The organism is Vibrio sp. MMG023 (assembly GCF_021654215.1).
Taxonomy (GTDB): domain Bacteria; phylum Pseudomonadota; class Gammaproteobacteria; order Enterobacterales; family Vibrionaceae; genus Vibrio; species Vibrio jasicida.
Genome location: NZ_JAKFZP010000008.1, coordinates 115,344 through 173,014, shown reverse-complemented (window position 1 = coordinate 173,014; position 57,671 = coordinate 115,344). Strand labels below are relative to the sequence as shown.

Sequence of the window (57,671 nt, the reverse complement as noted above, 5' to 3'; positions counted from 1 at the left end):
ACGTTCCATCGTACTGCGCTAATCCTAAGCTCGCTTGAAATCCCATCTGAGGTTGATGACCAAATAAGTGTTGAAAGCCAATACGGTAGGCGTCAATGGTTTCATCATAATTACCGCTCTTATAAGTAATCTGAGAGTAATCAAAATACAGCGCATCAAAGCCCGCAATATCGGTTGCCCCCAGTTGGATACCAGCCCCTCGAAATGAGCCAATCTTAACTTCTGGAGAAACATAAATACCTGAAGCTTGGACGCTAATAGGAGCGAGAATAAGGGCAGCGAGAAAGAATTTGCGTTTCATAGAGTTACCTAAATAAAAGCCTTCCTTGGCTATGGACTTATTGAGTGCAGTTTTTATCTAAAGCTAATTTGGACACCAACGCCGCCAGCAACGTCAGAGGAGGAGTACTTACCCGATGATTCGTAGTGGAAGGTGCCTGATAAACTAACTTGGTCTGTTAGACCGTAAGCACCGCCAACCGCGACCGCTTCTTTGCTACCTGAGAAGCCAACACCTGCACCGATAGCCAGTTCACCACTTGTCGCGTAAGGTCGAGCATTAGTGACAGCATGTAAGCTTGCTCGGATTCCGTCCATTTGTTCTGCTTGCTGGTTTAAGCGGTAGTTGTATTCTGCAGCCAAGCCTTCTAAGTGGTTTAGACGGTCATCCGTTGGATTATTTTCGATAGGGTTTGATGGCAGCTGTGGCGTTGGGCGATCCGGAACATGAGGAACGCCATTATCTACTTCTGGAAGCGTTGGATGTTCAGGCGCCGCTTCAATTGGTGGTGTTGGCGGTAAATCTGGGCGTGGACGATCTGGCACACCAGGAACACCGTTATCAACTTCTGGTAGAAGAGGTTGCTCTGGCACACCTTGAATTGGGTTGGTTGGAATGCCTGGATTTGGGCGATCTGGGATAACAGCTGCAATTGAGCAGAAAGATGCAAGAAGGGTGTAAGCAGCGGTAAGCTTTACAATTTTTTTAGACATGTCTGAACTCTCAATAAGTAAACGAGGGACAGCATCCTTACTGTAAGCAATCGCTTTTTGTTATTTCCCTTAAAGCAGGGCTATCTTATTGAGAAGTATGATTTATGACTAAATGGCTATCATTATCTCGGTGATAATCAAATCTTATCAGACTGTAATTTTAGGCCTTGTTGAATAAGCTCTGTTAACCATTTTACTAAAGGGTTATTCCGGTTTCGGACGTGCATGTGGCAATGTACAGACTTCATTTGTGGTTGACCATTGATGGTCAAATCGACAGCCCTTAAGCCCGGAAACTGCTCTATAGGAAATAGATTGGAGTGAGGTAAATACATATCGGTATGTTTCACCACATCAATGATCGCCATGACTAACTCAGAGCGAAATCCAATTGTGTGCTCGATACCCATTTCGGTAAGAAGTTCAGATGCATAGCTAAATTTGTCGTTCCACCCTGGAGAAATTAAAGAAGCAATTGGGTAGCCGCTAAGATCACGTGGCTCAACGTGAGATTTTGTGACTGGGTGACCCTCTCGAACCAAAATTCGTCCTTTCAAATCGAGTACTTTAGGTGCATAAATCTCTTTGTTTGCCAGAAGTAATTCGTAGTTTACGCCCATCAGGGTTTCACCCTTTAAGATCTCATCCACAGTACTGTTTGACCAACCGACCAGTTCAAGTTGGGCGTTAGGGGCTAATATTCTAATTTGTTCGAAGAGGAAACCGGGCAAGCAAGTCATTGTAATTGGCGCAAGCGCAATACGTATTTTGTTGTCCACTTCGATAGGATCAAACTGATGGGAACGATTAACTGCGGCAGCTAAACCATCGAGGTGCGGCGTAATATCGTTGGCGAGAGATTCGGCGAAAGGTGTCGGTTCAAGACCTGTTTTTACTTTCACAAACAGTTCGTCATCAAAGTGATGACGCAGTTTTTGTAATGCTTGGCTGATTGCTGGCTGCGAGACCAATAGACGTTGTGACGCTTTACGCATGTTTCGCTCTTGCATCAAAATCATAAAGGTTTTGAGTAAGTTCAGATCAAGGGTATGAAACAAGTCTTTCGCCATGGTGTCTCTCTAGTATTTATCAGGGACAAAGGTTTGATCGTCGATAGGGGCACGAACATAACCTTCTTTACTCAGCTCTGGTAATTCGATAACGGGATGCTCAAGTTCTTCGTACTCGACTTGGCTGAGTAAATGACTGATACAGTTCAGCCGAGCTTTCTTTTTATCATCAGAAGGGACCACCCACCAAGGACAGTTTTTCGTGTCTGTGTAGGCAAACATCTTATCTTTTGCTTCTGAATATTCTGCCCAGCGGTTACGTGATTCCAAATCCATCGGGCTGAACTTCCAACGTTTGATAGGGGTATTGATACGTTCTAAAAAACGCTTTTCTTGTTCTTCATCGGAGACTGAAAACCAGTACTTAATTAAGATGATGCCAGAGCGTTGCAACATGCGCTCGAATTCAGGGCAGGAACGAAGGAATTCCTCATATTGGTCGGGAGTACAAAAGCCCATGACTTTCTCTACACCGGCACGGTTGTACCAACTGCGGTCAAACAACACGATTTCTCCGGCAGCAGGCAGGTGTGCCACATAGCGCTGGAAGTACCATTGTGTTTTTTCTTTTTCTGTTGGGGCGGGAAGGGCTGCGATACGGCAGACTCGAGGGTTGAGTTTTTCAGTGATGCGTTTGATGGTGCCACCTTTGCCAGCGGCGTCGCGTCCTTCAAACAGTACCACGACTTTAAGCCCTTTGTGTTTGACCCACTCTTGGAGCTTAACTAATTCAATTTGCAGATGTTCTAGTGCTTCTTCGTATTCCTTTTTCTTCAGTTTCGCCATGTTTCCTCCCGTCCTTAGTTATCAATATGTTAGCACTCAATAACCAAAGACGGGATTTGAAAGCGCTTAATTGAGAGCTGTTACCATGTTCGCGATAGCTTCAGTGTTAGTGACTGGAATCGAAAAGTCATTCACATCGGCAGCGCCCATTTTGCTTTGCTCGGCAATAAAGGTCATGTGGCTCGGGCGAGTTGTCTTACCAGATAAATGCACTTCAGTGACTTTGGCTTGTTCCACGATCTGGCCAACATTGTCTGCATTGACACCGGCGCCCGCCATGATCGCAATACGTCCCTGCGCTTGCTCAACCAAAGCTCTAAGCACATCGATCCCTTGTGGTGCTGAAGGCGCAAGTCCCGAAGTCAAAATGCGTTCACAGCCTAAGCTGATCACTTCTTCTAACGCTTTTTCAGCATCGCGACACTGGTCAAAGGCACGGTGGAAAGTCACGCCCAATCCGAAAGCTTGGGCAAATTCACACAACGCTGTCGCGTAAGGCATATGAATGTCGCCGTCTTGAGTGAGCACGCCGAGCACGACACCATTCAAGCCCGCTTGTTTAGCGGCTTCAATATCCCAACGCATCATTTCGATTTCTTCCTCACTGTAGAAGAAGTCACCTTGGCGAGGGCGAATCATCGCGTAAACCGGAATAGTAGAGAGTTTAGCGGCTTGCTGCATAAAGCCATAGCTTGGGGTTAAGCCACCCAAAGCAAGTGAAGAGCAGAGCTCGATGCGGGTTGCACCACCGGCAATCGCGTTGTGGAGAGATTCAATGTTATCAATACAGACTTCAAGTTGAGTGTTCACGAGGTTGTCCTGAATTATTGTAATTACAGCAAATACTAGCAGGACGAAAAGGGATAATCTGTACTGAGACCGAGGGAAATAGAGGTAAACTTTTTGCGTGATGCTTGCCTCTTTTGCTTTTCCAAAGCGCAGATAAAAAGAAAGCCCAGAGCGAACTCTGGGCTTTTTTATGACTTTACTTAGACTGATTGGCGTTTGCGGTTTTCCCGCTATAGCTTTTTGCTTTATATATACATCCAACCAACACGCCCATTGAGCTTGGGCGGCAGTGTCTATTACTTGCTTAGGTCGTCTGCGTGCTCAGATAGGAACGCTGCAACACCTTTTGGAGATGCGTCCATACCTGCTTTACCTTCTTCCCATTGTGCAGGACATACTTCGCCGTGCTTCTGGTGGAAGTTAAGAGCATCAACCATGCGTAGCATTTCGTCGATGTTACGACCTAGAGGTAGATCGTTAACTACTTGGTGACGTACAAGACCGTCTTCGTCGATTAGGAAAGAACCACGGAAAGCAACGCCTGCTTCTGGGTGCTCTACATCGTACGCTTTACAGATTTCGTGCTTAACGTCAGCAACTAGAGGGTATTTAACTTGACCGATACCGCCATCTTCGATAGCAGTGTTACGCCATGCGTTATGAGAGAACTGAGAATCGATAGAAACACCGATTACTTCAACACCTTTAGCTTGGAAATCAGCTAGACGGTTGTCGAATGCGATTAGTTCAGATGGGCAAACGAACGTGAAATCTAGTGGGTAGAAGAATACTACTGCTTTCTTACCTTTAGTGAATTCTGCAAAGTTGAAGTTTTCAACGATTTCACCGTTACCTAGAACAGCTGCTGCAGTAAAGTCAGGGGCTTGACGACCTACTAGTACCATTTTTTTGCTCCTAAAAATTTTGTTTGCTCCAAACCTACATTCAGTTATTTAGGTTTGGTCCGTGTTTGTGCGAGACAAACTATAGTACAGATTGTAGTATTGAAAAAAGCGAAATAAATAGATTGAGTTCATCGAAAAAAGCGATAACACCAAAACTATTATCTCGATCACTGGAACAGCAATAGATACAAATAGAATTATGAATAAATGGCCTAGCTTGAAGCAGTTACACTATTTGGTCACTCTGCACGAAACTCGACATTTTAGTGATGCTGCTGAGCGTTGTTTTGTCAGTCAATCCACCTTAAGTAAAGGCATCCAAAACCTTGAAGAGTTGATTGGTTGTCCACTTTACGAAAAGAAAGATAAAAAAAGCCCATTAGTCTTCACTCAAGCTGGTGAAATGGTGGTGCAGCAAGGTAGAGAATTGCTCGCCAAAGGGCAAGATCTTGTTGAACTGGGTCGCTTATGCCAAGGCGATGATATGGAAGGGCAGCTTAAAGTCGGTTGTATTCCGACCATAGCACCTTTCTTATTGTGCGATCTTGTTCAAGAGGTGAACTACCGCTTCCCGCAATTAAATCTTCTATTAAGAGAAGACACCACGACTAACTTGCTGCAAGCGCTTCGCCACGGTGAGTTGGACGTATTGATTCTGGCTCTGCCTGTAGAGATAGAAGGAATGGAAAGTCGTGTAGTCGGTCAAGATCCGTTTCGCATGGTGATCAGCGCCAATCAAGCAGATTCCGTACCTGTACCGATCCGTTATGCAGACTTGCCAGATGAATCCGTCTTCTTATTAGAGAAAGAGCACTGTCTTACAGAGCACGCGGTTTCAGCATGTAAGCTAACGGACAAAGAGAAGATCAACCCATTCACTGCAACCAGTCTTCATACATTGGTGCAAATGGTGGCGAATGGTCTGGGCACCACGTTTATCCCGCAAATGGCGATTGATCATGGTTTGCTACACAACCAGAACTTAGTGGTGATCGACCCTCCAGGTCAGCAAGCGTATCGCGATATTGGTTTGGTTTGGCGTCCAAGCTCGTCACGATCAAACACTTTCAATCAATTGGCAGAAGTCGTCTCTGAACTGCTTTAGCGATTAGTATTAGCCTGCTATCCCCGATCTAATATCAAAAAGCGCACTGGAAATAGTGCGCTTTTTAGCATTTTATTCTGTGCGTGAACTTTGACTTGTAAAATTTTACAGATGAACTTTCATGAAGCTTTCATAAAATAGTGAAATTTCACAATGTTAATTTTACACAACTGCCTGCGTAACGCGTTTAAGTCGCGTTTAATTTCCTCTTCCTAGCCCTTGTGAATACAAGGATTTTTCTCCTGCCTCACTATTCATACACTTGTTTGAATTCAAAAATAACCTGTAAATTTAATGTAATTTAATTACGTAATAACTCACAAATTGAACTCAAAAATCAAACACTTGTTTGATACCGAATAAAACTTTGAATTTAACGTTTTGTTTACTTGAGGGGTTTCGCTTAAACCTTTGTTGGGTTAGCTTAATTAAAGGCTTGTAAGACTTATGTCTAGATTGAAAAAGCAATTCAGGTTGCGCAAGGTATAGACACAACGAAGCGAAGTGAACACCAAATCGAAGGATGTAATTTGTTGTTCATAACTTACAAATGTAGCTTTAGGCTGACTGCCCAAGATGGATAAAGCACGTTAAGGATGAATGATTATGCTTGCTCAGACAGAACAAAAAACACAACAACTAAAGCAAACCCAAGGCATGCTTGAGGTGAATGGAGTCGTTGCTCCTGAACATCAAGCAATTTTCCCTGTTGAAGCCCAAACCTTTTTATCTCTACTGTGTGAAAAATTTGCCGGACGTGTTGAACAGTTGCTGAAAGCACGAGAAGGAAAGCAAGCACGCATCGACGCTGGTGAACTGCCAAACTTTCTACCAGAGACACAAGACATTCGTGAAGGAAGCTGGAAGATCCTCGGAATCCCGCAAGATCTGCAAGATCGCCGAGTGGAGATTACAGGACCAACTGATCGCAAAATGGTGATTAACGCACTGAATGCGAATGTAAAAGTGTTCATGGCAGACTTCGAAGATTCGATGTCCCCTGCGTGGAGTAAAGTTCTGGATGGTCAAATTAACTTGCGCGATGCTGTTAATGGCACCATCAGTTACACCAATCCTGACAATGGCAAGCACTATCAGCTGGCAGAAGACCCAGCGGTGTTGATCTGCCGTGTTCGCGGACTGCATCTAAAAGAAAAACACGTAACGTGGCACGGTCAGATCATTCCAGGTGCGCTATTCGATTTCGCTCTGTACTTCTACAACAACTATAAAGCGCTACTGAAAAAGGGAAGCGGTCCTTACTTCTACATTCCAAAACTGCAATCGCATCATGAAGCGAAGTGGTGGAGCGAAGTGTTCCATTTCACCGAAGAGTATTTCGGTTTGGATACAGGCACCATCAAAGCGACTGTACTGATTGAAACCTTACCAGCCGTATTCGAAATGGATGAGATTATGTTCTCACTGAAAGAGCACATCGTTGGTTTGAACTGTGGTCGCTGGGATTACATCTTTAGCTACATCAAAACACTGAAAAACCACCCAGATCGCGTACTTCCGGATCGCCAAGTGGTGACCATGGATAAGCCATTCCTCAACGCTTACTCAAGATTGTTGGTGCGAACTTGTCATAAACGTGGCGCATTTGCGATGGGCGGCATGGCAGCCTTTATTCCGGCTAAAGACCCACAAGAAAACCAAAAAGTACTGGATAAGATCCACAACGATAAATCGCTAGAAGCTAACAACGGTCACGACGGAACTTGGGTTGCTCACCCGGGGTTGGCAGACACCGCAATGGAAGTGTTCAGTGCCACACTGGGGCAGCGCACCAACCAATTGGATGTGAACCGCTCAGAAGACGCACCAATAACCGCCGCAGAGCTGCTTGAACCGTGCGAAGGTGAACGTTCAGAAGAGGGCATGCGCCATAACATCCGCGTTGCGCTGCAATACATCGAAGCTTGGATCTCTGGCAACGGTTGTGTGCCGATTTACGGACTGATGGAAGACGCAGCAACGGCTGAAATCTCACGTGCTTCTATCTGGCAATGGATTCAACACGGTAAGTCGCTCGACAACGGATTGAAGGTCACTAAAGAGCTGTTCGAACTCTACCTGAAAGAAGAGATTGAAGTCGTGAAACAAGAAATTGGTGAGCAGCGCTACCAAGCTGGTCGATTTGAAGAAGCGGCAGATTTGATGGCTAGGCTCACCACAAGCGATGAACTGACCAACTTTTTAACCATTCCAGGTTATGACTACTTGGATTAACCCAAAGATTTTAAACACTCAATTTATCTAACTAATACATGTTTATTTAACCAATACGTGAAGGATTCGAGGCAGATAAGGATGTACTGCCTGAGAACGGAAAACTCAACGCACATGCACAAGTGCACATTATAAGAGGGATAGACCAATGACTAACTTAACTCGCCGCCAACAAATTGAAGCTCTGGAAAAAGATTGGGCAACCAACCCACGCTGGAAAAACGTAAAACGCACCTACACTGCGGAAGAAGTAGTAACACTGCGTGGTTCTATGGTACCTGCGAACACGATTGCACAACGTGGTGCTGACAAACTTTGGTCACTGGTCAACGGTAGCTCAAAGAAAGGCTATGTTAACTGCCTTGGTGCACTAACGGGGGGGCAAGCCGTACAGCAAGCGAAAGCAGGTATCGAAGCGATTTACCTATCTGGCTGGCAGGTAGCGGCAGATAACAATACTGCGTCTACGATGTACCCAGACCAATCTCTGTATCCAGTAGATTCTGTTCCTTCGGTCGTTAAACGCATCAATAATTCGTTCCGTCGTGCAGACCAAATCCAGTGGACAGCAGGTAAATCGCCTGAAGATGAAGGCGGCATTGATTACTTCCTACCAATCGTCGCGGATGCAGAAGCGGGCTTTGGTGGTGTACTTAACGCTTACGAGCTAATGAAATCGATGATCGACGCAGGTGCGGCAGGTGTTCACTTTGAAGATCAATTAGCATCAGTGAAAAAATGTGGTCACATGGGCGGTAAAGTATTGGTTCCAACTCAAGAAGCGGTGCAAAAACTGGTAGCAGCTCGCCTAGCCGCGGATGTTGCTGGTACAACAACACTGGTTATTGCGCGTACCGATGCAAACGCAGCCGACTTGCTAACGTCTGATTGCGACCCATACGATAAAGACTTTATTCAAGGAGAGCGCACTCCAGAAGGTTTCTACCGTGTTCGTGCAGGTATCGACCAAGCTATCTCTCGTGGCCTAGCTTACGCGCCATATGCGGATCTAATCTGGTGTGAGACGGCAACGCCATGTTTAGAAGAAGCTCGTAAGTTTGCAGAAGCGATTCATGCCGAGTACCCAGACCAACTATTGGCATACAACTGTTCGCCTTCATTCAACTGGGAGAAAAACCTAGATGCAGAAACCATTGCTAAGTTCCAACAAGAACTGGCGAATATGGGCTACAAGTACCAGTTCATCACGCTAGCAGGTATTCACAACATGTGGTTCAACATGTTCGAACTGGCACACGCTTACGCACAAGGCGAAGGCATGCGTCATTACGTTGAGAAAGTTCAGCGTCCTGAGTTTGAAGCGGCAGAAAAAGGCTATACGTTCGTAGCGCACCAGCAAGAGGTAGGTACGGGATACTTTGACAGAATGACCAATACTATCCAAGGCGGGCAATCTTCAGTGACAGCACTGACAGGGTCTACCGAAGAAGACCAATTCTAACAAGCATAGAGTCTATAATTACTGCGTTAGTAATGACATCTTGAGCGGCGAATTAGCCGCTCTTTTTTTGCTTTTTATTTGTTGTGAGTGCAATAAGCTCTGCTCAAACTATTCTGTTTCTAGCTCTTCAGGTTCAACTTCTTCCTGAAGCTCTAGTAGGTTGATTGCGATGGAAACAAAGTCTGTGTCGGTGATAATTCCGACTAAGTGACCTTTAGTTACCACAGGCAAACAGCCTACTTTGTGTTTTTGCATATAGATAGCACTTTGCTTTAATCCAGCTCTTGGTTCTGCTGTCATGATGTTGGTGTGCATCATTTCATAAAGCGGGGTGTCGAGGGTAAAAGATTGTTCAGCCTCATCTGGGTGTAAACAGGATTCTTGTGCAGCAAGAATATCGCGTTGAGTCACCAAGCCTTGTAAGTGTTTATTGGCATCAACAACCGGAATATGTCGAATATCAAGCGCTTCCATCATGCTTTTTGCGTCACGTAATGTGTGCTCACGCAGCAAGGTATGAGGGTTGCGAGTCATCATGTCTTCAACCTTGATCATAGAGACCTCCAGCGGCATTGTCCTCCCTTTAAATATAGAGAATATTTTTCTGTATATCTGGGAGCTGCCTCGTTTTTCACTAATAAAATAAAACGATTAGATGGAGATCAATCAGAGGTGAGAATGTACTGGAGTTTTCCATAATCCCAGCTACTCATTTGGGGCGATGTTAGGATGTAAGCGCTATCATAAATAACCAAAGCTAAGGAGTTTAAGCCTTAGCTTTGGTTACTCTTAACGTTGCTTAAAATGCACACAGATAAGACCATAAGCTTTCGCGTCCACACATCGGCCGATATAGCTTTTATTAGGAAGGTTGACCGCACATAAACGAGGGACCTGCTTTAAGTCACATGCTTGTTGCATTGCGGTGATCTTCTGGTGGTTAGAGTTTGCGAGTGTACCGGAAGAAAACACGAGTACGGCGGCACTTAACGCCACAGTTAACATCTTCATACTTACCTCAATCAATGTTCAAAGAGCAAATGCTCACCTTCACTATAGTTCAAAGAAATTATTACTGATTGGTTTGTTAATTATTGCTGTTTACCGTTGAAAAACTCAATGCGAGTCAGTTTGCATTTTTCACTGATAAGGTATGTGGTCAGAATGTAATCTAATGAGTTGAATCGCACATTTTTACTTGCTTGATTTTCCAAGATAAGCCTGTGGAAGAAGATATGCTCAGGCTTACCAGATTGAAGATTACAACCTAAATGAAACGAACGAAATGCAACAAGCTCATTGCTTTGGCAATGGCGGCATTCAGTGTGCAATCCGCTCAAGCGATTGTGTTAGGAGATGAGCAAACCGACCCGGTTGATCGTGTGACTTTACGCGCAAGTAACATGGCAGAGTTTCCGCTGTGTGGCGGTACCATGCTGACGGAACAATGGGTATTAACTGCGGCACACTGTGTGGTGATGGGGCAGGGAACCAACGAAGCGAGCTATTATGTGACCCCTCCGGGTGAACTGTCCGTGAATGCCAATGTGTATGATCTAAATACTGCAGGGCTTGATAACTTCTATCCAGTTTCACATGTGGTAGTGCATCCGGATTACACGCGTATATCTAAAGCGGACATCGACAGTAGCGGCAACGTCAAACCCATTCAAACGGGTTTAGATTCTGATATTGCATTGTTGTATCTCACTCGTCCGGTCGCGAATGCAAGATTTGCCGACTTAGCAAACAAAACTGAGATGGAGAATATTGAGGCGCGTCTGGCTGCAGATTGGAACGACAATTATCTAACCAATCAGCGTGTGGAAAACGTGCAAGTATTTGGTTGGGGAACTACTCAACCTGATGCGTCTGAATCCTCAGATACACTTAAAACAACCATTAGCACCTTTTTACCCATCGACAAATGTTATGAGCGTTTAGAAATTGGCAGCAGCTTTCCGGGCATCATTGATTCACGTGAGAATTTAACCAAAATATGTACTTTGCCAACTCGGAATGAAGTGCTGGACTCAGAGAGTAATACCCAATATGGCAATTCAGCATGTAAAGGTGACAGTGGTGGTCCACTCATCGATGTCGCAACGGGGAAGCAGATCGGTATTGTAAGTGGTGCTCCTCTTATTCTTCCGACATGTGGTTCACTTACTATCCCAAGTTTCTACACCAAAGTGAGCCAATATCATGATTGGGTACAGTCTTACATAACCGCTGACGCCCCCCCAAACAGTTACATCATTGAACCCAACTTTATTAAAGAGGCCAATGATGACAATGGGGGAGAAGAAGAGTGTCACGATGGTATTGCGACCAACAACTGTGATTTTAGAGGCTCTGAAGAGGATGGTGGTAGCTTAGGAATTTGGTGGCTGAGTGTTTTAGCCTCATTTACATGGTTGCGCCGACGTAAAGTATAAAATCAGGCCGCAATAGATAGAAAAGATAAGCAGCGAACTCCGCTGCTTTTTTATTGCTGCTAATCCTGAGACTTTCACGTTTTATTACACTCTTAATGAAAGGTTTTACAGTCAATCTAAGGGGATTTGCTTGCTATTGCAGCATGTAAACATATACTAGTCTGCTGCGAAAAACTCGTCGCAATTTTATCGTCGTTTTCGACGTGATTTGACCAATATATAAGACAAGTAACATGCAAGTATCAGATTTCCATTTCGACCTTCCAGATGAACTTATCGCCCGCTACCCTCAACCAGAGCGTACCGCTAGCCGACTGCTGCAAATGGATGGCAATACTGGCGAACTTATTGATGGCACATTTACTGATGTGTTGGACCAAGTTCAAGCTGGTGATCTAGTGGTTTTCAATAATACTCGCGTTATCCCTGCGCGTATGTTCGGTCGAAAAGAGTCTGGCGGTAAACTAGAAGTGTTGGTAGAGCGTATGTTGGACGAAAAGAGCATTCTGGCTCACGTTCGTTGTTCAAAATCACCAAAGCCAGGTTCGACTATTATTGTTGGCGAGAACGATGAATATTCAGCGCAAATGGTTGCTCGCCATGATGCTCTTTTTGAACTGAAGTTTGAGTCTGATAAGACGGTTTTAGACATTCTGGAAGAAATTGGTCATATGCCACTTCCTCCTTACATCGACCGCCCAGATGAAGACGCAGATAAAGAGCGTTACCAAACGGTTTACAACCAAAAGCCAGGTGCGGTTGCAGCACCAACGGCAGGCCTTCATTTTGATGATGTTCTGCTTGAGAAGATCAAGGCGAAAGGCGCTGAGTTTGCTTACGTAACACTTCATGTTGGTGCCGGTACGTTCCAGCCAGTGAAAGTGGACGACATTAACGATCATCACATGCACGCAGAATACGTTGAAGTACCGCAAGATGTTGTTGATGCGATTAATGCAGCTAAAGCACGCGGTGGCCGAATCGTTGCCGTAGGTACTACGTCAGTTCGTTCGCTTGAAAGTGCAGCGCAAGACGCACTGAAGAAAGGCACGGAATTGGTACCATTCTTTGGTGATACTGAAATCTTTATCTACCCTGGTTACGAGTACCAGCTGGTGGATTGTTTGATCACCAATTTCCACTTGCCTGAGTCAACATTGATTATGTTGGTGAGTGCGTTTGCTGGTTACGAGAACACCATGAATGCTTACAAGCACGCGGTGGAAAACAAATACCGTTTCTTCTCGTACGGTGATTCAATGTTTATTAAAAAGAAGACAGCATAATGTTTTAACCCCTCTCTAGCCCTCTCCTTGTGACGGGGTCGGTTAGGAAGGGTTAGAAAGCTAATGATTTACGAGTGCTAGCAGTACGCTAGGAAACAGAGTAGAGCTTCTGCTTTGTCTCTCGCAAGGAAAGCGACCGCTCCTTAAAGTGGGGAACACCCCCAAGATACATAGTCAGACTGTTTCTCTGACACTCGGAGGCATCGTGAAATTATCATTCGATCTTAAAAAGAAAAATGGCAATGCGCGTCGTGGTCAATTGACCTTCGAACGTGGCACTGTTCAAACTCCAGCATTCATGCCAGTAGGTACTTACGGTACGGTTAAAGGCATGACTCCGGAAGAAGTAAAAGGCACGGGTGCAGAAATCCTGCTAGGCAACACTTTCCACCTATGGTTACGTCCTGGTCAAGAAGTGATGAAAATGCACGGTGACCTGCACGATTTCATGAACTGGCACGGTCCTATTCTTACTGATTCAGGCGGTTTCCAAGTATTCAGCCTGGGTAAAATGCGTAAGATCACCGAAAAAGGTGTTCACTTCCGTAGCCCTGTAAACGGCGACAAGATTTTCATGGACGCTGAAAAGTCGATGGAAATCCAAAAAGACCTAGGTTCTGACATCGTCATGATCTTCGACGAGTGTACGCCATACCCAGCGACACACAACGAAGCGAAAAAATCGATGGAAATGTCACTACGTTGGGCACAACGCTCACGTGACCACTTCGATAAGCTAGAAAACCCGAACAACCTATTTGGTATTGTTCAAGGTGGTGTTTACGAAGACCTACGTGACGTATCGGTTAAAGGTCTAACTGAAATCGGTTTTGATGGTTACGCAGTTGGTGGTCTTGCAGTAGGCGAACCGAAAGAAGACATGCACCGTATCCTTGAGCACACGTGTCCACAGCTTCCAGAAGATAAGCCTCGTTACCTAATGGGCGTAGGTAAGCCGGAAGATTTGGTTGAAGGTGTTCGTCGCGGTATCGACATGTTTGACTGTGTAATGCCAACGCGTAATGCACGAAACGGTCACCTATTTGTGACTGGTGGTGTGATCAAGATCCGTAATGCGAAACATAAAACGGATACAACTCCGCTAGATCCGCACTGTGACTGTTACACTTGTCAAAACTACAGCAAGTCGTACCTTCACCACCTAGAGCGTTGTAATGAAATACTAGGTGCGCGTTTGAATACTATCCATAACTTGCGCTACTACCAGCGTTTGATGGAAAGCATTCGCACGGCGATTGATGAAGACCGTTTCGATGAGTTTGTTCAAGAGTTTTACGCTCGTCGTGACCGCGAAGTGCCACCACTAAGCAAAGCATAAAAGAATTAAAGCCTTTGGCATGTCGCCAGAGGCTTTTGCTAATAAAGTAGGCTAACGTACGTTATTTTTGAGAAGGTGATCTCTATTACTCACTCTTAGACTTGAATCTAAATTACGAAAGCCCAACTTGTTGGATTATCAATAAAATATAATGAGGATGTTTTAATGTTTATTTCTCAAGCTCATGCAGCAGCAGAAGGCGCTCCAGCTGGCGGCGGTTTTGAAATGCTAATCATGCTAGGCATGTTCGCGGTGATCTTCTACTTCATGATCTACCGTCCACAATCTAAGCGTGTAAAAGAGCACAAAAACCTGATGTCTTCCATGGGCAAAGGCGATGAAGTGCTAACAAGCGGTGGTCTAGTGGGTAAAATCACGAAAATCGCTGAAGACAATGACTACATTTCAATTGAGCTTAACGCAAACAATGAAGTTGTAATCAAGAAAGACTTCGTAACTGCAGTGCTACCAAAAGGTACGCTGAAGTCTCTATAAAACAGCTAAAGGATCCTCGCTGTGCTAAACCGTTACCCATTATGGAAGTACTTGATGGTATTTTTTGCCATCATCACCGCTGCGTTGTACGCACTTCCAAATATCTACGGTGAAGATCCGGCTATTCAAGTTACAGGGGCACGTGGTGCCTCTGTAGATATGTCAACGCTGGATGCTGTCACCAAAGCTCTTGATAAAGAGCATCTCTCTCATAAATCCATTGCTCTCGAGAATGGATCAATCCTTGTTCGTTTCAATGACACTGACACTCAAATCAGTGCCCGCGATATCATCAGTGAAGCGCTTGGCAAAGATAAAATTGTTGCACTCAACCTTGCTCCGGCTACGCCAGATTGGCTAGAAGCAATTGGTGCGTCACCACTTAAGCTAGGTCTTGACCTACGAGGTGGTGTTCACTTCTTGATGGAAGTGGATATGGACGCGGCGATGGAAAAGCTGGTTGGTCAACAAGAAGAAGCTTTCCGTAGTGAACTTCGTGAAGCTAAGATTCGCTACCGCGCAATCCGTCCTTCTGGTAAAGAAGGCGTGGAAGTATTGCTACGTAATGAAGAGCAACTAGCTGAAGCGAAAGCTACGTTAGAAAAGAATCACCCAGACATGAATTTTGTCGATTCTGATTCTGATGGTCGTTACGCGTTGATTGCCACCTTTACCGAGCAACGTTTACAAGAAATACGTAACTACGCAGTAGAACAAAACATCACGATTCTTCGTAACCGTGTAAATGAACTTGGTGTTGCTGAGCCATTGGTTCAACGTCAAGGTGCTAGCCGCATCGTAGTTGAATTGCCTGGTGTTCAAGACACCGCTCGAGCAAAAGAAATCCTAGGTGCTACGGCAACACTAGAATTCCGCGAAGTCGACGACAAAGCTGACCTTTCTGCTGCGGCAAACGGTCGAGCACCAGCTGGTAGCGAGATTAAGCAAGATCGCGATGGCCGTCCTGTTGTTCTGAAGAAACGCGTAATTCTCGGTGGCCAAAGCATCACAGATGCAAGTTCAAGTGTTGATGAATACGGTCGTCCTCAGGTTAACATCTCGCTAGACAGCGAAGGTGGTAACAAGATGTCTGCGTTCTCTAAAAAGAACATCGGTAAGCTAATGGCAACCGTGTTTGCAGAGTACAAAGATAGTGGTCGTCGTACGCCAGAAGGTCGTGTGATTCTGGATAAACATGAAGAAGTGATCAACCAAGCAACGATTCAGTCTGCGCTTGGCCGTAACTTCCGTATTACCGGTATCGATTCTGCTGCTGAAGCTCACAACCTAGCACTTCTACTTCGTGCTGGTGCTCTAATTGCGCCTATCTCAATCGTTGAAGAACGAACCATCGGTCCATCAATGGGTCAGCAAAACATCGATATGGGTATTCAAGCGTGTATCTGGGGTATGGTCGCCGTAATGCTATTTACGCTGCTTTACTACCGTGGCTTCGGTCTGATTGCCAATATTGCATTGATGGCGAACTTGGTTTTGATCATTGGTGTTATGTCGATGATTCCGGGGGCGACAATGACGCTGCCTGGTATTGCCGGTATCGTATTGACGGTCGGCATGGCAGTCGATGCCAACGTACTGATATTTGAGCGTATCCGTGAAGAACTTCGAGATGGGCGTAGTCCACAACAAGCGATTCACCAAGGTTACGCAAACGCATTCAGTACCATCGCCGATGCGAACATCACAACGCTTATCACTGCAATCATTCTATTTGCAGTAGGTACAGGCGCGGTGAAAGGTTTCGCGGTAACACTATCTATCGGTATCTTAACTTCAATGTTCACCGCTATTGTGGGTACACGTTGTATCGTGAACCTGATTTACGGTGGCAAACGCGTTGATAAATTGTCGATCTAAGGCTGGGAATTAATATGTTTCAAATTCTAAAAGCAGAAAACACGATCGGCTTTATGCGTTGGTCGAAAGTCGCGTTCGTATTCTCTATTGTTATGATCGCAGCTTCTATCTTCACGCTATCAACCAAATGGTTGAACTGGGGCCTAGATTTTACTGGTGGTACGCTTATCGAGGTGGGCTTTGAACAACCTGCAAACCTTGAAGAGATTCGTTCAGCACTAGATTCAAAAGGCTTCGGCGATGCGACAGTACAAAACTTTGGTAGTGCTCGTGATGTAATGGTTCGTCTTCGTCCTCGTGACGATATGTCTGGTGAAACACTAGGTAACCAAATCATTGGTGCTATCAAAGAAGGTACGGGTGAAAGCGTAGAAATGCGTCGTATCGAGTTTGTAGGTCCAAACGTTGGTGATGAGCTAACGGAAGCGGGTGGTCTAGCGATTCTTGTATCGCTGATCTGTATCCTGATCTACGTATCAATGCGATTCGAATGGCGTCTAGCGGCTGGTGCGGTAATGGCACTGGCACACGATATCATTATCACGCTGGGTGTCTTCTCACTGATGCAAATTGAAGTGGACCTAACCATCGTAGCGGCGCTACTTACGGTTGTTGGTTACTCGCTCAACGATACCATCGTTGTATTCGACCGGATTCGTGAAAACTTCCGTAAGATGCGTAAGGGCGAACCTTCGGACATCATGGATGCGTCAATCACTCAAACATTGAGCCGTACATTGATTACGTCTGGTACGACATTGTTCGTAGTTATTGCACTGTTCATGCAAGGTGGTGCGATGATTCACGGCTTCGCAACCGCACTTCTACTAGGTATCACTGTAGGTACTTACTCTTCTATCTATGTAGCATCAGCACTAGCGCTAAAACTGGGTATCCAGAAAGAGCACTTGATGCCACCTCAAGTAGAAAAAGAAGGTGCAGAGTTCGACGAGATGCCATAAGGCAGGTTGAGAACCGAAAACAAAAACCGCTGAGCAATCAGCGGTTTTTTTATGCCTGATAGATTTGATAGTTTCATTTTTATTTGAGGTACTTCCAGCTTGAATTGTAGTTTTTTGATTGAGTTGAACATCGGAAGTATGTTCAACAATTTCGGGAGGAAATAATGTCAAGGCAAGCTGAAATAAAAGTACAGTTACTGAAGTTTGTAGAGATTTCTTATAAACACAATAAAGGCGTTACCAGCAAGCTAGTTACTGGAGGGAAAAGATTCAAGTTAGCAGTTGATGAGTCAGGTAAGGTAACTTTCTCTGGTGAGCTTGGGTTTACTAAGTTTGAAGTTTCAAAAGAAATGGTTGAAGAGCTGGGCATAAAATTAAAAGCAGTTTCTGTTACTTTTAAAACTACTCATGATGGTGTTTTGACATACAGTGGAAGTGTTTCTTTTTTTGGTGTTGTTTCCTTTGGTGTTGCTGGGCAGGTAAATGTCCGAGAGCTTTTAGAACAGTGCGAATGGGGGCTTTGTAAGTACAGATTTAAGCCGAGTAAAATTGATCAAGCGCTCCGTGAAGCTGGGGTTTAGTTGGTTATGATAAATAGAATTCTACCTATTCCGGTTTTACTCAGTGTTTCAGCGCCGTGCATAGCAAGTCCACTCCACGATACTTACCTTGATATACGCAATAATTTATACAAGATGCAGTATATCGAGGTGGTAGAAGCTATGGCAGGGCCAAACCTATCGATTGAAGAGCTAAATAGTATTAAATCTCACCCAATAAAATTTGGTCATCAATTTCCATTTTTGTCATCCATCCCATCAAGTTTGGTTACGGAGCTGTCTTACTTTGAAGCATATAGTGAGGATGGAGGAGTTGGGTGTCTTTCCGTAAACGGCTTTGGCGATGTATACCAGCCAGTCACGGTTTCGTTGCAGTTTCTCATGAAGGAACAAGTATGGAAGGTTCAGCACGTAAAAATAGACCACTTACCTGACTACGACCGTTTCTATAAACAGGCAGATTGTTCCATATAAAAAAGCCCCGCTCAATGAGCGGGGCTATTCAAAAGTCATCAGCGTGACGGGCTTAGTATGACTTCAGAATCTTACTTAAGGATCGCGCTGTTGCCGTTTTCACGGATGTGTTTAAGCATTGATTTAACGCCACGAGCGCTAGAAGCAACGATGTTGCCTGACTTCATGTACTCAGTGCCGCCAGCAAAGTCAGTTAGGATTGCACCAGCTTCACGAGCGATAAGCTCACCAGCTGCCATATCCCAAGGTTTTAGACCTAGTTCGAAGTAACCATCAACACGGCCTGCAGCCACGTAACATAGGTCAAGAGCAGCAGAGCCGCTACGGCGGAAGTCTGCACATTCAGTGAATAGAGAACCTACGATTTTGATGTAAGACTCAGCGTGTTGCTTCTGTTTGAATGGGAAACCAGTTGCTAGAACAGTACCTTGAAGGTCTTTCAGTTGAGCTACACGAATACGAGCATTGTTTAGTTGAGCGCCAGCACCACGTTGTGCAGTGAATAGCTCGTTTTGCATTGGATCGTATACACAAGCCACTTCAGTTTTACCTTTGAAGCGAACCGCGATAGATACTGCGAACGTTGGGTAACCTTTTACAAAGTTATTGGTGCCATCCAGTGGGTCGATGATCCATTGTACGTCTTTATCTTTACCTTCGATAAGACCAGCTTCTTCAGCAACGATACAGTGCTCTGGGTAAGAGTGCTTGATAGTATCAATGATGATAGCTTCTGCTTCTTTGTCTACGTTAGTAACAAAGTCATTAGTGCCTTTTAGCGTAGACTCAACTTTATCTGTGTTTTCTAATGATTTAGCAATATGATTGCCTGCTTTTCGCGCAGCGCGAATAGCAATGTTTAGCATTGGATGCATACGAATTTCCCAACGGATGTTAAAGAACAATTTAAAGCGGCGGCGAGTATACCAGAGTGCAGAGAAAAGGGAAGTGGTTATTTTTTGGTCGCATGTAAAAGCCGCACTAATTAGCCCTACCTTAAAGCTGAAAAACAATTGATGAGAATGCGAATAGAAACCTGCTTCACCCTAGGGTGTGTTAAAAAATTATGGTAATATCCTTCGGTTTTAATTTAGGTAGCAATCACAGATGTTGGATCAAGTAAAAGTCGTACTCGTCGGAACTTCTCATTCAGGCAACATTGGCTCGGCAGCTCGAGCAATGAAAGTCATGGGTTTAAGCCAGCTTGTATTGGTTGATCCGCAATGTGAGGTCGACGACCAAACCCTAGCACTAGCGGCAGGGGCAGGTGATATTGCACAAAATGCCAAGGTAGTAAAAACACTAGAAGATGCCATTGAAGATTGTGGCCTAGTGGTTGGTTCTAGTGCACGTTCACGCACTTTAGAATGGCCAATGCTTGAACCACGTGAATGTGGTGAAAAGTTTGCCGTCGAAGGCCAAGAACACCCTGTTGCATTGGTATTTGGCCGAGAAAGAACAGGCCTCACTAATGAAGAATTGCAGAAGTGTCACTACCATGTTTGCATTCCAGCTAACCCTGAATACAGCTCGCTCAACCTAGCAATGGCTGTACAGACGCTGAGCTATGAAGTGCGTGTTGCACACCTCAACCTAGAACAAAGTCAGTACACGCCAAGTGAGCCTGAAGAGTACCCTCGCCATAAAGAATTAGAAATGTTCTTCGAACACCTTGAAAAAGTAATGGTGGAGACCCAATTTATTAGCAAAGATCAGCCTGGTCAGGTGATGAACAAGCTTCGTCGTTTGTATTCACGAGCTAGACCAGAGGCTCAAGAGCTTAATATCTTGCGTGGTGTTTTGACGGCGATTGAAAAGAAGCTCTGAACAAAGAATAACCACCTTAGGTGTAAGGATGAATACCTGACTATTTTAGTCAAATAAATACTTGACCATTTTAGTCGGGTATGGAAAAATCCTAATCATTACAAACGATGTGGATACGGTGTGGTATGAAACTTACATCTAAAGGAAGATATGCGGTGACGGCCATGCTGGATGTGGCACTGCACTCGCAACAAAACCCAGTACCTCTAGCTGATATCTCAGAGCGTCAGGGTATCTCGCTCTCATACTTAGAGCAGCTTTTTTCAAAATTGCGCAAAGCCGGTCTTGTTGCCAGCGTTCGTGGTCCTGGCGGTGGTTACCGATTGGGCACTGACGCTCACAGCATTGCTATTGGCACTGTTATCGCAGCGGTTGATGAGTCAGTTGACGCAACCAAATGCCAAGGCAAAGGCGACTGCCAAGGTGGCACTCGTTGCTTAACCCACACTTTGTGGCGTGACCTAAGCTCTCGCATTAGTGACTTCTTAAATAACATTACGCTCGGTGAGTTAATGACAGATAATGAAGTCTTAGAAATTTCTGATCGTCAGGACATTGATCTTGTGGTCACTCATGGGTTATCAAACAAAAATACAACCACCGCGCCCATCGGTGTAAACGTCCGCTCTTAGCGGTCAGCATTTTACATTGGAGTAGAGAATGAAACTGCCGATTTATCTTGATTATTCCGCTACATGTCCAGTCGATCCTCGTGTTGCTGAAAAAATGGTTCAGTACATGACAATGGATGGCACATTTGGCAACCCAGCTTCGCGTTCGCACCGTTACGGCTGGCAGGCAGAAGAAGCTGTAGATACTGCTCGTGAGCAAATTGCTGACCTTCTAAATGCAGATCCACGCGAAATCGTATTTACATCAGGTGCGACCGAGTCAGACAACCTTGCAATCAAAGGTGCTGCTCACTTTTACTCTAAGAAGGGTAAACACGTAATCACTTGTAAAACAGAGCACAAAGCCGTTCTTGACCCATGTCGTCAATTAGAGCGCGAAGGCTTTGAAGTGACTTACCTAGAGCCAGAAGCAAACGGCCTAGTTGATTTAGGCAAGCTGCAAGCAGCAATGCGTGAAGATACTGTTTTGGTTTCAATCATGCACGTTAACAATGAGATTGGTGTTATCCAAGACATCACCGCAATCGGCGAATTATGTCGTGAACGTAAGATTGTGTTCCATGTGGATGCTGCACAGTCTGCAGGCAAGTTGCCAATCGACGTTCAAGAAATGAAAGTTGACCTTATTTCACTGTCTGCGCACAAAGCTTACGGTCCTAAAGGTATCGGCGCACTTTACGTACGTCGCAAACCTCGAATCCGTCTTGAGGCGCAAATGCACGGTGGCGGTCATGAGCGTGGTTTCCGCTCGGGTACACTTCCAACTCACCAGATCGTAGGTATGGGTGAAGCGTTCCGCGTAGCAAAAGAAGACATGCAAAAAGATTACGATCACGCATTAGCACTTCGTAACCGTCTTCTAGATGGCGTTAAAGATCTAGAAGCAGTAACGGTGAATGGTGATCTAGAACAGCGTGTTCCACACAACCTAAACGTGAGCTTTGCATTCGTAGAAGGCGAATCTCTACTGATGTCACTAAAAGACCTAGCAGTCTCTTCTGGTAGTGCTTGTACATCAGCGAGCCTAGAGCCATCTTACGTTCTTCGTGCTCTTGGTCTAGACGACGAGTTGGCGCACAGCTCAGTACGTTTCTCATTTGGTCGTTTCACGACTGAAGCAGAAATTGATTACGCAATTGAACAAATCCGCGTTGCAGTGACTAAGCTACGCGACATGTCTCCTCTATGGGATATGTACAAGGAAGGGGTTGATCTGAGCACTGTTGAATGGGCTCATCATTAATCTCACGGACTGAATAGAGGATTCGAGGTAATTTATCATGGCATACAGCGAAAAAGTAATTGATCACTATGAGAACCCACGTAACGTTGGTTCTTTCGATAAAGAAGACCCATCAGTAGGCAGCGGCATGGTTGGCGCACCAGCTTGTGGTGACGTAATGAAACTTCAAATCAAAGTGACGCCAGAAGGCATCATTGAAGACGCGAAGTTTAAAACATACGGTTGTGGTAGTGCAATCGCTTCAAGCTCACTCGTAACTGAGTGGGTAAAAGGCAAGTCTATCGACGAAGCGGCATCTATCAAAAACTCTGAGATTGCAGAAGAGCTAGAGCTTCCACCAGTGAAAGTTCACTGCTCAATCCTAGCGGAAGATGCAATCAAAGCAGCAGTTGCTGACTACAAGAAAAAACACCAGGAATAAGTATTCCGTATATAATGGGAGCCCTTAAAACGCTCCCATTCCAAAACGTAATTTAGACAAACTTAAGGTGCAGTATGGCCATCACAATGACAGAAACAGCGGCAAGTCGCGTAAAAGCATTCCTAGACAACCGAGGCAAGGGTGTCGGTTTGCGTCTTGGAGTGAAGACGACAGGCTGTTCCGGCATGGCTTACGTACTTGAGTTCGTCGATGATCTTAACGAAGAAGATGAAGTATTTGACCTTTCAGGTGTGAAAATCATCATCGATCAGAAGAGCTTGGTGTACTTAGACGGTACCGAGTTAGATTACGTGAAGGAAGGGTTGAATGAAGGCTTTGAATTCAACAACCCGAATGCAAAAAGTGAATGTGGTTGTGGTGAAAGCTTCAACGTCTAATTGTTCGTCCTTCTGGGCGACCGAGTCCAGAAGGCTTTACTAGGACCCGATCTTAATGAATCACTTTGAATTATTTGGGCTACCAAGTCAGTTTAAGCTGGATGGTAGCCTTCTTTCTTCTCAGTTCCGAGAACTACAAAAACGCTTCCACCCAGATAACTTTGCTACTGCTTCTGAGCGTGATCGCTTGATGGCGGTACAAAAAGCAGCGCAAATTAACGATGCTTATCAAATTCTAAAGCAGCCTATTTCACGTGCGGAATATCTCTTGGCTGAAAATGGCATTGAAATTCGTGGTGAACAGCAAACTATGCAAGACCCAATGTTCTTGATGGAACAAATGGAATTGCGTGAAGAATTGGAAGACATTGCTGACAGCTCTGATCCGGAATCAGCGCTTTTTGACTTCGACTCTAAGGTCAGCAAAATGTACAAACAGCATTTGGTGAGTGTAGAAAAAGAACTTGATAATAGTCTTTGGCCAGAAGCCGCAGACCGAGTTCGAAAACTCAAATTTATTGCCAAACTAAAGAACGAAATTGAACTGGTTGAAGACAAACTCCTCGGCTAGTTAGCGTGACAAGGACCCATCATGGCACTACTTCAAATCGCAGAACCGGGCCAAAGCTCGGCACCTCATGAGCATAAGTTAGCAGCGGGTATCGACTTAGGTACCACTAACTCTTTGGTTGCATCAGTTCGAAGCGGCGACGCAAAAACTCTGACAGATGACCAAGGCCGTAGCATTTTGCCTTCAGTGGTAAACTACACGCAAGATTCAGCGTCAGTCGGTTACGATGCCAAAGCAAAAGCAGAGCTAGAGCCAGCAAATACCATCATCTCGGTAAAACGTCTGATCGGCCGTTCATTAAAAGACATTCAAGCTCGCTACCCATCTTTGCCTTACCAATTTAAAGAAAGCGACAACGGTCTGCCAATTCTGCAAACCGCTCAAGGTGACAAAAACCCGATTGAAGTGTCTGCCGACATTCTTAAAGCGCTTGGCAAGCGTGCAGAAGAAACGCTAGGTGGTGAATTAGCTGGCGTGGTAATTACTGTTCCTGCTTACTTTGATGACGCTCAACGTGCTGGTACAAAAGACGCGGCGAAATTGGCTGGTCTTCATGTACTACGTCTGCTTAACGAGCCTACAGCGGCTGCGATTGCTTACGGTTTAGATTCTGGCCAAGAAGGCGTTATTGCGGTTTACGACTTGGGTGGTGGTACGTTTGATATCTCTATCTTACGCTTGTCGAAAGGCGTATTTGAAGTATTAGCAACAGGTGGTGACTCGGCGCTAGGTGGTGATGACTTTGACCATCTTTTAGCAGACTACCTGATGGAGCAAGCTGGCTTAAAAGCGCCGCTTTCTGCTGAGAAAAACCGTGCGTTGCTGAACATTGCAACCGAGACGAAAATTGCGTTTTCTGAGCAAGACCGCGTTGATGTTGATGTATTTGGTTGGAAAGGCTCAGTGACTCGTGAGCAGTTCGAAGATTTGATTCGTCCTCTGGTTAAGAAAACGCTGATGTCTTGTCGTCGAGCATTGAAAGATGCAGATGTCGATGCAGAAGATGTACTCGAAGCCGTAATGGTGGGTGGCTCAACACGAACGTTACTTGTTCGCGAAATGGTCGGTGACTTCTTTGGTCGCAAACCGCTTACTACGATCAATCCAGACGAAGTCGTCGCAATCGGTGCCGGTATCCAAGCGGATATTTTGGCAGGTAACAAACCTGATTCTGAAATGCTTCTGCTTGACGTCATCCCATTGTCTCTTGGTATTGAAACCATGGGTGGCCTGGTTGAGAAAATTATTCCTCGTAACACCACAATCCCAGTTGCACGAGCGCAAGAATTTACCACATTTAAAGATGGTCAAACGGCTATGACAGTGCACACCGTTCAAGGTGAACGTGAAATGGTGGACGATTGCCGCTCACTCGCTCGTTTTTCATTGAAAGGCATTCCTCCAATGGCAGCAGGCGCAGCACACATTCGCGTGACTTATCAAGTGGATGCTGACGGTCTATTGTCCGTGACCGCGATGGAGAAAAGCACAGGCGTACAATCGGAGATTCAAGTGAAGCCTTCGTACGGTCTGAGTGATAATGAAGTCGCGAACATGCTACGTGATTCAATGGCGTTTGCGAAAGAAGACATGCAAGCTCGAGCTCTAGCGGAGCAACGTGTTGAAGCTGACCGAGTGATTGAGGGCTTGATTGCGGCAATGCAAGCTGATGGCGATGAATTGCTGTCAGAGCAAGAAAAACAAGCATTAGTTAAAGTTATTGAAGCGTTGATCGAGTTGCGCAATGGCGACGATGTCGCAGCAATCGAACAAGGTATTAAAGACACCGACAAAGCAAGCCAAGACTTTGCGTCGCGACGTATGGATAAATCAATTCGAGCTGCACTGTCTGGTCAGTCAGTTAATGATATATAAGAGATAAGTAGTTATGCCTAAGATTATTGTATTACCGCACGAAGATTTGTGCCCAGAAGGTGCAGTGTTGGAAGCAAACACTGGTGACACCGTTCTAGATGTAGCACTGAAAAACGGTATCGGTATTGAACACGCATGTGAAAAGTCATGTGCTTGTACAACTTGCCACGTGATCATTCGTGAAGGTTTTGATTCACTAGAAGAGAGTGAAGAACTAGAAGACGATATGCTAGATAAAGCATGGGGTCTGGAACCAGAATCTCGCTTAGGTTGCCAAGCGAAGGTCGCTGATGAAGATTTGGTTGTTGAGATTCCGAAATACACGTTGAACCACGCGTCAGAAGATCACTAATACTATCTCCCCAATAATATAGGGGCGAAGCAAAAGGAAGATGAGCAATGAAATGGACAGATTCTCGCGACATCGCGATTGAGCTTTGTGACAAGTTTCCTGATACGGATCCTAAAACGGTACGTTTTACGGATTTACATCAATGGATCACTGAATTGGAAGAGTTTGACGATGAACCAAACCGTTCTAATGAAAAGATCCTAGAAGCCGTTATCTTGTGCTGGATGGATGAAGCTGACTAATGCTCGATTCGGCGGTAAAACGCAGCAGAGTTAACAATTCTCACTAAAAAAAGCGGACCTCAAGGTCCGTTTTTTTATCAAGTTGACATTTTTACCCTACATAATGCTAACATCCGTTAGTTATTAAAAAGAAGAGGCGTAGGCAACGCCGTTATAAGACAAGGAGAAACCATGTCTACACAGATGTCTGTATTTCTAAGCCAAGAACCAGCGGCACCACATTGGGGCGACAAAGCATTGCTTTCTTTCGCTGAAAATGGCGCAACGATTCACCTAGGTGAAGGGCATGATCTTGGCGCAGTCCAACGTGCAGCTCGTCAACTAGATGGCCAAGGAATTCGTTCAATTCTACTTGCTGGTGATAACTGGGATGTTGAAAGCGTTTGGGCTTTCCACCAAGGTTACCGCAACCCGAAAAAACACGGCACATTAGAGTGGATTGCTCTGTCTGAAAAAGACCAAGCTGAGCTTCATGCTCGCATCACTGCAACCGACTTTACTCGTGACATTATCAACAAAACAGCAGAAGAAGTTGCCCCTCGTCAACTGGCAACCATGGCTGCGGAATTCATCAAATCTGTTGCGCCTCAAGGTACAGTTACTGCTCGTATCGTAAAAGATAAAGACCTACTGTCGGAAGGCTGGGAAGGTATCTACGCAGTGGGTCGTGGTTCTGAGCGAACGTCAGCAATGCTGCAACTTGACTACAATCCAACAGGTGATGAAAACGCACCGGTATTTGCATGTTTAGTTGGTAAAGGCATTACATTTGACTCAGGCGGTTACAGCTTGAAACCATCAAACTTCATGACGGCAATGAAGGCTGATATGGGCGGTTCAGGTACGATTACTGGTGGTCTTGGTCTCGCTATTCTTCGTGGTCTGAACAAGCGTGTGAAGCTGATTCTTTGTTGTGCTGAGAACATGGTATCTGGTCGTGCGCTTAAACTTGGCGACATCATTACCTACAAAAACGGTAAGACGGTTGAGATCATGAACACCGACGCCGAAGGGCGCTTGGTACTTGCTGATGGTCTTATTTACGCAAGTGAGCAAACCCCAGAGCTCATCATTGACTGTGCAACGCTGACAGGCGCAGCGAAGAACGCACTAGGTAATGATTACCATGCGCTAATGAGTTTTGATGACGAGCTTTCTCATCAAGCGCTAACGGCCGCGAACCAAGAGAAAGAAGGTCTGTGGCCACTACCTCTTGCTGATTTCCACCGTGGCATGCTGCCATCAAACTTTGCTGACCTGTCTAACATCAGTTCTGGTGATTACTCTCCTGGTGCGAGCACTGCCGCGGCATTCTTGTCTTACTTCGTTGAAGATTACAAGAAAGGTTGGTTGCATTTTGATTGCGCGGGTACCTACCGTAAGTCAGCGTCAGATAAATGGTCTGCTGGTGCGACAGGTATGGGGGTTCGTACTCTTGCCCGTTTCCTAAACGAACAAGCCACAAAATAAGACTTTTACCAGTGCAGACTTTTGTCTGTACTGGTATAACTAAGAGAGACGCAAGTCCCTCATATAAAACTATTATTACAAGTACAAAAAGGAAACTTTATGGCTCTAGAAAGAACGTTTTCAATTGTTAAGCCCGACGCTGTAGAACGCAATCTGATTGGTGAGATCTACCACCGCATTGAAAAAGCTGGTCTACGCATCGTTGCTGCAAAAATGGTTCATCTGACAGAAGAACAGGCGAGCGGTTTTTACGCAGAACATGAAGGCAAACCTTTTTTCCCTGCACTGAAAGAGTTCATGACATCTGGTCCTATCATGGTTCAGGTTTTGGAAGGTGAAGATGCAATTGCTCGTTACCGTGAGCTAATGGGGAAAACAAATCCAGAAGAAGCGGCATGTGGCACTATCCGTGCAGACTACGCACTTAGTATGCGTTACAACTCTGTTCATGGCTCAGACAGCCCTGCATCTGCAGCTCGTGAGATTGAATTCTTCTTCCCTGAGTCAGAGATTTGCCCGCGTTAATCTTGTTCTAATATGAATGTTGAGCCTCGGAATTTTCCGGGGCTTTTTATTATCGAAAATTGACTGAGAACTGATCACACCTATTGTCTAAAATTTAATCTATAGGATTTTAATGCCTTAGCAAACTCAGGGTCTTAGAACCCTTGTTGTAGCTGCATAAAGGCTGTACAATTCGCGCCCTTATTCTTGTTTCAGTCATTGAGAGGCAACATGACCACTGAAAAAATCAATCTACTCGACTTTGATCGCAAAGGCATGCGTCAATTTTTCGCGGAAGAGCTAGGCGAAAAAGCGTTCCGTGCGGATCAGGTTATGAAGTGGATCTACCATTTCGGTGTTGATGACTTCGATAACATGACGAACATCAACAAGAAGCTACGTGAAAAACTGCAACACAAGTGCGAAATCAAAGCACCAACGGTAGCAGAAGCTCAGCACTCTTCAGACGGCACAATCAAGTGGGCGATGAAGGTGGGTGATCAGGACGTAGAAACGGTTTATATCCCAGAAGAAGATCGTGCGACATTATGTGTATCGTCTCAGGTAGGTTGTGCGCTGGAATGTAAGTTCTGTTCAACTGCTCAACAGGGGTTCAACCGTAACCTAAAAGTTTCTGAAATCATTGGTCAGGTATGGCGTGCTGCGCGCGAAGTTGGTTTGCAAAAAGAAACCGGTCGTCGCCCAATCACTAACGTGGTAATGATGGGCATGGGTGAGCCTCTTCTAAACATGAAGAACCTTATCCCTGCGCTTGAAATCATGCTTGATGATCTTGGCTTTGGCTTGTCTAAACGTCGTGTCACCGTATCTACTTCTGGTGTGGTTTCTGGTCTCGATCAGATGACGGGTAAAATTGACGTCGCATTGGCGATCTCTCTACACGCGCCAAATGATGAACTGCGTAGCCAAATTATGCCGATCAACGACCGTTGGGACATTCAAGATTTCCTTGCATCCGTTCGTCGTTACATCGCTTCATCGAATGCTAATCGCGGAAAAGTAACCGTTGAGTACGTACTACTTGATCATGTGAATGATGATATGGACCACGCTCGTGAACTTGCGGAACTCATGAAAGATACGCCATGTAAGATCAACCTGATTCCGTTTAACCCGTATCCAGGTTCTCCTTACAAAAAACCAAGTAACTCACGCATCGACCGTTTCCAGAAAACATTGATGCAATACGAACACACGGTAACGGTTCGTAAAACGCGTGGTGATGATATCGATGCCGCATGCGGGCAGTTAGTTGGTGATGTTATTGACCGCACCAAACGTACAGCATCTCTAAAAGCTGCGCGTGGTGCAGAAACCATCGACGTAAAAGCAGTATAAGTTGTAACAAATTCTTGAATAGCCAGAGCCTTATGCTCTGGCTATTTTGTTTGTAATATCTACACTGTATCCTTATAGACACAGCGTTGTGAGTAGAAATATTACTTAGCTGTGTCAATTTTTGGACAAAAGCTTGAGCTATCTGTTAATTTGAGAGCAAAGAGTTTTTGTCTTCCTTATACATTCGCTTATCATGGTGAGCGAAATATAACAAAGACACTGACTATTCTCAGTATTCTCTCAATTACGTTTGCTGATTCATTGCAAGCGAGCATTCATACTCCGAACACTGAGAATTTCTAAAAGATTATTTTGGTTAACGCGTTTAGGCTAGCTATCTTTAAGTGAGGCTTAAGAACAAAAACGAAAATAAATAACTGTGTTAGCCACCAAACAGATTAAATACCGCCATTATGACAGAACACGAAAACACCAATGAAGTCCCGCTTTCTATGGAAGCTGGCACGTTACTAAAAAACAAACGCGAATCTCTAGGGATGACTCAGAAGCATGTTGCTGATCGCCTAAGACTTCGCGTTTCTGTTATTGAAGATATTGAAAGTAATCGATTTGAAGCACAGCAAGTTACTACGTTTACTCGTGGTTACTTACGTTCTTATGCAAAGCTTGTTGGGCTTGATGAAAAGATTGTTTTGGCAGCTTTAGAGCAAACTTCTGAAGTTCACGTTAAGCCACAAGAAACAGAGATGCAAAGTTTCTCTCGTAAAACCAAACACGAGAAACACAATAGCCGAATTATGCTGCTCACATGGGCGATTGCGATTGTGATTACTGGTATCTCTGGCGCTTGGTGGTGGCAGAATCAGCAAGAAAACAGCCTTGCTCAAGTTGTGACAGAATCAAGTTCAGAAACGGAACAAACAGCGGACGATGCTGATATCGATCTAATGAGTGCCGATGAACTTATCGCAAGCACGCCTGCGGAAGTTGCGCCAGTGGTAGAAGTTGCTGAAGCCGTTTCATCTGCTGACGAGACGGTAAGTAAAGCAGAAAGCGCGGTAGCAACAACTGAAGAAACGGTGACAGAAGCTGTGGCAGAAGAGCCTGTTGCGGTCATCGAAGATGCTCAAGAACCAATGACGCCTGTTGTGCCAGAGGGCATGACGTTATTAACCATGAAGTTTAAAGCAGACTGCTGGATTCAGGTTAAGGACTCGAATGGCAAAACGCTAGTAAGCGGGACCCGTAAACCGGGTCAAGACGTAGAACTTGCCGGAAAAGCACCTTTTAAAGTGATATTAGGCGCACCAGAAGGCGTAACCATGACATTTGCAAGTGAACCTGTCGACCTTTCTGGGTATACTTCAGGCAAAGTCGCTAGATTCACTTTACCGTTATAAATATTATGCAACACGAATCTCCAATTATTCGTCGTAAATCGACGCGTATTTATGTGGGTGATGTGCCAATTGGTGATGGTGCACCGATTGCTGTACAGTCAATGACAAACACTCGCACGACTGATGTGGAAGCTACAGTCGCACAAATCCGAGCATTAGAAAAAGTGGGTGCAGACATTGTACGTGTTTCTGTTCCTACTATGGATGCAGCGGAAGCTTTTAAGCTCATCAAACAGCAAGTGTCTGTGCCGTTAGTTGCGGACATTCACTTTGACTACCGTATCGCCCTGAAAGTGGCAGAGTACGGTGTTGATTGTTTGCGTATCAACCCAGGTAACATCGGAAACGAAGAGCGTATTCGCTCTGTTGTTGATTGTGCCCGTGACAAAAACATCCCTATCCGTATTGGTGTAAACGGTGGTTCTTTGGAAAAAGATCTGCAGATGAAATACGGTGAGCCAACGCCAGAGGCATTGGTAGAGTCGGCGATGCGTCACGTGGATCATCTAGACCGTCTTAACTTTGACCAGTTCAAAGTCAGTGTGAAAGCGTCAGATGTGTTCCTAGCGGTGGATTCATACCGTCTATTGGCAAAACAGATTGACCAGCCACTACACCTAGGTATCACCGAAGCCGGTGGTGCAAGAGCTGGTGCTGTTAAGTCATCGGTTGGTCTTGGTATGCTTTTGGCTGAAGGCATCGGTGATACGTTACGTATCTCATTGGCGGCAGATCCAGTAGAAGAGATCAAAGTTGGCTTTGATATTCTTAAGTCTCTGCGTATTCGCTCACGTGGCATCAACTTTATTGCTTGTCCAAGCTGTTCACGTCAGGAATTCGACGTGATTAACACAGTAAACGCACTGGAAGAGCGCCTAGAAGACATCATCACACCTATGGATGTGTCTATCATCGGCTGTGTCGTAAACGGCCCTGGTGAAGCTGAGGTTTCACACCTAGGTCTAGCAGGTAGTAATAAGAAGAGCGCATTCTACGAAGACGGCAAACGTCAGAAAGAGCGTTTCGACAACGATGACCTAGTGAACCAGCTAGAAGCGAAAATCCGTGCGAAAGCGTCTGTATTAGACCAAGCTAACCGCATCGATATCAAACAAGAAGATTAATCTCATAGCTTGAGCACGCTAAATGTGCTCGGGTTACTAAGCGACGGTAATAATTGTGGCAAAGAAAATCCAAGCAATCCGAGGCATGAACGACTGCCTTCCAACTCAGTCTCCGCTGTGGCAGAAACTTGAAAACGCAGTAAAAAGTACCGTGAGCGCATACGGCTACAACGAAGTGCGCATGCCAATCGTTGAAGAAACAAACCTATTCAGCCGCGCTGTTGGTGAAGAGACAGACGTCGTTTCAAAAGAAATGTACACCTTTGATGATCGTAACGGAGACAGCCTAACACTTCGCCCTGAAGGTACAGCGGGCTGTGTACGTGCATGTATTCAAAATAGCCTGATCAACCGTGACGAACAACGTCTATGGTACATGGGGCCAATGTTCCGCCATGAGCGCCCGCAGAAAGGTCGTTACCGTCAATTCCACCAGTGTGGTGTTGAGGTGTTCGGCCTAAATGGTCCAGATGTTGATGCTGAGCTTATCATGATGACAGCACGTCTATGGCGTGAACTGGGTATCCATGAACATGTTCGTCTTGAGCTTAACTCTATCGGTTCTCAAGAAGATCGCGCAGATTACCGCACGGCACTGGTTGCGTTCCTTGAGCAACATATCGATGTGCTAGACGAAGATTGTAAGCGTCGTATGCACACGAACCCACTGCGAGTTCTGGATACGAAGAACCCTGACGTTCAGGCTATTTTAGGCGATGCACCTCGTCTTTCTGAGTACTTAGGTGAAGAATCTAAAGCACACTTCGCAGGTCTATGTGAACTTTTAGACGCTGCAGGTATCGAATACACAGTTAACGAGCGTCTAGTTCGTGGTCTGGATTACTACAATCGTACGGTGTTTGAGTGGATCACTGAGAGCTTAGGTGCTCAAGGCACAGTATGTGGCGGTGGTCGTTACGATGGCCTTGTAGAACAATTAGGTGGCAGTGCAACACCAGCAGTTGGTTTTGCAATGGGCCTAGAGCGTCTTGTTTTGATGCTAGAAACACTAGAGCTAACAGATGTTCGTCGAAGTGTTGATGTTTACGTAGTGACAGCTGGCGAAGGCACAATGATGGTAGGCATGAAGCTAGCAGAACAGCTTCGTGAAGCTGTTCCTGGTGTTCGTGTGATGAATCACTTCGGTGGTGGTAACTTCAAGAAACAGTTTAAACGCGCAGACAAAGTCGGTGCTGTTGTAGCATTAGTGCTGGGCGAAAACGAAGTTGCGGATAATACCGTAGTACTAAAAGATTTGGTTGGTGGTGAGCAAGAGACTTACAATCAAGCAGAAGTTGCTGAGAAGATCGCAGCACTTATCTAAGTCTTTTAATAAGCTAAAGATTATATCCTAATTTGTAATAACGAGGCTCCCAAGATAGGAGCCTTTCGACGAATAGGAGCAATGGTAGCCCTTGCTGCCATTTACATGTTTTAAGAGGACAGGAAGTGGAACTTTACGATACTGAAGAACAACAAGTTGAAGCCATTAAAGACTGGTGGAAGGAAAACGGCAAAGCCGTCATCATCGGTGCGGTTGTTGGTTTAGGTGGTCTATTTGGCTGGCGTTACTATCAGGATTCTGTCGTTCAGGCGAGTGAAGCAGCTTCTCAAAGCTACACAACAGCGATGAATGCTTTGCAAACGAAAGGCGCAGATGCTCAAACAGATATTCAAGCGTTCATTGATTCAAACAAAGTGAAAGAGTACTCAGTACTTGCTGCACTTCAATTAGCAAAAGTTCAGGTTGATGCAAAAGATCTTGCCGCTGCGCTTGAGCAATTGAAATGGGCTCAAAGCAACACGAAAGATGCCGCGCTAACTCCACTTATCAGCTACCGTATTGCGCGCATTGAAGCGGAAATGGGCAACTTTGACGCAGCAAATGCTGAGCTAAGCAAAGTAACAGATGCAGCATGGACTGGTCGTATTGCAGAACTTCGTGGTGATATCGCACTTCGTCAAGGTGACAAAGAAGCGGCATACGCAGCTTACACTGAAGCTCAGCAAGCAGCAGATGCTAGCCCGACGCTACAAATGAAATTGGACGATCTGGCGAAATAAGGACCGCATTGGATGAAAAGAGTCTTTAAGAAAGCCTTGTTAGGGGCATTAACAGTGGGAATTCTTGCCGGTTGTGCTAGCGAGGAAGACACCATTGTTATGGCTCCACTGCCTCAGGTAGATAGCCAGTTCACACCAAGCAGTGAATGGAGTACATCAATTGGAGATGGCGTAGGTCATTACTTCTCTAAGCTGTCTCCTGTTATGGCCAATGACACTCTGTTTGTTGCTAGTCGTGATGGTTTAGTTAAAGCATTGGACCCAGAAAACGGCAAGCAGAAGTGGCAAGTAAATCTAGAAGAAGATGTGATTGCTCGTCTTTCTGGCGGTATTACAGCGGCTTACGAAAACCTTTATATTGGTTCTGAAAACGGTGAAGTGATCGCGCTTGACCAAGACACTGGTGACGTGGTTTGGCGTATTGAAGTTGGCGGTGAAGTATTGGCGAAGCCAATCGCAGACTCAGGTTTGATCATCGTTAATACTAGCCGTGGCACTCTCATTGCGCTTGACGAAAGCACTGGTGAGCAACGTTGGGCACTGAGCACTGAAGTTCCAAACCTAACCTTGCGTGGCGATAGCACACCAACTGCAATCGGTGGTGGTGTATTCTGGGGTACAGCGAATGGACGTCTTGCGGCGGCAATCGTTGAACGCGGTCAGTTGATTTGGCAACAGCCAGTTGGAACACCAAAAGGCGCAACTGAGATTGATCGTCTGGTTGACGTAGATTCTTCTCCTATCGTTCTTGGCGGTACTCTTTTCACTGTTGGTTACAACGGTCAGTTGATTGCTATCGACTTGCGCAGCGCAAACCCAATTTGGAAACGTAACTACTCATCAGCCACAGATATTGCGACAGATGGTAGTCGTATCTTTGTGATTACAGAGAAAGATCATGTGGTCGCTGTTGATGCACGTAGTGGTACTGAGCTTTGGGAAAACAGCAAGCTTGAGTACCGTCAGCTAACAGCTCCTGTCCTTGTTGATAACTATCTTGTTGTTGGTGATACATTGGGTTACTTGCACTGGATGGATCGTTCAACGGGTGAGTTCGTCGCACAACAGTTTGTCGATGACAGCGGTTTCGCTGTAGGGCCAAGCTTGTTGTCAGATGGTTACGTGATTACCACTCGCAATGGCGATGTAAAGAAACTAACCATTAACGAATAATATCGTGATATAATTCACATTCGGCTCCTGGCTGGTAACAGTTAGGGGCCGTTTTGTTGTTTGAAATTATTATTTATTAACAGTTATTCCTGACGTGGTTATAGGTAAAAAGCTGGTTTGATTTGGCATTAGGCAAGTCGTTACCTATAACTACAGAAGAAAGATTATTGTAGAGGTTGTTATGGTACCTGTTGTTGCTCTTGTGGGGCGTCCAAACGTAGGTAAATCTACGCTATTTAACCGATTGACTCGTACTCGTGATGCGTTGGTTGCGGACTTCCCTGGCCTAACGCGTGACCGTAAATATGGCCAAGCTCGCCTTGGTGAGGAACACGAATTCATCGTTATTGATACCGGTGGTATTGATGGTACGGAAGAAGGCGTAGAAACAAAGATGGCAGAACAATCGTTAGCGGCTATTGATGAAGCTGACGTAGTGCTGTTCCTTGTTGACGGTCGCGCTGGACTAACGCCATCGGATGAAGCGATTGCTGCGCATCTGCGTAAAATCGAAAAGCCAGCGATGTTGGTAGTAAACAAAATCGATGGTATTGATGCTGACGCCGCATGTGCCGATTTCTGGCAGCTTGGTGTTGACGATATGTACCAAATCGCTGCGGCACACGGTCGTGGTGTAACGGCATTGCTAGAGCGTGCATTAGCGCCATTTTTCGATGATCTACTGGCAAGTGAATCTGAAGAAGGTGAGATTGAAGATCTGACTGAATTCGAAGATGAAGAGTTAGCGATCGAAGATTACACCGAAGAAGACGCAGAAGCTGAGTTCAAACGTTTGCAAGACCAGCCAATCAAACTGGCAATTATTGGTCGTCCAAACGTAGGTAAATCAACGCTGACTAACCGTATTCTTGGTGAAGAACGTGTAGTGGTATATGACATGCCAGGAACCACTCGTGACTCTATCTACATTCCAATGGAACGTGATGGTCGTGAGTATGTGCTGATCGATACTGCGGGCGTACGTCGTCGTGGTCGTATCAACGAAACAGTAGAAAAATTCTCTGTTGTTAAAACGCTGAAAGCCGTAGAAGATGCAAACGTGGTTCTATTGGTTATCGACGCGCGTGAAAACATTTCTGACCAAGATCTTAGCCTACTTGGCTTCGCACTGAATGCTGGTCGTTCAATCGTACTAGCGGTAAACAAGTGGGACGGTCTGGATAACGATGTAAAAGAGAATGTGAAGAAAGAACTCGATCGCCGTTTAGGCTTCGTTGATTTTGCACGTATTCACTTTATCTCTGCATTGCACGGTACTGGCGTTGGTCACTTGTTCGAGTCGATTCAAGAAGCTTACAAGTCGGCAACGACACGTGTAGGTACATCTGTTCTTACTCGTATCATGAAGATGGCAACAGACGATCACCAACCGCCTATGGTTCGTGGCCGTCGTATTAAGCTTAAATACGCACACGCGGGTGGTTACAACCCACCAATCGTGGTTGTTCACGGTAACATGGTTCGCGATCTACCTGATTCGTACAAACGTTACTTGATGAACTACTTCCGTAAGTCTCTGGAAATCATGGGTACACCAATCCGTATTAACTTCCAGAACAGCGATAACCCGTACGAAAACCGTGGTGGCAAGCTGACTCTTTCTCAAGAGCGTAAGCGCAAACGTATGATGTCTGCAGTGAAGAACCGCAACAAGTAATCGCCTAAGATTTTATGAATACCCAAGTTTCGACTTGGGTATTTTTTTATTCGAAGCTTTCATAAGAAGTAATCAGCACATGACAATCACAGCAACCAAGACGCGTTTCTGTCACCAAACTTGGCAGTTAGAGGCGCACGTACAATTTGTTCAATCTACATCAGAAGCTACCCATGTTGTTACTGATGTCACGCCTTTTCATCCAGTCAGCCATATTTGGCCAGATCATCCAGCGGATAAAGGCACACTAACTATAAAAGGAATGAAGTTTGAAGTGGTTGACTGCCAAGTTGGTGCTGTAGAACTAGCAAGCGGCGAGTTATATATTGGCCAAGCTATTCCGGTAAAACGTGATACGGAAGGGTGGGCGTTTGTTGTAGTGCATGTCTTGCCATTCACCGATACGTTTGATGCTGGTGATATTGCGTTGCTGGAAGTAGACAAAGAATACCAACTGTCTCTAAGTCGCGGTCATAGCGCAGGACACATCGCATATCTTGCGCTCAATAAGGTGCTGGCGCAGAACTATTGGCGTAAAGATGCTGACCGTAAAGACCCGCATGGTAACTACGATTTCAATAGCTATGCGCAAGAAACCAGTTTTGTCACCCAAGACAAATGTCTGGATACGTATCGTTTAGGCAAAACACTCCGCAAAAGGGGTTTAAACAGTGCAGATATGCTGTCTGACCTGAAAAGTATCGAACAACAGGTGAATGTTCTGTTGGGGGATTGGTTAAAAAGAGACGCTGCGATCACTGTCGATTGCCATGGGGAACACCTCACGGACTCACGTTATTGGCAATGTGATTTAGGCGAAGGAGAAATCGCTGTCATCCCTTGTGGGGGAACGCATGCGAGTCATTTGAGTGACTTTGGTTCTATCCTAGTCACGCTAGTGGAAATAGACTCACAAACTATCGAAATGCACACCGATGTAATACGCTAAATTTGGATTCTGATCTTTTTATTAAATCCTGTTCTTGTGGTTTTTTGTTCGAAAGTGTAGTTTTTAGTTCTAAATAAAATTGAGAGACAGAATATGTAACTTATGCTTTCGGTATGTGGTTATATAAATATTCTTTTAAGGGGTGATCGCTGATCAAAGGGGAAATATCCGAAGATCAGTATGTGATCTTTTATAGTGTCGCGTGCGCATAATGTGAGTTAGCTACCTGTGTAATATTAATAGATTTATTATATTCCTAGCTAACAAACATAATAACAATGTGAATACGCAGTACGATGGATAAAGATAGACTGTTAGATGCTCACCGAGCAGTCAATCGTCTTTTAGGTAAGCTTGCTCTGGGAATGGAACGCGATAGCCTCAACCATGAGGTTATCAAGTTAAGTGAACACCTATTTGGGAAGAGGCAAGCTTCCATTTTACGATTGCACCCCGATACCAACACACTGCATTTGGAGTTTGCCCCACACTTACCTGATTTCTACAATCAAGCGATTGAAGGCGTCCCGATTGGACCTGATATTGGCTCATGTGGTGCTGCTGCATTCTTAAAGCAAACCGTGGTTGTTAGTGATATTGATCATCACGCTAACTGGGCCGCTTTTCTTGAGCTGACTCAACAAGCTCAGCTCCGAGCATGCTGGTCTGTGCCTATTATTGCTTCGGATGGTCACGTGCTTGGGACATTTGCCATTTACAGCAATACACCTTCTGAACCTCATCCTTATGAACTCGAAGTGCTCGAAATGCTAGCCGCTTTATATGCGGTAGCCTTAGAGAAGTATCGCCTAGAAGAACAACTTCATTTTCACGCCAGTCGCGATCCACTGACGCACTGCTTCAACCGCCGTGCGCTTTTGACCGAAGTCGATCGCAAGATCAACCACAAATGTGCACGCAGCGCTGTAGTGGGATGCTTTTTCGTTGATATCGATGAGTTTAAGTACATCAATGATCGCTTTGGGCATGAGACCGGAGACCAAGTTTTGGTGCTGGTGGCTGAGCATTTAAAGCAAGCGTTCCGTTCATGTTCAGTGATAGGGCGTTATGGTGGCGATGAGTTTGTGGGTTTCAGCTGCTTTCATGATTTAGATACATACCAAAACTTTACAACCCGTCTAGTTCAAGAGCTTAACCAAGTATGCCGGTTAGAGGAATACAAAGTAAAAGCCAGTATCGGTGCCGCTTGGAGTACCATGAGTGAGCGTGCAGTATTGCAAGAACTTATTCAAAAAGCGGATGTTGCGATGTATCAAAACAAGCGTGCTAAACGTGCGTGATTAAGATCAAAGCACAAGATTGCCGTATGATTAGACTGTGAGTCAGTAAATAGAAGTTTTTAGGGGTAACCATGCAACCAAATATTTGCCCAACATGCGATATTGAGCTGGAGTGGATAGGTCAATACCACTGTAATCAATGTGAGTCGGATTATAAGAAAGTGGGGTTTTGTCCAGATTGTGATGCTGAACTAGAAAAGCTACAGGCTTGTGGGACGGCGAACTATTTCTGCAACAGTTGTAATGAACTCAAATCGAAATCACGTGTTCGATTTGAGTTTCAAAAAGTCAGTTAATTAACGGTTGAGCGAAGCTCACCATCAGATAAGCGGGTGACTAAAACGTCGCCCGTTTTTACATCTTTCGCCTGGGTAACAACCTGACCTTGCTCAGTTTGAGTGATCGAGTAGCCACGTTTTAGTGTTGCCAGTGGGCTTACCGTATCTAGCTTCTCAGCCGCGATTGCAAGTTGATGGCGCATGGTCAGTAACTTACGGTCCATCGCATCCAACAATTTTTGCTCAACTCTATCAAGCTTCGACTTCTGCTCAGCCAAGCGCTTTACTGGTGAGTTCAGTTGTAGGCGATGATGCTTACGCTCAACAGCTTGTTGGCGCGTTGTGATGAATCGTTGCATTGCGCGTTGTAGGCGCATGTCCAACTCATCAAGTTGTTGCGTCTGGCGCTGCAATTGATAGCTTGGATGCTGGCGCTCTAAGCGGTGCATCAGTTGAGCCGATTGCTGTTTTTGTTGCGTTAGGTAGTAACGCATTGCACTGGCTAGCTTATGTTGGCGAGTCACCAAAGCTTGATCTTTGTGGCTGTTATCGCGGCTTACCAATTCAGCCGCCGCTGATGGCGTCGGCGCTCGCATGTCCGCAACAAAGTCGGCAATTGTCACATCAACCTCATGACCAACGGCACTGATGATCGGAATTTGGCTTGCAGCAATAGTGCGAGCAAGGATTTCGTTGTTAAAGCACCAAAGGTCTTCTAACGAACCGCCACCACGACCAACAATCAATACATCACATTCGTCACGACTGTTTGCACGGCCGATTGCCTGCGCAATTTGAATGGCCGCTTCTTCACCTTGCACCATGGTTGGGTAAACCACCACGGGTAGGGAAGGATCACGACGTTTCAATACGTCTAAGATGTCGTACAGTGCTGCACCGGTTTTTGAGGTGATCACACCAACGCGTTTTGGGTGCTCAGGTAAAGGCTGCTTATTGGTTTGAGCAAACAAACCTTCTGCTGCCAGTTTCATCTTAAGTGCTTCGAACTCTTGTTGTAGACGACCATCACCTTCTGGCTGCATGCTTTCAATGATCAACTGATAGTCACCACGAGGCTCGTACAGAGACAGACGTGCTTTCACTAATACTTGATTGCCGTTAGCAGGTTTGAAAGTGACGCGACGATTGTTACCACGGAACATGGCACATTTAACTTGAGCGCGAGAATCTTTAAGAGTGAGGTACCAGTGACCAGAGACGGGAGCTGAAAAGTTGGATATCTCTCCGACAAGCCAGACGATCCCCATTTCGTTTTCGAGCAGCAGACGCACTTCGGCATTGAGACGAGAAACAGTGAAGATGTTTTGATTGGTCTGGGAGAGCACAGCTAATTCCGTAGACGTGAGTATGGAAATTAGCGGCAATATAATACATATCAAGGGGGTAATTGCAAGAAAAAAATTAAAAAAATTTGTAGTCAAGCGATTGCGTTAACCGTATAATCCCTCCGCAATATCTAATCCAAATGTAGCCAACAACCTAAAACTGGTTACCCTCATTATGCGAAACGATGAGATTGGATTGTCTTTTTACTCCTCTAATTGTGAGATATTGCAAATGCTAAGAATTGCCAAAGAAGCGCTGACATTCGATGACGTACTACTCGTGCCAGCTCACTCCACCGTTCTCCCAAACACAGCTGATCTTCGCACTCAGTTGACTAAGAACATCACCCTAAACATCCCAATGATTTCAGCGTCTATGGACACTGTTACTGAAGCTCGTCTAGCTATCGCGCTAGCGCAAGAGGGTGGCATTGGCTTTATCCACAAAAACATGTCTATTGAGCAGCAAGCTGCTGAAGTTCGTAAAGTTAAGAAGTTCGAAGCTGGTGTCGTTTCTGACCCAGTAACGGTAAACCCTGAAGCGACAATCGCTGACGTGGTAGCTCTAACTGAAAAACACGGCTTCGCTGGTTTCCCTGTCATCACAGAGAACAACGAGCTTGTAGGCATTATCACTGGTCGTGATGTGCGCTTTGTTACTGACCTTTCTAAGAAAGTGTCGTCAGTAATGACAGCAAAAGAAAACCTTGCAGCAGTTAAAGAAGGTGCAACTCGTGAAGAAGTGCAAGAGAAGATGCACGAAGCACGCGTTGAAAAAGTACTGGTTGTGAATGATGATTTCCAACTAACCGGTATGATCACTGCGAAAGACTTCCATAAAGCAGAACGTAAACCAAACGCATGTAAAGATGAGCGCGGTCGTCTACGTGTTGGCGCAGCCGTTGGTGCTGGCGCTGGTAACGAAGAGCGTGTTGCTGCTTTGGTTGAAGCTGGTGTTGACGTTCTACTTATCGACTCTTCACACGGTCACTCTGAAGGTGTACTAAACCGTATCCGCGAAACTCGTGCTGCTTACCCAGATCTAGACATCATCGGTGGTAACGTTGCGACGGGTGCTGGCGCTAAGGCTCTTATCGAAGCGGGCGTTAGCGCAGTTAAAGTTGGTATCGGCCCTGGTTCAATCTGTACAACTCGTATCGTAACGGGTGTTGGTGTTCCTCAAGTAACAGCAATCGCAGACGCGGCAGAAGTGGCGAATTCATTCGGCATTCCAGTTATCGCTGACGGCGGTATCCGTTTCTCTGGTGACATCTGTAAAGCAATCGTGGCTGGCGCATCTTGTGTGATGGTTGGTTCAATGTTCGCAGGCACAGAAGAAGCCCCTGGTGAAGTGATTCTTTACAACGGTCGTTCTTACAAGTCTTACCGTGGCATGGGTTCTCTTGGTGCAATGTCTCAAGGTTCATCTGACCGTTACTTCCAGTCTGACAATGCAGCAGACAAGCTAGTACCAGAAGGTATCGAAGGTCGTATCGCATACAAAGGTCGTCTAAAAGAAATCGTACACCAACAAATGGGTGGTCTACGTTCAAGCATGGGTCTTACTGGCTCTGCAACGATTGAAGATATGCGTACTAAAGCTGAATTTGTTCGTATCTCAGGTGCGGGCATGGCTGAATCACACGTACACGACGTTCAAATCACTAAGGAAGCTCCAAACTACCGTCGCGGTTAATTTTTACTGTTGTAAAAATAAAACCTATACACTCGACGTAAACGTTTGCTTTTTTCCTTGAAGCATTAATAAGAGGCGAGTACACTCGCCTCCGTTTTAATAACCTAGCTTATAAGACTGCTCAAAATGACTAAAAATATTCATGACCAACGTATTCTGATCTTGGACTTCGGTTCTCAGTACACTCAGCTAGTAGCGCGCCGTGTACGTGAAATCGGTGTTTACTGTGAACTGTGGAGCTGGGATGTTGAAGAAGCGGATATTCGTGAATTCAATCCAGACGGTATCATCCTATCTGGTGGTCCAGAAAGCGTAACGGAAGATAACTCTCCACGCGCTCCTCAATACGTATTTGACTCTGGTGTGCCAGTACTAGGTGTATGTTACGGCATGCAAACTATGGCTGAGCAGCTAGGTGGTAAAGTAGCGGGTTCTACAGAACGTGAATTCGGCTACGCACAAGTTAAAGTGTCTGGTGAATCTGCACTATTTAAAGATCTTGAGCTAACTCAAGACGTGTGGATGAGCCACGGTGACAAAGTAGTAGAAATTCCTGCTGACTTCGTGAAAGTCGGTGAGACAGACACATGTCCGTACGCTGCGATGGCGAACGAAGAGAAGAAATACTACGGCGTTCAGTTCCACCCAGAAGTAACGCACACGAAAGGCGGCCTACAAATGCTAGAGAACTTCGTTCTTGGCGTATGTGGCTGTGAGCGTCTATGGACTTCTGAATCTATCATCGAAGACGCAGTTGCTCGTATTAAAGAGCAAGTGGGTGATGACGAAGTTATCCTAGGTCTATCTGGTGGTGTTGATTCATCGGTAGTAGCGATGCTGGTTCACCGTGCAATCGGCGACAAGCTAACGTGTGTATTCGTAGATAACGGTCTTCTTCGTCTAAACGAAGGTCAGCAAGTAATGGATATGTTTGGCGACAAGTTCGGCCTAAACATCATTAAAGTTGATGCTGAAGATCGTTTCCTAAAAGCACTTGAAGGCAAGTCGGATCCAGAAGAGAAGCGTAAGACAATCGGTCACGTATTCGTAGACGTATTTGATGAAGAGTCTAAGAAGCTGAAAAACGCGAAATGGCTAGCTCAAGGTACAATTTACCCAGACGTTATCGAATCTGCTGCATCTAAGACTGGTAAAGCGCACGTGATCAAATCACACCACAATGTGGGCGGTCTTCCAGATGACATGGAAATGGGTCTTGTTGAGCCACTACGTGAGCTGTTCAAAGATGAAGTTCGTAAGATCGGTCTAGAGCTTGGTCTTCCGTACAACATGCTTTACCGCCACCCATTCCCGGGGCCTGGTCTAGGTGTTCGTGTTCTTGGTGAAATCAAGAAAGAGTACTGTGACTTGCTACGTCGTGCAGACGCTATCTTCATTGAAGAACTACACGCTGCAGACCTATACAACAAAGTATCTCAAGCGTTCACGGTATTCCTACCAGTTCGCTCTGTAGGTGTAATGGGCGATGGTCGTAAGTACGATTGGGTTGTCTCTCTACGTGCGGTAGAAACTATCGACTTTATGACTGCGCATTGGGCGCACCTACCATACGACTTCCTAGGTAAGGTTTCTAACCGTATCATCAACGAAGTTGAAGGTATTTCTCGCGTGGTTTACGACATCTCTGGTAAGCCACCAGCGACAATCGAATGGGAATAATATTCCCTTCATATTTGAAGTAGCAACGTTGTTGACTTCTCCATTTCACCCTAATCACATAGTAAACCTATGCTCATAGGGCTGAAATGGCTTGTCGCCTAGTTGCAACTCCAACTATTTTGGGAATTAGCTTTCGTATTTGACGTAAAGATTAAAATAGTAAAGCCAGCCTTCGGGCTGGTTTTTTTATGCCTGAAAAGTGTGAACGCAGGTCTCAACTTTTTTATTAGAAAATATATACATGCGAGATTGTTGAATGTATATTCATTTTTGGTGTTTAAATATTAAAGTTGGTATTGCTATGGAACAGGCAGAAGTTACCTCCCTCATCCCCATCATTATTACATTAGTCCTCGCGCTAACTACAAGAAACGTTGTTGTCGGTCTTTTTGCCGGCGTTGTTAGCGGTGTGGCTATGTTAGAAGGCACATTCGTCGATAAAGGTCCGCTCGATTCGTTTAGCGCACTGATGAAAAGTTACCTGTTGCCGCAACTGACTGACAGTTACAATGCGGGCGTCATTTTGCTCTTAGTCTTTATTGGTGGCTTTGTGGCCTTGATGGAAAAATCTGGCGGTGGCGTGGCGTTCGCTAAAAAGGTCACTCAGTGGGTTGCAAGTAAATGCCAAGCGCAGCTTTCTGCTTGGTTTGGTGGCGTTGTTATTTTCTTTTCAGACCTTGGTACACCGTTAATTGTTGGCCCTGTCTTTCGTCCTCTTTTTGATAAGCTGAAAGTCTCTCGCCAGAAACTTGCGTTTATTATTGATTCCACTTCATCCCCCGTGGCTATCCTGATCCCTTTCATCGGTTGGGGCGTTTACATTATGAGCCTGATTCAAAAAGAGTTTGCTGCACTGGATGTGGGTATCAGTGATTGGGATGCCTTTATTGGCGCGATTCCTTACCAGTTTTATGCCTTTTTAGCGATCGCGATTGTGCCGATTGTCTCTTTCTTCAAACTGGATTTTGGACCAATGGCGAAAGCGGAACAACTTGCGGAGCAGGATTCTGATTTTGGAAAAGTGCAAGATTCATTAAATGTGTTTGAGCATAAAAATGCAAAAACAAGTTTTGTTTGGGCACCGCTGCTCGTCATGCTTGTGGTGCTTTGTTCAATCTTGGTTCCTCATGGTTTTCCATTTCAGAAAGTAGCAGGCTCAACTTTCCGTGCTGCACTGTCGTCGGCGTATTTCTTTGCTGCAATTACCCTAATTAGTTTGATGGCGTTTTATGGCGTGAGAAAGCTCTCTGATGGCATTCAGGTTTACCTAAAAGGGATGTCGAACATGATGTCCGTTGCGGTGATTCTAGTTCTCGCTTGGTCACTGAGTTCTGTCGGTAAAGAGCTTGGCGCTGCGGCTTACATTGCAGAGCAAGCACAAGCTGGCTTCCCTTACTGGTTATTGCCTGCCGTGGCTTTTCTATTGGCGGGTATTATCTCTTTTGCTACAGGGTCGTCATGGGGCACTTTTGCTATCATGATGCCATTGGTCATTCCAACCGCAGTCGCGATTGATGCGCCATTGCTGGTGTGCATCGGTGCGGTGCTATCTGGCGGTTTATTTGGTGATCACTGTTCGCCAATTTCAGAAACCACCATCTTGTCCTCTACAGGAGCGGGGTGTGAGCAGTATGAGCACTTTAGAACTCAATTGCCTTATGCGGTACTCAACGGCGCTATCGCTCTGACAAGCTTCCTTGTTGCGGGTGTGATGGCTTCTCCTGTAATTGTGCTGGTGGCAATAGTCGCGCAGTTTGCCATTTACTTGGTGCTCTCTAAACAGCAATCTTCACCGACGCTAGAGCAAGCAACAGCAGATCAATAACAATAAATGAGAGCGGGGGATTATCCCCCGTTTTCTTTTGAGTCGAGGTAACAGTTTTTGTGATACCCACTGTGTAACAGTATTTATTTATGAAATTTGCGTCGCAGAATTAATTCACTTCACTCGGCGTTTTTTCTACATGATCCACTATGTGTCTAGTTATTCCTTGTATATTGTATTGTTAAATACGGAGATTAGACATGTTTGCACTCAAACATCTGCCTCTCGCATTGGGTTGTGTACTCGCTGCACAAGCTCATGCCAGCATGAATATCCAACCTGATCCACAAAACCCAAATGGTTACGTGATTGCTCGTGGCGACATCCAAGCTATGGAGCAAAGTAAAACCTCTGACCCTATGTATGCTATTTGGTCACAAGCGCTAGAGACTCGTCCAAATACGGTTGTTGAAGCGATTGTTCCAGGAGCAGCAAGCAATCCGGAAAACGTTAAGCGAGTTGAACGTGTCTTCCCTGAGAGCGAGTGGAATTTCATTACTCAGATGGCGGCACCAGAGTATACGTACACACGTTTCTTGCGTGCGATCGGTAAGTTCCCTGCATTCTGTGGTGAGTACACTGACGGGCGTGATTCAGACGCGATTTGTAAGAAATCCATCGTGACAGCATTTGCACACTTTGCTCAGGAAACCGGTGGTCACATTGCGGTCGATAACGTATCTGACAACCCGCTTGCACTTGAAGAGTGGCAACAAGCATTGGTTCACGTACGTGAAATGGGATGGTCTGAAGGTCAAGAAGGCTACACCACAGGCTGTGGTCAGAACGATTGGCAAAATAAGCGTTGGCCTTGTGAACCTGGTCAGGGGTATTTCGGTCGTGGTGCAAAACAGCTTTCTTACCACTTTAACTACGGCGCTTTCTCTGAAGTGATGTTCGATGGAGATGCATCGGTATTGCTGAAAAATCCGGGCCTAGTCGCTGACTCATGGTTGAACTTAGCTTCTGCGATTTGGTTCTTCTTAACCCCTCAAGCGCCAAAACCAGCAATGCTGCACGTGATTGATCGTACTTGGGTACCATCGCAGCGTGAAATTGATGCGGGTATTGGTTATGGATTTGGTACCACGATCAACGTTATCAACGGCGGTATTGAGTGTGGTGAGCAAAACAAAGATAAAGGTCAGCCAGTTAACCGCATTCGTTACTGGGAAGGTCTAGCAGCGCACTATCAGATTCCTATCGAAGCTGATGAAACCAATACCTGTTGGCAACAAACGCCTTACGGTAGCTTAAACCTTAACGGTGCCACTGACGTGCTTTACACCAACTGGGATGGTAACTGGAAGTACTACTCAGATCGCCCGGGCGGTCACTCATTTGAATGTGAGTTGGTTGGTTTCCAAACCGCGTATTCGGCACTGGTTGCTGGTGATTACGAGAAATGTGTTACCAACTTCTACCAATCTCATGCAGGTTGGCCTGAAGTTCGCGTTGTCGATAAATTAGACCCAGTCGATCCGGTTGACCCACCTGTAGGCGGTGTTGCTGTATGGGATGCTGGCAAGGTTTATAACACGGGCGACCAAGTCTCTTACAAGGGAGCGGTATATGAAGCGAAGTGGTGGTCACAAGGTAATGAGCCTACTAAAGGTGACCCATGGAAATTGGTCTCAGGTACGCCAACAGAGCCACCAGCGACTGAACCGCCAACGACTGAGCCACCTGTCACCGAGCCGCCAGTGACAGAGCCTCCGGTTACTGAACCACCAGTATCGGGTGACTTTATTGCATGGGAACCAGGTGTGACTCAAGTGGCTAATGGCGACAAAGTGACTTATCAAGGCAAATGCTTTATCGCGAAAAATGGACCGGGTGTATGGGAATCACCGACACAGAGTAATTGGTTCTGGGATGAGATCTCTTGCCAGTAATTGAACAATAAATAGTCTAACCATCTATAAAGGCTCTGCTTTTTAGCAGGGTCTTTTTTTATTCGCTTGGTTGCTTATTTGTGCAATCTAAGTTTTCAATAACGTCTTTTCTCTTTTGTTTTTGAGTCCATTAAAATTCGCGCGCAATTTTTATCAACATTTTTGAAAAGGTAATGTACATGTCTACAAAACTGGCTAACCCAGCGCCACTAGGTCTAATGGGTTTTGGTATGACTACCATCCTGCTAAACATCCACAACGCAGGTTTCTTCCCAATGGATTCTATGATTCTGGCTATGGGCATCTTTTACGGTGGTTTAAGCCAAGTACTTGTTGGCATGATGTGCTTCAAGCGTGGTGACACGTTCGGTACGACTGCATTTACTTCTTACGGTCTATTCTGGCTAACACTGGTTGGTCTAATCGTAATGCCTTACATGGGCCTTCCAGCAAGCCCAGCACACTTCATGGGTTGGTACCTACTACTATGGGGTATCTTCACTGGCTTCATGTTCATTGGCTCTCTATGTTACCCAGTAGCGAAGCAAGTAGTATTCGGTTCTCTTACTATCCTGTTCTTCCTACTAGCGGCACGTGACTTCACTGGTAGCGAGCTGATCGGTACTATCGCTGGCTTCGAAGGTATCTTCTGTGGCGCGAGCGCAATCTACTTTGCAATGGCTCAAGTACTAAACAACGAATACGGCCGTACCGTACTTCCTGTTGGCGAAAAGCAAAAGCCACAAGTTGCTACGCAAGAAATCGCTGCATAATCGCTTCGAATTGAATGCAAAAGAAAAGGGTTAGCCACTGGCTAACCCTTTTTTAATGTCCGTTGTTCGGACCACTGCTTTTTCTTATATACCTGCCAACCCATTGGGGGAGGATGTTAAGTGAAGCATTAGGTAGATGGTTGCTCTACCGTTTCTGTTGTATCGCTTTCTGCGGTTGGTGCTTTACCTGTTTTGCGCTTGTACTTCTCTTCCCAGTAAGTCGCGCCTTTAATGCCAAGTGCTACTGGGTTGAACGTAAACTCAGTCACCCCACGTTTCTGTTGCTCTTCGTAGTCAGCCAGCGCTTTTAGTGCAGGCTTCGACATGAAGAAAATGATCAGAATGCCGACAATGTTCAGCCATGCCATTAGACCTACGCCCACATCACCCATTGCCCACGCAAGGTTGGCAGTCTTCACGGTGCCGTAGAATACCGCAGAGATGAGTACCAGCTTCAGAATGAACATCAGACCGTTTACTTTTACAGTGCGACGGATGTACGCGATGTTCGTTTCTGCGATGTAGTAGTAAGCCAGAATCGTCGTGAAGGCGAAGAAGAACAAGGCAACCGCGATGAATGGTTTACCAACCCCAGGTAGAGCGCTTTCAATCGCCATCTGTGTAAATACAGGGCCATTAGCACCGATATCTGCAGGTAGGTTTTGCACTAAGAATGAACCCTCTACTGCGCCTTGTACGTTGTATGCACCCGTGATAAGAATCATAAACGCGGTTGCTGAACATACTAACAACGTATCGATGTAGATAGAGAATGACTGAACAAGACCTTGCTGTGCTGGGTGGTCAACACTTGCTGCCGCTGCTGCGTGAGGGCCAGTACCTTGACCTGCTTCGTTAGAGTAAACACCACGTTTTACACCCCAACCAATCGCAGCACCAATACCGGCCATCGGCGTGAATGCATCACCAATGATCATGCCAACGATACGCGGAATCTCTCCGATGTTAAGTAGGATGATAACGAACGCGGTGATGATGTAAGCCAGCGCCATGAACGGAACCACAATCTGCGTGAAGTTCGCGATGCGCTTTACGCCACCAAAGATAATGAAAGCAAGAATGACACAGACAACCGTACCAGTGAAAATTTTAGCGAAACTGAAGGTACCAATAGCGGTTTCAATCATGTCACCTGAGCCAAAGGCTGCTTCTACTGCGTTACCAATACTGTTTGATTGAACGCCGGGAAGTAGAACGCCACATGCAAAGATAGTTGCGATAGCGAAGACCCATGCGTACCACTTCTGACCCATTGCTTTTTCGATGTAGTAAGCTGGACCACCGCGGAATTCGCCTTCGTCTTCCTCTTTGTAAATCTGTGCGAGTGTTGATTCTGCGTACGCCGTTGCTGCACCAAAGAAGGCAACAACCCACATCCAGAATACTGCACCTGGGCCACCGAAGCCGATAGCAGCAGCAACACCTGCAATGTTACCTGTACCTACACGGCCAGATAGTGAAACGGCCAAAGCCTGAAATGATGAAATCCCCTTGGTTGAACTCTTACCATTAAGTAGCAAGCGCCACATTTCAAAGAAGTGACGAATCTGCACAAAGCGCGTCATGATCGAGTAGAACAAACCAGCGCCAAGACACAGATAGATCAGTGCCGGACTCCAGATAATTCCATTCAGAAAATCAACTAATGACTGCATGAGTATTTTCCCTGTTTGTTATGGTTGTGGTTGTTTTTCGTACAACACATTACCCTTTTTTGTAATGTAATTGTTAACCTTTTTGACTAAAAATCCCTTGTAGCGTGATGGTGGGCACAGAACGGTTAAATATTGTTAAAAATTGGTTCTTGTTATGTATCTGTGTGGTTTTTATTGGAAATAACAATGAATTGATTGAATATGCAGAACATTGTCATGAAAATGTTCTGCGAGAGATGATAGTTATATCTTCTGAATGCTATTCAACTTGTGGAGTAATGCACTGTTTGAAATGGTTTGCAGGTGTTTAGGCGTAACGACTCAGGTTCAATTCTGAGTGATTTGTCACTTTGGGAACGGCGTTCATGATGACGTCTGTTAGTATCTGAGCTGAGCCACAAGCCATAGTCCAACCGAGCGTGCCATGCCCTGTGTTAGTAAACAAATTCTCGTAAGGTGTTGCTCCAATAATGGGCGTCCCATCGGGTGTCATAGGGCGAAATCCACTCCAGAACTCGGCTTGAGTAAAATCGGCACTTTGCGGAAACAGATCTCGAATCACCATTTCAATCGTATTTTTGCGTTTTTGCGGCAACGAAGGATCAAAGCCAGCAAGCTCTGCGGTTCCTGCGACACGAATGCTGTCATCAAAGCGTGTCATGGCGACTTTATAGGTTTCATCCATGACGGTAGAACGAGGCGCAAATTGCTCACACTCAATTGGCACCGTCAGTGAATATCCTTTGACGGGATAGACTGGAATGTCGATCTCAAGCTGTTTGAGTAACGCAGTAGAATAGCTGCCAGAGGCAAGGACAAACTGGTTTGCTTTAAACAAGCCACGGTCCGTTTGGACACCCATGATCTTTTTGCCTACGGTAACCCAATTGCTTACCTCCGTATTGAATTCAAACCTTACACCTTGGGCTTTTGCTAGCTCTGTTAACTGCTGGCAGAATTGAAAACAATCACCCGTCTCGTCATCGGGCAGATATAACCCACCGACTAATTTTTCTTTTACTAATGCCAACCCTGGTTCTTGTTTAATGCACTGTTCGACACCCATCAACTGAAAACGTGTGCCGCTTTGCTCTAACAACTCAAGGTCTTTCTCTATGGCATCGAGCTGTTGTTGAGAGCGAAATACTTGCAAGGTGCCTAACTGGCGTCCTTGGTATTCAATCGCATGATCACGGCGCAACTGCTCCAGACACGCACGGCTATGATTGGCGATAGAGAGCATTCGGGCTTTGTTGATTTGATAACGGGATAAAGTGCAGTTCGACACCATTTGCGTTGCCCAGCGGATAAGCTCCGGGCTGAGAGATGGTTTTATTTTGAGTGGTGCATGCTCTTCAGTGAGCCACTTTATGGCTTTGAGTGGAATCCCCGGCGCAGCCCATGGTGAAGAGTAACCATAAGAGATTTGCCCGGCGTTAGCGAAGCTGGTTTCCATCGCACTGCTTGGTTGACGATCGATCACGGTAACCTGATAGCCTGCCTGAGATAAATACCACGCCGAGGTTAAGCCGATAACACCACTGCCTATTACGATGACTTCCATTGATGCGCTCCACACATTTTCGATGTTGCGCAGTTTCTCTTCTTTACCTTTTGTTAACAATCGATATAAATTACATTCAGCGTTTAGAAAAACTATAGGTTCAAAGATGAAAAGCAGTGTCGTTAGCGGATTGTGGTTATTCAGCCAAGTGGCGGAACACAGCAGCTTTACCAGTGCTGCAAAGGCATTGCACCTAACGACAGGGGCGATCAGCCAGCAAATCATTCAGTTAGAAGAACAGCTTGGTTTTACTTTGTTTGAACGCCACTCGCGCGGAATTCGATTTACGCCTAAAGGATTACAGCTGTATCAATCCTCACAATTCCACTTCTCAGAACTAGGAAAGACACTTAAAGAGCTGCAAATTGAAAAGCCCCACAATGAAATTCGCCTCAAGCTGACGCCTTCTTTTGCGTTTAAATGGTTAGTTCCACGCCTTGAAAGCTTTCATCTAGAAAACCCCGATCTCCAAGTGCAGATTTTTGCAGAGGGAGCCCTAGTGAATAGTGAGCTAAAGGACTATGACGTTGCGATAGACTATGGTTCTCATCCCTATCGAGATAAAAGCGCAGAGCGGATTCTCAATGAGCAACTTCTACCGGTGATGAGCCCAAAATACCTTGAGGATCATAGGTGGCTAAAAACTCTTAAAGCGTCACCAGAACAATGGCGAGACGCGACGTTACTGCACGATGCTATGCCATGGGATAAGGCTCCGCGTGACTATGAATGGCTCTACTGGGCATCAAGCATGGGGTTCGATTTCAAAACAGAGGTAGGGCACTTCTTTAATCGTACGGATATGGCAATGTCTGCTGCCGAAGCTGGAGTGGGAATAGCAATGGCACGTATGGCGCTGGTGGAAGATGAACTTGAAAGTGGTCGCTTAGTCTCGCCATTTGAACCTGTGGATGCTAACGCAGGATACTACCTGATCATTAATACCAAAAGTGAGCCTACAGCACGATTTCGACGTTGGCTTTTACAGCAAGTCCAATCATCTATGTAGAGAGATAATTGGCACAAGTGTTTAAGAAATAATAAAAATAAATTTCTTAATTACATGATACTTCGAATTGCTTCCCACAAATTGCCTTCCGTTTATTAACTCCTCTCACTCCGTCTTCTTTTTCCATATCATCCAAAAATTAATCAATGGATGAGAAAGACTATGGCTAAAAGAATCTCTCTTATGTTGGCCCTAGCTCTATTTTCGGTAGGAGCAAGCGCAATGTTTTGGCCGTTTAAAAAATACGATGTGGAAATGTCTCCGGATGTGCGTGGTGTTATCAAGCTTGATGGCGTTCCGCAGGCTGGATTAACGGTTCATCGAGAGCTTTATTATGAAGGGTACAAAAACGGCAAAACCTTATCAGACGAAGTTCAGACCAATGAACTAGGAGAGTTCTCTTTCGAACGGCTCGTTGTTCGTTCAAGTGCTCCTGGAGATCTCTTTGGAGGAAGCTTAAGGGTTCATCAAAAAATTTCGCTCACTTATAACGGTGAACAAAAGAAGCTTTGGGGAGTTTGGTCTCCTACAGATGGGCGGAAGCCTTTGGTATCAATGCTCTCTAATATCGATTGTGAGTTAACCAATATTAAACGTATTCATGAAGTAGAGATCGCGCCGGAAAAAGGTGCGCCAATTTCGGTTTACTCGGTTTGCGACTGGAATCACGACAGGGTAACCACCTATCTGTATGACGAAGACACTGATACATACATTGCAAAAAAGGATATGGCTAAATAATTATGAGTGATATTTCCCCAAAGCAAGCCAGTTACTTGGCATCCGCAGCTTATGCCATAAAAAACAACTTAGAAGACTTAGAGGTGCCTCTTTCTCTTCGCAATGATTTTTCTTTCAAAAACATGGTTACAGGAACTAGTGGTGGTTTTTTCTTTCGCCCAGAAACTGGATTTGCTTTGTTGGGGAGAGGAAAAAGTCAGCGCCATAAGAACGACCTAGTTTTAGCTTTTAGAGGTACCGCAGGATTAGCTGATGGAATTACCGACTTAACTTGCAGTGGAAAGGGGACTGGGACAGGAGAGATCGTGCACTCTGGGTTTCAAACGACTTTCTATTCTATGAAAAAGGGCCTAACTCGTTTTCTGCGTGATAATCCGGTTGTTGGTAATGGTACTATTCATTGCGTCGGACACAGTTTAGGTGGCGCACTTGCCACTTTGGCTGCGAACTGGATATCGGCTTCCCCTGAGTTTAAAGGAAAAGTGAATTTGTATACCTTTGGCTCACCAAGAGTGGGAATGAAGCCGTTTTCTGTTAACTCATCCTCGCGCATATCGTCCCATTTTCGTTGTGTGAATGGTGCAGACCCCGTGACAAAAGCGCCAGTGTGGCCTTTTTATCATGTGCCTTATGATGGTTCAGAATACATATTAAATCGTGCACAAGGACTGCTTCCTAGCGCGCATTTTATGTCGGAATATAGTTCTTACACACAATCAGCAACGTGGGATAGCCTAGGGCTTCAAAAATCGAACTCAGCTTTTAAACGTGTTGTCCTGAATTACGAGAATCGATTGCAAGCGAAACCTTCTGCTGATTGGGCAGATAAGATTTCAGCGGCAATCCTTACGCTGTTAATTGATGGTGGCTTTGCAGCAACAGTCTTTGCATTGCAAAGTGGTGGTGCTGCAATCGCAACTATCTACGATGCGATGGCGCGCTCAATGGTAAAAATCTCAGAACTTTCTAGTGAATTTGCCTCTCGCGTAAAAGGCTTACTTGGTCATATGTTGGTGTTTGCAGGTAAAGTCGCCCAAATTGCGATTAAATTTACTTACTCCTTTATCCGTTGGGTATTCGAACTGGTTTTAGGCAAACTGAATAAAGCAGTAAAAGCCGCACTTAAAACCACTTTCTAGTCTTGTAGAAACCGCCTTAAACGAGGCGGTTTTCTCGTTATGCGTTTTGATTTATCGCTTGAACTTGTGTGGCAACTGCTGGCTGTAAAGAATCTGCGGCCAGGTAAGTGGTATTGGAAGGGTAAGCGAACTTCGCGCCTTCCGCTTCAACAATTTGGTTAATCGATATTAGTAGCGCTTGCTGTAAATTGAGAAATGTCTCTCGATTCGTTGTATTCAAATGGGCAAGAATCTTAATATCCAAACTGTAGGCATTGAAGGTATCAAAGTGTACTCTAATAGGGGAATCTAAAACGTCTGTGTGTTTTTGGAGCAAGTCCGCTATCTTCTTCGTGATGGTTTGGAGTTGAGACATATCGGTCTCATAACGTAATCCAATGGTTGCCTTGAACGGGTAACGGTCACGACGGCTGAAGTTGATGATTTCATGTTTAATTAAGTCCCCATTAGTGATCGTGATTTGGGTTCTATCTTTTGCTCTGAGACGAGTTGAACGTACTCCTATTTGCTCTATAACGCCTGATTGATTGCCGATTTGGCAGTAGTCCCCAACCGATAAAGACTTATCCAAGAACAGAATTACACCACCAATTAAGTTCTCCATCGTTGGGCGAATAGCGAGTGCAATGGCCATTCCACCGAGGCTCAGCCCTGTCACGATTCCGTATACCGGTACTCCCAATCGATTTAAACCGTAGCCGAGGCAAGCGATCGCTGCCATTGAGCCGAAGAGAGTACCAATAATTTGTGCGAGGCTATGACGTAATGTTGAGTTCGAGCGTTGTTTCTTCATTAATAGCCGGCAAGCTTGATAGATAATCAGGTACGCCACTTGGCTAAGTAAGAGCCAGCATATGAGTTCGATAACTATATTCAACGTCGACATTAAGACGCCAGTTAAATTCAGTTGATAGTCAGCAAGGTACAGAAAACCACTCAAGGTCAACACTGCGAGAATTGATCTTATTACAGGCGTATTAATATTGTGGAACAGGAGAAGGAGAACGATGCCCATTCCTGCGATGGATATGGTTAACCCCAGCCATTGCCATAGGGCTTGATTCCAATATTCGACCATAAACGCGCTCGGTAAGGCTTCAATAAGATAAAACCAGCTTGGTGGAATTAAACGCCCTGCACTCAGCGAGTAGTATTTAAAGTAATCGAGAGAAGCTTCGGAATGAGTCGGCAAATGTTTGACTAAAAGGTAGTCGCGATACAAGCCTTTCACCGTTTGCTTAGAAAATCGATATTGACCATCGGCCTGCTTCACTAACTCTAAACTGGTTTCAGGAACTCTCCATTGTGTCAGCGTATTGCTATTTGGAATTTTGGAAAGCTCAATGGGTGGCACTCGGTCGAGGATTTCTTTCATTAGCATTACGGACTCGAGCGCCACTCTATTTTGGCTAGAATCGGGCACATCACTTAAGTCGAAGACTTGAGTCGCTTTATCAAACAGTGCATACACCTTCTGTCTATTGGGCTCTGTTTTGTATTTTGTGTCTTCTAGTATGCGGTTGAGTTCGTTATTAGCTTCAGCAACTAAGCCATTGAAACTTGTTAACGCGTGTAGTGGCGTTGAAAGATTTGGTGGAGAAAGAGGAAAAGGATCGCTTGCTTGAGTTAAATAACTGAATAGAAAAAGCAGTGCTCCCATCATCCATGATGCGATTTTTGTCATGTGTCTTTCCTAGCCTTGGTTTTATCCTAATAAGTCTAGCTAAAATATTAAGTTAGGTAAGAAAGAGCCGGATTATCTTGGGTAGATTACGAGCTAACCGAGATGTAAAACCGCTAAAGACAACAAAACCGCCTCATACGAGACGATTTTGTGTTTCGATATTCAACAGATTTAGCGTTGATAAGCCGTTTCACCGCGGCTAATTGTTTCTTGGATTTTTAGGTCTTTTAAGGTTGCGGGTTCCACCTTGAGTGGGTTGTTATCTAAGATGATCAAGTCGGCGTTCTTGCCTACCTCTAAACTGCCTTTCTTCGTTTCTTCAAAATGCTGATAAGCGGGCCAAATTGTCATGGCTTGCAGCGCCGTGTAGGTATTTACCCTTTGATCAGGTCCCAAGACTTCAGCTGTTCGGGTGGTTCGGTTGACAGTTGCATCTAATACTCGGAATGAGCTTGGTAGAGCAACAGGGGCATCATGATGAGTACTGAACATCAAACCGGCTTCACGTACCGCTTTTGTTGGTGATATAAAGTCCGCTCGTGGGTGGCCAAGAACGGATTCAGCGTGCCAATCTCCCCAATAGAACGTGTGCATTGGGAAGAGAGATGGGAATATCCCAAGTTCAGCTAAGCGGTCAATTTGATCTTGGCGAATGGTTTGCCCGTGTATCAGTACTGGGCGTCGGTCTTTTTTGCCTAACTTTTCGTTGGCTTTCGCGACAGCGTCAATGAATTGTTCTATTGCGGCATCACCATTTGAGTGGGTTAGCACCTGCCAATTATTTTTAAAAGCGGTTTCAACGTATTGATAAGCTTGTTCATCTTTAAATGTTGGATACCCTGCATAATCTTTTGCTTGTCCATGAGGTGGGTGGAAATATGGTTGCGTTAGCCATGCTGTTTTACCTTGCGGGGAACCATCAAAATTGAGTTTAACACCACCAATACGGAAGTGATTTGTGTAGTTTGGCGAGTTGTATTCCGAGTTCATAAATTCACTGCTTGAAACCATATCGGCGTAAGCAACCAAATCGATGATCAATTT

At 45.3% G+C, this 57,671-nt stretch carries 54 protein-coding genes (2 of these 54 cut by a window edge); 40 read left to right on the top strand and 14 right to left on the bottom strand.

Annotated features, from left to right (window positions below):
* From L1076_RS23155 to L1076_RS23130, 6 genes are all read right to left on the bottom strand, one after another.
* Positions 1 to 301, bottom strand: partial view of a hypothetical protein gene (locus tag L1076_RS23155; RefSeq protein WP_039977023.1) — the 5' portion only. 179 nt of this gene lie to the left of the window's left edge; only the first 301 of its 480 coding nucleotides appear in the window; it begins with the start codon at positions 299 to 301; its stop codon lies beyond the left edge, outside the window.
* A gap of 53 nt (positions 302 to 354) precedes the next feature.
* Positions 355 to 993 carry a YadA C-terminal domain-containing protein gene (locus tag L1076_RS23150; protein WP_237304546.1) on the bottom strand — a complete coding sequence of 213 codons (639 nt, stop codon included), beginning with the start codon at positions 991 to 993 and terminating at the stop codon, positions 355 to 357.
* Positions 994 to 1,130: 137 nt separating this feature from the next.
* Positions 1,131 to 2,063, bottom strand: coding sequence for a LysR family transcriptional regulator (locus tag L1076_RS23145; protein ID WP_237304545.1), 933 nt, complete (start codon positions 2,061 to 2,063; stop codon positions 1,131 to 1,133).
* A 9-nt stretch (positions 2,064 to 2,072) separates the two neighbouring features.
* A complete protein-coding gene (gene ppk2, locus L1076_RS23140; protein WP_038878390.1) occupies positions 2,073 to 2,849 on the bottom strand; it encodes a polyphosphate kinase 2 in 777 nt (258 codons plus the stop codon).
* 66 nt (positions 2,850 to 2,915) lie between these two features.
* Positions 2,916 to 3,659 carry a copper homeostasis protein CutC gene (locus L1076_RS23135; protein ID WP_237304544.1) on the bottom strand — a complete coding sequence of 248 codons (744 nt, stop codon included), beginning with the start codon at positions 3,657 to 3,659 and terminating at the stop codon, positions 2,916 to 2,918.
* Positions 3,660 to 3,934: 275 nt separating this feature from the next.
* Positions 3,935 to 4,543 (bottom strand): peroxiredoxin C, encoded by a 609-nt coding sequence (locus L1076_RS23130; protein ID WP_005424820.1) that lies wholly within the window; start codon positions 4,541 to 4,543, stop codon positions 3,935 to 3,937.
* 199 nt (positions 4,544 to 4,742) lie between these two features.
* Here L1076_RS23130 and L1076_RS23125 point away from each other — a divergent pair, with 199 nt between their 5' ends.
* From L1076_RS23125 to aceA, 3 genes are all read left to right on the top strand, one after another.
* Positions 4,743 to 5,648 carry a hydrogen peroxide-inducible genes activator gene (locus tag L1076_RS23125; RefSeq protein ID WP_005424789.1) on the top strand — a complete coding sequence of 302 codons (906 nt, stop codon included), beginning with the start codon at positions 4,743 to 4,745 and terminating at the stop codon, positions 5,646 to 5,648.
* A 606-nt stretch (positions 5,649 to 6,254) separates the two neighbouring features.
* A complete protein-coding gene (gene aceB / locus L1076_RS23120) occupies positions 6,255 to 7,883 on the top strand; it encodes a malate synthase A (RefSeq protein ID WP_237304543.1) in 1,629 nt (542 codons plus the stop codon).
* 148 nt (positions 7,884 to 8,031) lie between these two features.
* On the top strand, positions 8,032 to 9,345 hold the full coding sequence (gene aceA, locus L1076_RS23115) for an isocitrate lyase (RefSeq protein WP_038878398.1): 1,314 nt from the start codon (positions 8,032 to 8,034) through the stop codon (positions 9,343 to 9,345).
* A gap of 108 nt (positions 9,346 to 9,453) precedes the next feature.
* Here aceA and L1076_RS23110 read toward each other — a convergent pair whose 3' ends face one another.
* Positions 9,454 to 9,900: a CBS domain-containing protein gene (locus tag L1076_RS23110; protein ID WP_095760575.1), complete on the bottom strand. Its 447-nt coding sequence runs from the start codon at positions 9,898 to 9,900 to the stop codon at positions 9,454 to 9,456.
* Positions 9,901 to 10,134: 234 nt separating this feature from the next.
* Positions 10,135 to 10,356 carry a hypothetical protein gene (locus tag L1076_RS23105; protein ID WP_042606299.1) on the bottom strand — a complete coding sequence of 74 codons (222 nt, stop codon included), beginning with the start codon at positions 10,354 to 10,356 and terminating at the stop codon, positions 10,135 to 10,137.
* 260 nt (positions 10,357 to 10,616) lie between these two features.
* Between L1076_RS23105 and L1076_RS23100 the strand changes: the two genes are divergently transcribed.
* The 8 genes from L1076_RS23100 (at position 10,617) to L1076_RS23065 (ending at position 18,777) form a co-directional block, all read left to right on the top strand.
* A complete protein-coding gene (locus tag L1076_RS23100) occupies positions 10,617 to 11,783 on the top strand; it encodes a trypsin-like serine protease (protein ID WP_237304542.1) in 1,167 nt (388 codons plus the stop codon).
* A 233-nt stretch (positions 11,784 to 12,016) separates the two neighbouring features.
* Positions 12,017 to 13,069 carry a tRNA preQ1(34) S-adenosylmethionine ribosyltransferase-isomerase QueA gene (queA, locus tag L1076_RS23095; protein ID WP_042603091.1) on the top strand — a complete coding sequence of 351 codons (1,053 nt, stop codon included), beginning with the start codon at positions 12,017 to 12,019 and terminating at the stop codon, positions 13,067 to 13,069.
* Positions 13,070 to 13,274: 205 nt separating this feature from the next.
* Positions 13,275 to 14,408 (top strand): tRNA guanosine(34) transglycosylase Tgt, encoded by a 1,134-nt coding sequence (gene tgt / locus L1076_RS23090; protein WP_039977015.1) that lies wholly within the window; start codon positions 13,275 to 13,277, stop codon positions 14,406 to 14,408.
* Positions 14,409 to 14,573: 165 nt separating this feature from the next.
* Entirely contained in the window at positions 14,574 to 14,903 is a 330-nt protein-coding gene (gene yajC, locus L1076_RS23085; RefSeq protein WP_010446143.1) for a preprotein translocase subunit YajC, read from the top strand.
* Positions 14,904 to 14,924: 21 nt separating this feature from the next.
* Positions 14,925 to 16,781 (top strand): protein translocase subunit SecD, encoded by a 1,857-nt coding sequence (gene secD, locus L1076_RS23080; RefSeq protein WP_080774369.1) that lies wholly within the window; start codon positions 14,925 to 14,927, stop codon positions 16,779 to 16,781.
* Positions 16,782 to 16,795: 14 nt separating this feature from the next.
* Entirely contained in the window at positions 16,796 to 17,743 is a 948-nt protein-coding gene (secF, locus tag L1076_RS23075; RefSeq protein WP_038869569.1) for a protein translocase subunit SecF, read from the top strand.
* 164 nt (positions 17,744 to 17,907) lie between these two features.
* Positions 17,908 to 18,324, top strand: a complete 417-nt coding sequence (locus L1076_RS23070; protein ID WP_237304541.1) for a hypothetical protein — start codon at positions 17,908 to 17,910, stop codon at positions 18,322 to 18,324.
* Positions 18,325 to 18,465: 141 nt separating this feature from the next.
* A complete protein-coding gene (locus L1076_RS23065) occupies positions 18,466 to 18,777 on the top strand; it encodes a hypothetical protein (RefSeq protein WP_050568840.1) in 312 nt (103 codons plus the stop codon).
* Positions 18,778 to 18,848: 71 nt separating this feature from the next.
* Here the strand turns inward: L1076_RS23065 and suhB are convergent, their stop codons facing one another.
* Positions 18,849 to 19,652, bottom strand: a complete 804-nt coding sequence (suhB, locus tag L1076_RS23060; RefSeq protein ID WP_038869570.1) for an inositol-1-monophosphatase — start codon at positions 19,650 to 19,652, stop codon at positions 18,849 to 18,851.
* A 232-nt stretch (positions 19,653 to 19,884) separates the two neighbouring features.
* On the opposite strand from suhB, the gene trmJ reads away from it, so the two are divergent.
* The 21 genes from trmJ (at position 19,885) to L1076_RS22955 (ending at position 39,617) form a co-directional block, all read left to right on the top strand.
* Positions 19,885 to 20,604, top strand: coding sequence for a tRNA (cytosine(32)/uridine(32)-2'-O)-methyltransferase TrmJ (trmJ, locus tag L1076_RS23055; protein WP_237304540.1), 720 nt, complete (start codon positions 19,885 to 19,887; stop codon positions 20,602 to 20,604).
* A 125-nt stretch (positions 20,605 to 20,729) separates the two neighbouring features.
* Positions 20,730 to 21,236: a Fe-S cluster assembly transcriptional regulator IscR gene (gene iscR / locus L1076_RS23050; protein WP_038881779.1), complete on the top strand. Its 507-nt coding sequence runs from the start codon at positions 20,730 to 20,732 to the stop codon at positions 21,234 to 21,236.
* A 28-nt stretch (positions 21,237 to 21,264) separates the two neighbouring features.
* Positions 21,265 to 22,479 (top strand): IscS subfamily cysteine desulfurase, encoded by a 1,215-nt coding sequence (locus L1076_RS23045; RefSeq protein WP_039978029.1) that lies wholly within the window; start codon positions 21,265 to 21,267, stop codon positions 22,477 to 22,479.
* 37 nt (positions 22,480 to 22,516) lie between these two features.
* Positions 22,517 to 22,900, top strand: coding sequence for a Fe-S cluster assembly scaffold IscU (iscU, locus tag L1076_RS23040; protein ID WP_005424883.1), 384 nt, complete (start codon positions 22,517 to 22,519; stop codon positions 22,898 to 22,900).
* Between the two features lie 74 nt (positions 22,901 to 22,974).
* Entirely contained in the window at positions 22,975 to 23,298 is a 324-nt protein-coding gene (iscA, locus tag L1076_RS23035) for an iron-sulfur cluster assembly protein IscA (RefSeq protein WP_038869579.1), read from the top strand.
* A gap of 55 nt (positions 23,299 to 23,353) precedes the next feature.
* A complete protein-coding gene (gene hscB / locus L1076_RS23030; RefSeq protein WP_042606293.1) occupies positions 23,354 to 23,869 on the top strand; it encodes a co-chaperone HscB in 516 nt (171 codons plus the stop codon).
* 21 nt (positions 23,870 to 23,890) lie between these two features.
* Positions 23,891 to 25,744 carry a Fe-S protein assembly chaperone HscA gene (gene hscA / locus L1076_RS23025; RefSeq protein ID WP_038869582.1) on the top strand — a complete coding sequence of 618 codons (1,854 nt, stop codon included), beginning with the start codon at positions 23,891 to 23,893 and terminating at the stop codon, positions 25,742 to 25,744.
* A gap of 13 nt (positions 25,745 to 25,757) precedes the next feature.
* A complete protein-coding gene (gene fdx / locus L1076_RS23020) occupies positions 25,758 to 26,096 on the top strand; it encodes an ISC system 2Fe-2S type ferredoxin (RefSeq protein ID WP_005424889.1) in 339 nt (112 codons plus the stop codon).
* Between the two features lie 47 nt (positions 26,097 to 26,143).
* A complete protein-coding gene (iscX, locus tag L1076_RS23015) occupies positions 26,144 to 26,338 on the top strand; it encodes a Fe-S cluster assembly protein IscX (RefSeq protein ID WP_038869586.1) in 195 nt (64 codons plus the stop codon).
* A gap of 171 nt (positions 26,339 to 26,509) precedes the next feature.
* A complete protein-coding gene (pepB, locus tag L1076_RS23010) occupies positions 26,510 to 27,808 on the top strand; it encodes an aminopeptidase PepB (protein WP_038869587.1) in 1,299 nt (432 codons plus the stop codon).
* Between the two features lie 99 nt (positions 27,809 to 27,907).
* Positions 27,908 to 28,333, top strand: coding sequence for a nucleoside-diphosphate kinase (gene ndk, locus L1076_RS23005; protein WP_042606296.1), 426 nt, complete (start codon positions 27,908 to 27,910; stop codon positions 28,331 to 28,333).
* A gap of 210 nt (positions 28,334 to 28,543) precedes the next feature.
* A complete protein-coding gene (locus L1076_RS23000; RefSeq protein ID WP_038869592.1) occupies positions 28,544 to 29,671 on the top strand; it encodes a bifunctional tRNA (adenosine(37)-C2)-methyltransferase TrmG/ribosomal RNA large subunit methyltransferase RlmN in 1,128 nt (375 codons plus the stop codon).
* A gap of 413 nt (positions 29,672 to 30,084) precedes the next feature.
* Positions 30,085 to 31,032, top strand: coding sequence for a cytoskeleton protein RodZ (gene rodZ, locus L1076_RS22995; RefSeq protein ID WP_054756691.1), 948 nt, complete (start codon positions 30,085 to 30,087; stop codon positions 31,030 to 31,032).
* Between the two features lie 5 nt (positions 31,033 to 31,037).
* Entirely contained in the window at positions 31,038 to 32,156 is a 1,119-nt protein-coding gene (gene ispG, locus L1076_RS22990; protein WP_005424674.1) for a flavodoxin-dependent (E)-4-hydroxy-3-methylbut-2-enyl-diphosphate synthase, read from the top strand.
* Positions 32,157 to 32,211: 55 nt separating this feature from the next.
* Positions 32,212 to 33,480 (top strand): histidine--tRNA ligase, encoded by a 1,269-nt coding sequence (gene hisS / locus L1076_RS22985; protein ID WP_038881776.1) that lies wholly within the window; start codon positions 32,212 to 32,214, stop codon positions 33,478 to 33,480.
* Between the two features lie 125 nt (positions 33,481 to 33,605).
* Positions 33,606 to 34,220, top strand: a complete 615-nt coding sequence (locus L1076_RS22980) for a YfgM family protein (RefSeq protein WP_038869596.1) — start codon at positions 33,606 to 33,608, stop codon at positions 34,218 to 34,220.
* Between the two features lie 12 nt (positions 34,221 to 34,232).
* Entirely contained in the window at positions 34,233 to 35,393 is a 1,161-nt protein-coding gene (bamB, locus tag L1076_RS22975; RefSeq protein ID WP_237304539.1) for an outer membrane protein assembly factor BamB, read from the top strand.
* A gap of 181 nt (positions 35,394 to 35,574) precedes the next feature.
* Positions 35,575 to 37,071: a ribosome biogenesis GTPase Der gene (der, locus tag L1076_RS22970; protein ID WP_038869600.1), complete on the top strand. Its 1,497-nt coding sequence runs from the start codon at positions 35,575 to 35,577 to the stop codon at positions 37,069 to 37,071.
* Between the two features lie 79 nt (positions 37,072 to 37,150).
* Complete coding sequence (locus tag L1076_RS22965; protein WP_042603971.1) at positions 37,151 to 38,020, top strand: metal-dependent hydrolase; 870 nt, start codon at positions 37,151 to 37,153, stop codon at positions 38,018 to 38,020.
* A 296-nt stretch (positions 38,021 to 38,316) separates the two neighbouring features.
* Entirely contained in the window at positions 38,317 to 39,321 is a 1,005-nt protein-coding gene (locus L1076_RS22960) for a sensor domain-containing diguanylate cyclase (RefSeq protein ID WP_237304538.1), read from the top strand.
* A gap of 71 nt (positions 39,322 to 39,392) precedes the next feature.
* A complete protein-coding gene (locus L1076_RS22955; RefSeq protein ID WP_237304537.1) occupies positions 39,393 to 39,617 on the top strand; it encodes a zinc ribbon domain-containing protein in 225 nt (74 codons plus the stop codon).
* Here L1076_RS22955 and xseA read toward each other — a convergent pair.
* The gene (gene xseA, locus L1076_RS22950; RefSeq protein WP_237304536.1) at positions 39,614 to 40,945 is read right to left on the bottom strand and encodes an exodeoxyribonuclease VII large subunit; all 1,332 of its coding nucleotides are present in this window, start codon (positions 40,943 to 40,945) and stop codon (positions 39,614 to 39,616) included. The genes L1076_RS22955 and xseA overlap by 4 nt on opposite strands.
* A 232-nt stretch (positions 40,946 to 41,177) precedes the next feature.
* Here xseA and guaB point away from each other — a divergent pair, with 232 nt between their 5' ends.
* The 5 genes from guaB to L1076_RS22925 all read left to right on the top strand — a co-directional run bounded on the left by guaB (position 41,178) and on the right by L1076_RS22925 (position 48,814).
* Positions 41,178 to 42,641 carry an IMP dehydrogenase gene (guaB, locus tag L1076_RS22945; protein ID WP_038869606.1) on the top strand — a complete coding sequence of 488 codons (1,464 nt, stop codon included), beginning with the start codon at positions 41,178 to 41,180 and terminating at the stop codon, positions 42,639 to 42,641.
* 126 nt (positions 42,642 to 42,767) lie between these two features.
* Positions 42,768 to 44,321, top strand: a complete 1,554-nt coding sequence (guaA, locus tag L1076_RS22940) for a glutamine-hydrolyzing GMP synthase (RefSeq protein WP_104038551.1) — start codon at positions 42,768 to 42,770, stop codon at positions 44,319 to 44,321.
* A gap of 301 nt (positions 44,322 to 44,622) precedes the next feature.
* Positions 44,623 to 46,146 carry a Na+/H+ antiporter NhaC family protein gene (locus tag L1076_RS22935; RefSeq protein ID WP_104038550.1) on the top strand — a complete coding sequence of 508 codons (1,524 nt, stop codon included), beginning with the start codon at positions 44,623 to 44,625 and terminating at the stop codon, positions 46,144 to 46,146.
* A 200-nt stretch (positions 46,147 to 46,346) separates the two neighbouring features.
* Complete coding sequence (locus tag L1076_RS22930; protein ID WP_237304535.1) at positions 46,347 to 48,041, top strand: glycoside hydrolase family 19 protein; 1,695 nt, start codon at positions 46,347 to 46,349, stop codon at positions 48,039 to 48,041.
* A gap of 179 nt (positions 48,042 to 48,220) precedes the next feature.
* Entirely contained in the window at positions 48,221 to 48,814 is a 594-nt protein-coding gene (locus tag L1076_RS22925) for a GPR1/FUN34/YaaH family transporter (RefSeq protein WP_009705589.1), read from the top strand.
* A 128-nt stretch (positions 48,815 to 48,942) separates the two neighbouring features.
* On the opposite strand, the gene L1076_RS22920 is transcribed toward L1076_RS22925, so the two are convergent.
* Both L1076_RS22920 and L1076_RS22915 read right to left on the bottom strand, forming a co-directional pair.
* Positions 48,943 to 50,490 (bottom strand): alanine/glycine:cation symporter family protein, encoded by a 1,548-nt coding sequence (locus L1076_RS22920; protein ID WP_038881767.1) that lies wholly within the window; start codon positions 50,488 to 50,490, stop codon positions 48,943 to 48,945.
* A 307-nt stretch (positions 50,491 to 50,797) separates the two neighbouring features.
* Positions 50,798 to 52,054: a D-amino acid dehydrogenase gene (locus L1076_RS22915; protein WP_039975367.1), complete on the bottom strand. Its 1,257-nt coding sequence runs from the start codon at positions 52,052 to 52,054 to the stop codon at positions 50,798 to 50,800.
* Between the two features lie 106 nt (positions 52,055 to 52,160).
* Between L1076_RS22915 and L1076_RS22910 the strand changes: the two genes are divergently transcribed.
* The 3 genes from L1076_RS22910 to L1076_RS22900 all read left to right on the top strand — a co-directional run bounded on the left by L1076_RS22910 (position 52,161) and on the right by L1076_RS22900 (position 54,943).
* Positions 52,161 to 53,063, top strand: a complete 903-nt coding sequence (locus L1076_RS22910; RefSeq protein ID WP_104038549.1) for a LysR substrate-binding domain-containing protein — start codon at positions 52,161 to 52,163, stop codon at positions 53,061 to 53,063.
* A 162-nt stretch (positions 53,064 to 53,225) separates the two neighbouring features.
* On the top strand, positions 53,226 to 53,804 hold the full coding sequence (locus L1076_RS22905; protein ID WP_104038548.1) for a DUF6795 domain-containing protein: 579 nt from the start codon (positions 53,226 to 53,228) through the stop codon (positions 53,802 to 53,804).
* A 2-nt stretch (positions 53,805 to 53,806) separates the two neighbouring features.
* Positions 53,807 to 54,943: a lipase family protein gene (locus tag L1076_RS22900; RefSeq protein WP_237304534.1), complete on the top strand. Its 1,137-nt coding sequence runs from the start codon at positions 53,807 to 53,809 to the stop codon at positions 54,941 to 54,943.
* A 37-nt stretch (positions 54,944 to 54,980) separates the two neighbouring features.
* Here L1076_RS22900 and L1076_RS22895 read toward each other — a convergent pair whose 3' ends face one another.
* Positions 54,981 to 56,627, bottom strand: coding sequence for a mechanosensitive ion channel family protein (locus tag L1076_RS22895; protein ID WP_104038546.1), 1,647 nt, complete (start codon positions 56,625 to 56,627; stop codon positions 54,981 to 54,983).
* Between the two features lie 171 nt (positions 56,628 to 56,798).
* Positions 56,799 to 57,671, bottom strand: partial view of an amidohydrolase gene (locus L1076_RS22890; RefSeq protein WP_237304533.1) — the 3' portion only. The gene runs 870 nt beyond the window's last position; 873 of the gene's 1,743 nt are visible here — the last part of the coding sequence; its start codon lies off the right edge, out of view — the gene reads right to left on this strand; the stop codon is at positions 56,799 to 56,801.

Bases quoted from the DNA above. Each gene is read 5' to 3' on its own strand.
- L1076_RS23150 (WP_237304546.1), bottom strand. From the start codon at position 993: ATGTCTAAAAAAATTGTAAAGCTTACCGCTGCTTACACCCTTCTTGCA.
- L1076_RS23145 (WP_237304545.1), bottom strand. From the start codon at position 2,063: ATGGCGAAAGACTTGTTTCATACCCTTGATCTGAACTTACTCAAAACC.
- ppk2 (WP_038878390.1), bottom strand. From the start codon at position 2,849: ATGGCGAAACTGAAGAAAAAGGAATACGAAGAAGCACTAGAACATCTG.
- L1076_RS23130 (WP_005424820.1), bottom strand. From the start codon at position 4,543: ATGGTACTAGTAGGTCGTCAAGCCCCTGACTTTACTGCAGCAGCTGTT.
- L1076_RS23125 (WP_005424789.1), top strand. From the start codon at position 4,743: ATGAATAAATGGCCTAGCTTGAAGCAGTTACACTATTTGGTCACTCTG.
- aceB (WP_237304543.1), top strand. From the start codon at position 6,255: ATGCTTGCTCAGACAGAACAAAAAACACAACAACTAAAGCAAACCCAA.
- aceA (WP_038878398.1), top strand. From the start codon at position 8,032: ATGACTAACTTAACTCGCCGCCAACAAATTGAAGCTCTGGAAAAAGAT.
- L1076_RS23110 (WP_095760575.1), bottom strand. From the start codon at position 9,900: ATGATCAAGGTTGAAGACATGATGACTCGCAACCCTCATACCTTGCTG.
- L1076_RS23105 (WP_042606299.1), bottom strand. From the start codon at position 10,356: ATGAAGATGTTAACTGTGGCGTTAAGTGCCGCCGTACTCGTGTTTTCT.
- L1076_RS23100 (WP_237304542.1), top strand. From the start codon at position 10,617: ATGAAACGAACGAAATGCAACAAGCTCATTGCTTTGGCAATGGCGGCA.
- queA (WP_042603091.1), top strand. From the start codon at position 12,017: ATGCAAGTATCAGATTTCCATTTCGACCTTCCAGATGAACTTATCGCC.
- yajC (WP_010446143.1), top strand. From the start codon at position 14,574: ATGTTTATTTCTCAAGCTCATGCAGCAGCAGAAGGCGCTCCAGCTGGC.
- secF (WP_038869569.1), top strand. From the start codon at position 16,796: ATGTTTCAAATTCTAAAAGCAGAAAACACGATCGGCTTTATGCGTTGG.
- L1076_RS23070 (WP_237304541.1), top strand. From the start codon at position 17,908: ATGTCAAGGCAAGCTGAAATAAAAGTACAGTTACTGAAGTTTGTAGAG.
- L1076_RS23065 (WP_050568840.1), top strand. From the start codon at position 18,466: ATGGCAGGGCCAAACCTATCGATTGAAGAGCTAAATAGTATTAAATCT.
- suhB (WP_038869570.1), bottom strand. From the start codon at position 19,652: ATGCATCCAATGCTAAACATTGCTATTCGCGCTGCGCGAAAAGCAGGC.
- trmJ (WP_237304540.1), top strand. From the start codon at position 19,885: ATGTTGGATCAAGTAAAAGTCGTACTCGTCGGAACTTCTCATTCAGGC.
- iscR (WP_038881779.1), top strand. From the start codon at position 20,730: ATGAAACTTACATCTAAAGGAAGATATGCGGTGACGGCCATGCTGGAT.
- L1076_RS23045 (WP_039978029.1), top strand. From the start codon at position 21,265: ATGAAACTGCCGATTTATCTTGATTATTCCGCTACATGTCCAGTCGAT.
- iscU (WP_005424883.1), top strand. From the start codon at position 22,517: ATGGCATACAGCGAAAAAGTAATTGATCACTATGAGAACCCACGTAAC.
- iscA (WP_038869579.1), top strand. From the start codon at position 22,975: ATGGCCATCACAATGACAGAAACAGCGGCAAGTCGCGTAAAAGCATTC.
- hscB (WP_042606293.1), top strand. From the start codon at position 23,354: ATGAATCACTTTGAATTATTTGGGCTACCAAGTCAGTTTAAGCTGGAT.
- hscA (WP_038869582.1), top strand. From the start codon at position 23,891: ATGGCACTACTTCAAATCGCAGAACCGGGCCAAAGCTCGGCACCTCAT.
- fdx (WP_005424889.1), top strand. From the start codon at position 25,758: ATGCCTAAGATTATTGTATTACCGCACGAAGATTTGTGCCCAGAAGGT.
- iscX (WP_038869586.1), top strand. From the start codon at position 26,144: ATGAAATGGACAGATTCTCGCGACATCGCGATTGAGCTTTGTGACAAG.
- pepB (WP_038869587.1), top strand. From the start codon at position 26,510: ATGTCTACACAGATGTCTGTATTTCTAAGCCAAGAACCAGCGGCACCA.
- ndk (WP_042606296.1), top strand. From the start codon at position 27,908: ATGGCTCTAGAAAGAACGTTTTCAATTGTTAAGCCCGACGCTGTAGAA.
- L1076_RS23000 (WP_038869592.1), top strand. From the start codon at position 28,544: ATGACCACTGAAAAAATCAATCTACTCGACTTTGATCGCAAAGGCATG.
- rodZ (WP_054756691.1), top strand. From the start codon at position 30,085: ATGACAGAACACGAAAACACCAATGAAGTCCCGCTTTCTATGGAAGCT.
- ispG (WP_005424674.1), top strand. From the start codon at position 31,038: ATGCAACACGAATCTCCAATTATTCGTCGTAAATCGACGCGTATTTAT.
- bamB (WP_237304539.1), top strand. From the start codon at position 34,233: ATGAAAAGAGTCTTTAAGAAAGCCTTGTTAGGGGCATTAACAGTGGGA.
- der (WP_038869600.1), top strand. From the start codon at position 35,575: ATGGTACCTGTTGTTGCTCTTGTGGGGCGTCCAAACGTAGGTAAATCT.
- L1076_RS22965 (WP_042603971.1), top strand. From the start codon at position 37,151: ATGACAATCACAGCAACCAAGACGCGTTTCTGTCACCAAACTTGGCAG.
- L1076_RS22960 (WP_237304538.1), top strand. From the start codon at position 38,317: ATGGATAAAGATAGACTGTTAGATGCTCACCGAGCAGTCAATCGTCTT.
- L1076_RS22955 (WP_237304537.1), top strand. From the start codon at position 39,393: ATGCAACCAAATATTTGCCCAACATGCGATATTGAGCTGGAGTGGATA.
- guaB (WP_038869606.1), top strand. From the start codon at position 41,178: ATGCTAAGAATTGCCAAAGAAGCGCTGACATTCGATGACGTACTACTC.
- guaA (WP_104038551.1), top strand. From the start codon at position 42,768: ATGACTAAAAATATTCATGACCAACGTATTCTGATCTTGGACTTCGGT.
- L1076_RS22935 (WP_104038550.1), top strand. From the start codon at position 44,623: ATGGAACAGGCAGAAGTTACCTCCCTCATCCCCATCATTATTACATTA.
- L1076_RS22930 (WP_237304535.1), top strand. From the start codon at position 46,347: ATGTTTGCACTCAAACATCTGCCTCTCGCATTGGGTTGTGTACTCGCT.
- L1076_RS22925 (WP_009705589.1), top strand. From the start codon at position 48,221: ATGTCTACAAAACTGGCTAACCCAGCGCCACTAGGTCTAATGGGTTTT.
- L1076_RS22920 (WP_038881767.1), bottom strand. From the start codon at position 50,490: ATGCAGTCATTAGTTGATTTTCTGAATGGAATTATCTGGAGTCCGGCA.
- L1076_RS22915 (WP_039975367.1), bottom strand. From the start codon at position 52,054: ATGGAAGTCATCGTAATAGGCAGTGGTGTTATCGGCTTAACCTCGGCG.
- L1076_RS22910 (WP_104038549.1), top strand. From the start codon at position 52,161: ATGAAAAGCAGTGTCGTTAGCGGATTGTGGTTATTCAGCCAAGTGGCG.
- L1076_RS22905 (WP_104038548.1), top strand. From the start codon at position 53,226: ATGGCTAAAAGAATCTCTCTTATGTTGGCCCTAGCTCTATTTTCGGTA.
- L1076_RS22900 (WP_237304534.1), top strand. From the start codon at position 53,807: ATGAGTGATATTTCCCCAAAGCAAGCCAGTTACTTGGCATCCGCAGCT.
- L1076_RS22895 (WP_104038546.1), bottom strand. From the start codon at position 56,627: ATGACAAAAATCGCATCATGGATGATGGGAGCACTGCTTTTTCTATTC.